The organism is Polynucleobacter sp. IMCC 29146, assembly GCF_021395195.1.
GTDB lineage: Bacteria > Pseudomonadota > Gammaproteobacteria > Burkholderiales > Burkholderiaceae > Polynucleobacter.
Genome location: NZ_JAJVCR010000008.1, coordinates 57,672 through 115,342, shown reverse-complemented (window position 1 = coordinate 115,342; position 57,671 = coordinate 57,672). Strand labels below are relative to the sequence as shown.

At 46.4% G+C, this 57,671-nt stretch carries 54 protein-coding genes (2 of these 54 cut by a window edge); 27 read left to right on the top strand and 27 right to left on the bottom strand.

The features are described from left to right. A protein-coding gene (locus LZT22_RS10315) for an FAD-linked oxidase C-terminal domain-containing protein (RefSeq protein ID WP_233925127.1) crosses the window boundary here: on the bottom strand, positions 1-699 show its 5' end (the start). The gene continues 798 nt to the left of window position 1, outside the view; 699 of the gene's 1,497 nt are visible here — the first part of the coding sequence; its start codon is at positions 697-699; its stop codon lies off the left edge, out of view. Between the two features lie 33 nt (positions 700-732). Here LZT22_RS10315 and LZT22_RS10310 point away from each other — a divergent pair, with 33 nt between their 5' ends. Continuing rightward, complete coding sequence (locus tag LZT22_RS10310; protein ID WP_233925126.1) at positions 733-1,299, top strand: cob(I)yrinic acid a,c-diamide adenosyltransferase; 567 nt, start codon at positions 733-735, stop codon at positions 1,297-1,299. A 46-nt stretch (positions 1,300-1,345) separates the two neighbouring features. Here LZT22_RS10310 and LZT22_RS10305 read toward each other — a convergent pair whose 3' ends face one another. From LZT22_RS10305 to LZT22_RS10290, 4 genes are read right to left on the bottom strand one after another with little or no spacing between them, the layout of a single operon-like run. After that, the gene (locus LZT22_RS10305) at positions 1,346-2,464 is read right to left on the bottom strand and encodes a 3-deoxy-7-phosphoheptulonate synthase (RefSeq protein WP_233925125.1); all 1,119 of its coding nucleotides are present in this window, start codon (positions 2,462-2,464) and stop codon (positions 1,346-1,348) included. An 18-nt stretch (positions 2,465-2,482) separates the two neighbouring features. Continuing rightward, the gene (gene tldD, locus LZT22_RS10300) at positions 2,483-3,952 is read right to left on the bottom strand and encodes a metalloprotease TldD (RefSeq protein ID WP_233925124.1); all 1,470 of its coding nucleotides are present in this window, start codon (positions 3,950-3,952) and stop codon (positions 2,483-2,485) included. 21 nt (positions 3,953-3,973) lie between these two features. Continuing rightward, positions 3,974-4,807, bottom strand: coding sequence for a carbon-nitrogen hydrolase family protein (locus LZT22_RS10295; protein WP_233925123.1), 834 nt, complete (start codon positions 4,805-4,807; stop codon positions 3,974-3,976). Between the two features lie 20 nt (positions 4,808-4,827). Beyond that, positions 4,828-8,946 (bottom strand): YhdP family protein, encoded by a 4,119-nt coding sequence (locus LZT22_RS10290; RefSeq protein WP_233925122.1) that lies wholly within the window; start codon positions 8,944-8,946, stop codon positions 4,828-4,830. A 70-nt stretch (positions 8,947-9,016) separates the two neighbouring features. Here LZT22_RS10290 and glnE point away from each other — a divergent pair, with 70 nt between their 5' ends. Further along, on the top strand, positions 9,017-11,878 hold the full coding sequence (gene glnE / locus LZT22_RS10285) for a bifunctional [glutamate--ammonia ligase]-adenylyl-L-tyrosine phosphorylase/[glutamate--ammonia-ligase] adenylyltransferase (RefSeq protein WP_233925121.1): 2,862 nt from the start codon (positions 9,017-9,019) through the stop codon (positions 11,876-11,878). Here the strand turns inward: glnE and recN are convergent. Both recN and LZT22_RS10275 read right to left on the bottom strand, forming a co-directional pair. Beyond that, positions 11,838-13,520, bottom strand: coding sequence for a DNA repair protein RecN (gene recN / locus LZT22_RS10280; RefSeq protein ID WP_233925120.1), 1,683 nt, complete (start codon positions 13,518-13,520; stop codon positions 11,838-11,840). The genes glnE and recN overlap by 41 nt on opposite strands. A gap of 23 nt (positions 13,521-13,543) precedes the next feature. Beyond that, positions 13,544-14,449 carry an NAD kinase gene (locus LZT22_RS10275; RefSeq protein ID WP_233925119.1) on the bottom strand — a complete coding sequence of 302 codons (906 nt, stop codon included), beginning with the start codon at positions 14,447-14,449 and terminating at the stop codon, positions 13,544-13,546. 37 nt (positions 14,450-14,486) lie between these two features. On the opposite strand from LZT22_RS10275, the gene hrcA reads away from it, so the two are divergent. The 5 genes from hrcA (at position 14,487) to dnaJ (ending at position 20,659) form a co-directional block, all read left to right on the top strand. Next, positions 14,487-15,506 carry a heat-inducible transcriptional repressor HrcA gene (gene hrcA / locus LZT22_RS10270; protein WP_233925118.1) on the top strand — a complete coding sequence of 340 codons (1,020 nt, stop codon included), beginning with the start codon at positions 14,487-14,489 and terminating at the stop codon, positions 15,504-15,506. Positions 15,507-15,566: 60 nt separating this feature from the next. Continuing rightward, positions 15,567-16,673: a ferrochelatase gene (hemH, locus tag LZT22_RS10265; RefSeq protein WP_233925116.1), complete on the top strand. Its 1,107-nt coding sequence runs from the start codon at positions 15,567-15,569 to the stop codon at positions 16,671-16,673. 81 nt (positions 16,674-16,754) lie between these two features. After that, positions 16,755-17,324 (top strand): nucleotide exchange factor GrpE, encoded by a 570-nt coding sequence (gene grpE / locus LZT22_RS10260; RefSeq protein ID WP_233925114.1) that lies wholly within the window; start codon positions 16,755-16,757, stop codon positions 17,322-17,324. Between the two features lie 160 nt (positions 17,325-17,484). After that, entirely contained in the window at positions 17,485-19,437 is a 1,953-nt protein-coding gene (gene dnaK, locus LZT22_RS10255; RefSeq protein ID WP_233925112.1) for a molecular chaperone DnaK, read from the top strand. 82 nt (positions 19,438-19,519) lie between these two features. Further along, the gene (gene dnaJ, locus LZT22_RS10250; protein ID WP_233925111.1) at positions 19,520-20,659 is read left to right on the top strand and encodes a molecular chaperone DnaJ; all 1,140 of its coding nucleotides are present in this window, start codon (positions 19,520-19,522) and stop codon (positions 20,657-20,659) included. Here dnaJ and panB read toward each other — a convergent pair. Continuing rightward, on the bottom strand, positions 20,652-21,464 hold the full coding sequence (gene panB, locus LZT22_RS10245; RefSeq protein ID WP_233925110.1) for a 3-methyl-2-oxobutanoate hydroxymethyltransferase: 813 nt from the start codon (positions 21,462-21,464) through the stop codon (positions 20,652-20,654). The genes dnaJ and panB overlap by 8 nt on opposite strands. A 37-nt stretch (positions 21,465-21,501) precedes the next feature. Then, the gene (gene folK, locus LZT22_RS10240; RefSeq protein WP_233925109.1) at positions 21,502-22,047 is read right to left on the bottom strand and encodes a 2-amino-4-hydroxy-6-hydroxymethyldihydropteridine diphosphokinase; all 546 of its coding nucleotides are present in this window, start codon (positions 22,045-22,047) and stop codon (positions 21,502-21,504) included. 159 nt (positions 22,048-22,206) lie between these two features. On the opposite strand from folK, the gene tcuA reads away from it, so the two are divergent. Then, the gene (tcuA, locus tag LZT22_RS10235) at positions 22,207-23,598 is read left to right on the top strand and encodes an FAD-dependent tricarballylate dehydrogenase TcuA (protein ID WP_233925108.1); all 1,392 of its coding nucleotides are present in this window, start codon (positions 22,207-22,209) and stop codon (positions 23,596-23,598) included. Between the two features lie 2 nt (positions 23,599-23,600). Here the strand turns inward: tcuA and pcnB are convergent, their stop codons facing one another. From pcnB to LZT22_RS10215, 4 genes are read right to left on the bottom strand one after another with little or no spacing between them, the layout of a single operon-like run. Then, complete coding sequence (pcnB, locus tag LZT22_RS10230; protein WP_233925107.1) at positions 23,601-25,013, bottom strand: polynucleotide adenylyltransferase PcnB; 1,413 nt, start codon at positions 25,011-25,013, stop codon at positions 23,601-23,603. Continuing rightward, positions 25,010-25,690 carry an HAD family phosphatase gene (locus LZT22_RS10225; RefSeq protein ID WP_233925106.1) on the bottom strand — a complete coding sequence of 227 codons (681 nt, stop codon included), beginning with the start codon at positions 25,688-25,690 and terminating at the stop codon, positions 25,010-25,012. Before LZT22_RS10225 ends, pcnB begins: the two co-directional genes overlap by 4 nt. Next, positions 25,687-26,484 carry a DnaA regulatory inactivator Hda gene (gene hda / locus LZT22_RS10220; RefSeq protein WP_233925105.1) on the bottom strand — a complete coding sequence of 266 codons (798 nt, stop codon included), beginning with the start codon at positions 26,482-26,484 and terminating at the stop codon, positions 25,687-25,689. Before hda ends, LZT22_RS10225 begins: the two co-directional genes overlap by 4 nt. A 5-nt stretch (positions 26,485-26,489) precedes the next feature. Then, on the bottom strand, positions 26,490-27,488 hold the full coding sequence (locus LZT22_RS10215; protein ID WP_233925103.1) for an AI-2E family transporter: 999 nt from the start codon (positions 27,486-27,488) through the stop codon (positions 26,490-26,492). A gap of 73 nt (positions 27,489-27,561) precedes the next feature. On the opposite strand from LZT22_RS10215, the gene purM reads away from it, so the two are divergent. Further along, entirely contained in the window at positions 27,562-28,614 is a 1,053-nt protein-coding gene (purM, locus tag LZT22_RS10210) for a phosphoribosylformylglycinamidine cyclo-ligase (protein ID WP_233925101.1), read from the top strand. Here the strand turns inward: purM and miaA are convergent. Beyond that, positions 28,607-29,596 (bottom strand): tRNA (adenosine(37)-N6)-dimethylallyltransferase MiaA, encoded by a 990-nt coding sequence (gene miaA, locus LZT22_RS10205; RefSeq protein WP_233925099.1) that lies wholly within the window; start codon positions 29,594-29,596, stop codon positions 28,607-28,609. The genes purM and miaA overlap by 8 nt on opposite strands. A 102-nt stretch (positions 29,597-29,698) precedes the next feature. Here miaA and LZT22_RS10200 point away from each other — a divergent pair, with 102 nt between their 5' ends. Next, entirely contained in the window at positions 29,699-30,349 is a 651-nt protein-coding gene (locus tag LZT22_RS10200) for a VTT domain-containing protein (protein WP_233925098.1), read from the top strand. A 10-nt stretch (positions 30,350-30,359) separates the two neighbouring features. Here LZT22_RS10200 and LZT22_RS10195 read toward each other — a convergent pair whose 3' ends face one another. Both LZT22_RS10195 and murJ read right to left on the bottom strand, forming a co-directional pair. Continuing rightward, positions 30,360-31,202 carry a SirB1 family protein gene (locus tag LZT22_RS10195; RefSeq protein ID WP_233925097.1) on the bottom strand — a complete coding sequence of 281 codons (843 nt, stop codon included), beginning with the start codon at positions 31,200-31,202 and terminating at the stop codon, positions 30,360-30,362. 5 nt (positions 31,203-31,207) lie between these two features. Next, positions 31,208-32,764, bottom strand: coding sequence for a murein biosynthesis integral membrane protein MurJ (murJ, locus tag LZT22_RS10190; RefSeq protein WP_233925096.1), 1,557 nt, complete (start codon positions 32,762-32,764; stop codon positions 31,208-31,210). Positions 32,765-32,904: 140 nt separating this feature from the next. Between murJ and rpsT the strand changes: the two genes are divergently transcribed. Further along, complete coding sequence (gene rpsT / locus LZT22_RS10185) at positions 32,905-33,168, top strand: 30S ribosomal protein S20 (RefSeq protein WP_233925095.1); 264 nt, start codon at positions 32,905-32,907, stop codon at positions 33,166-33,168. Positions 33,169-33,236: 68 nt separating this feature from the next. Here the strand turns inward: rpsT and LZT22_RS10180 are convergent, their stop codons facing one another. After that, the gene (locus LZT22_RS10180) at positions 33,237-33,539 is read right to left on the bottom strand and encodes a DUF3579 domain-containing protein (protein WP_233925094.1); all 303 of its coding nucleotides are present in this window, start codon (positions 33,537-33,539) and stop codon (positions 33,237-33,239) included. Between the two features lie 113 nt (positions 33,540-33,652). On the opposite strand from LZT22_RS10180, the gene argF reads away from it, so the two are divergent. From argF to LZT22_RS10165, 3 genes are read left to right on the top strand one after another with little or no spacing between them, the layout of a single operon-like run. Further along, positions 33,653-34,609 carry an ornithine carbamoyltransferase gene (gene argF / locus LZT22_RS10175; protein ID WP_233925151.1) on the top strand — a complete coding sequence of 319 codons (957 nt, stop codon included), beginning with the start codon at positions 33,653-33,655 and terminating at the stop codon, positions 34,607-34,609. Between the two features lie 33 nt (positions 34,610-34,642). Then, positions 34,643-35,881: an argininosuccinate synthase gene (locus LZT22_RS10170; protein ID WP_233925093.1), complete on the top strand. Its 1,239-nt coding sequence runs from the start codon at positions 34,643-34,645 to the stop codon at positions 35,879-35,881. 2 nt (positions 35,882-35,883) lie between these two features. After that, the gene (locus LZT22_RS10165) at positions 35,884-36,189 is read left to right on the top strand and encodes a pyrimidine/purine nucleoside phosphorylase (protein ID WP_233925092.1); all 306 of its coding nucleotides are present in this window, start codon (positions 35,884-35,886) and stop codon (positions 36,187-36,189) included. A 38-nt stretch (positions 36,190-36,227) separates the two neighbouring features. Here the strand turns inward: LZT22_RS10165 and LZT22_RS10160 are convergent, their stop codons facing one another. Next, complete coding sequence (locus LZT22_RS10160) at positions 36,228-36,722, bottom strand: DUF192 domain-containing protein (protein WP_370634773.1); 495 nt, start codon at positions 36,720-36,722, stop codon at positions 36,228-36,230. Between the two features lie 98 nt (positions 36,723-36,820). Here LZT22_RS10160 and icd point away from each other — a divergent pair, with 98 nt between their 5' ends. After that, positions 36,821-38,071: an NADP-dependent isocitrate dehydrogenase gene (gene icd, locus LZT22_RS10155; protein ID WP_233925090.1), complete on the top strand. Its 1,251-nt coding sequence runs from the start codon at positions 36,821-36,823 to the stop codon at positions 38,069-38,071. Positions 38,072-38,138: 67 nt separating this feature from the next. On the opposite strand, the gene LZT22_RS10150 is transcribed toward icd, so the two are convergent. Next, the gene (locus LZT22_RS10150) at positions 38,139-38,342 is read right to left on the bottom strand and encodes a cold-shock protein (protein WP_108469641.1); all 204 of its coding nucleotides are present in this window, start codon (positions 38,340-38,342) and stop codon (positions 38,139-38,141) included. Between the two features lie 281 nt (positions 38,343-38,623). Here LZT22_RS10150 and clpS point away from each other — a divergent pair, with 281 nt between their 5' ends. After that, complete coding sequence (clpS, locus tag LZT22_RS10145; RefSeq protein WP_370634761.1) at positions 38,624-38,980, top strand: ATP-dependent Clp protease adapter ClpS; 357 nt, start codon at positions 38,624-38,626, stop codon at positions 38,978-38,980. After that, positions 38,977-41,286, top strand: a complete 2,310-nt coding sequence (gene clpA, locus LZT22_RS10140; RefSeq protein ID WP_233925088.1) for an ATP-dependent Clp protease ATP-binding subunit ClpA — start codon at positions 38,977-38,979, stop codon at positions 41,284-41,286. The genes clpS and clpA overlap by 4 nt, the downstream gene beginning before the upstream one ends. Positions 41,287-41,295: 9 nt before the next feature. Here clpA and dut read toward each other — a convergent pair whose 3' ends face one another. Genes dut through LZT22_RS10115 form a run of 5 tightly spaced genes read right to left on the bottom strand, consistent with a single transcriptional unit; the run spans position 41,296 to position 47,366 of the window. Next, positions 41,296-41,745, bottom strand: a complete 450-nt coding sequence (gene dut / locus LZT22_RS10135; protein WP_233925087.1) for a dUTP diphosphatase — start codon at positions 41,743-41,745, stop codon at positions 41,296-41,298. A 19-nt stretch (positions 41,746-41,764) separates the two neighbouring features. Then, positions 41,765-43,027, bottom strand: coding sequence for a bifunctional phosphopantothenoylcysteine decarboxylase/phosphopantothenate--cysteine ligase CoaBC (coaBC, locus tag LZT22_RS10130; protein ID WP_233925086.1), 1,263 nt, complete (start codon positions 43,025-43,027; stop codon positions 41,765-41,767). Positions 43,028-43,033: 6 nt separating this feature from the next. Next, positions 43,034-43,513, bottom strand: a complete 480-nt coding sequence (gene lspA, locus LZT22_RS10125; protein ID WP_233925085.1) for a signal peptidase II — start codon at positions 43,511-43,513, stop codon at positions 43,034-43,036. Positions 43,514-43,531: 18 nt separating this feature from the next. Further along, on the bottom strand, positions 43,532-46,423 hold the full coding sequence (ileS, locus tag LZT22_RS10120; RefSeq protein WP_233925084.1) for an isoleucine--tRNA ligase: 2,892 nt from the start codon (positions 46,421-46,423) through the stop codon (positions 43,532-43,534). After that, positions 46,416-47,366 carry a bifunctional riboflavin kinase/FAD synthetase gene (locus LZT22_RS10115; protein WP_233925083.1) on the bottom strand — a complete coding sequence of 317 codons (951 nt, stop codon included), beginning with the start codon at positions 47,364-47,366 and terminating at the stop codon, positions 46,416-46,418. Before LZT22_RS10115 ends, ileS begins: the two co-directional genes overlap by 8 nt. Before the next feature lie 39 nt (positions 47,367-47,405). Here LZT22_RS10115 and purN point away from each other — a divergent pair, with 39 nt between their 5' ends. The 3 genes from purN to LZT22_RS10100 are packed head-to-tail and all read left to right on the top strand — an operon-like array spanning position 47,406 to position 50,715. After that, positions 47,406-48,044, top strand: coding sequence for a phosphoribosylglycinamide formyltransferase (gene purN / locus LZT22_RS10110; RefSeq protein WP_233925081.1), 639 nt, complete (start codon positions 47,406-47,408; stop codon positions 48,042-48,044). Next, positions 48,041-49,474, top strand: coding sequence for an RsmB/NOP family class I SAM-dependent RNA methyltransferase (locus LZT22_RS10105; RefSeq protein WP_370635219.1), 1,434 nt, complete (start codon positions 48,041-48,043; stop codon positions 49,472-49,474). Before purN ends, LZT22_RS10105 begins: the two co-directional genes overlap by 4 nt. Before the next feature lie 38 nt (positions 49,475-49,512). Continuing rightward, a complete protein-coding gene (locus tag LZT22_RS10100; protein WP_233925079.1) occupies positions 49,513-50,715 on the top strand; it encodes a fatty acid desaturase in 1,203 nt (400 codons plus the stop codon). Positions 50,716-50,783: 68 nt separating this feature from the next. Here the strand turns inward: LZT22_RS10100 and rpmG are convergent, their stop codons facing one another. The 3 genes from rpmG to radC form a co-directional block, all read right to left on the bottom strand. Then, a complete protein-coding gene (rpmG, locus tag LZT22_RS10095; protein WP_233925077.1) occupies positions 50,784-50,951 on the bottom strand; it encodes a 50S ribosomal protein L33 in 168 nt (55 codons plus the stop codon). A gap of 11 nt (positions 50,952-50,962) precedes the next feature. Further along, on the bottom strand, positions 50,963-51,196 hold the full coding sequence (rpmB, locus tag LZT22_RS10090; RefSeq protein WP_233925075.1) for a 50S ribosomal protein L28: 234 nt from the start codon (positions 51,194-51,196) through the stop codon (positions 50,963-50,965). 137 nt (positions 51,197-51,333) lie between these two features. Next, a complete protein-coding gene (gene radC / locus LZT22_RS10085; RefSeq protein ID WP_233925073.1) occupies positions 51,334-52,026 on the bottom strand; it encodes a DNA repair protein RadC in 693 nt (230 codons plus the stop codon). Positions 52,027-52,053: 27 nt separating this feature from the next. Between radC and LZT22_RS10080 the strand changes: the two genes are divergently transcribed. The 7 genes in view from LZT22_RS10080 to LZT22_RS10050 are tightly spaced (at most 21 nt apart) and all read left to right on the top strand, a layout consistent with a single transcriptional unit that may run on beyond the window. Further along, positions 52,054-52,503, top strand: coding sequence for a peptidylprolyl isomerase (locus LZT22_RS10080; protein ID WP_233925072.1), 450 nt, complete (start codon positions 52,054-52,056; stop codon positions 52,501-52,503). 3 nt (positions 52,504-52,506) lie between these two features. After that, positions 52,507-53,445, top strand: coding sequence for a 4-hydroxy-3-methylbut-2-enyl diphosphate reductase (gene ispH / locus LZT22_RS10075; RefSeq protein WP_370635218.1), 939 nt, complete (start codon positions 52,507-52,509; stop codon positions 53,443-53,445). A 21-nt stretch (positions 53,446-53,466) separates the two neighbouring features. Beyond that, entirely contained in the window at positions 53,467-54,660 is a 1,194-nt protein-coding gene (locus LZT22_RS10070; protein ID WP_233925070.1) for a branched-chain amino acid ABC transporter substrate-binding protein, read from the top strand. Between the two features lie 8 nt (positions 54,661-54,668). Further along, a complete protein-coding gene (locus LZT22_RS10065; RefSeq protein WP_233925069.1) occupies positions 54,669-55,604 on the top strand; it encodes a branched-chain amino acid ABC transporter permease in 936 nt (311 codons plus the stop codon). A gap of 19 nt (positions 55,605-55,623) precedes the next feature. After that, positions 55,624-56,679, top strand: a complete 1,056-nt coding sequence (locus tag LZT22_RS10060) for an ABC transporter ATP-binding protein (protein ID WP_233925149.1) — start codon at positions 55,624-55,626, stop codon at positions 56,677-56,679. Then, a complete protein-coding gene (locus tag LZT22_RS10055) occupies positions 56,649-57,440 on the top strand; it encodes an ABC transporter ATP-binding protein (RefSeq protein WP_370635217.1) in 792 nt (263 codons plus the stop codon). The genes LZT22_RS10060 and LZT22_RS10055 overlap by 31 nt, the downstream gene beginning before the upstream one ends. Further along, positions 57,437-57,671, top strand: partial view of an ABC transporter ATP-binding protein gene (locus tag LZT22_RS10050; protein WP_233925068.1) — the start only. 476 nt of this gene lie beyond the right edge of the window; the window shows 235 of its 711 coding nt (coding positions 1-235); its start codon is at positions 57,437-57,439; its stop codon lies off the right edge, out of view. Before LZT22_RS10055 ends, LZT22_RS10050 begins: the two co-directional genes overlap by 4 nt.

Genomic DNA, 57,671 nt, shown 5'->3' with positions numbered 1-57,671 from the left:
GGCAAGCTGCGGTTTGGGTACGAGTTTTACAGTGACCTCAGTCACGATTCCCAGCATCCCTTCGCTACCAATCAAGATCGCTAATAAATCAAGACCAGGTACGTCCGGTGCTAAGCCACCAAATTCAACCACCTCGCCATTCATTAAAACCACTCGTATGCGTAAAACGTTTTGTAGTGTCAGACCATATTTTAGGCAATGGACACCACCCGAATTTTCACTAACATTACCGCCAATTGAGCAAGCAATTTGCGAAGACGGATCGGGAGCGTAATATAAGTTGAGATGAGCCACGGCCTCGGAAATTGCTAAATTACGCACGCCAGGTTGAACAGTAGCAGTTCGAGAGAAAGGGTCAATTGCCAATATTTTTTTTAACTTACTCAGAGAAAGTACTAAACCTTGGGCAATTGGCATGGCCCCACCAGAGAGTCCGGTACCAGAACCCCGCGGCACAATTGGCACCTGCAATTGATGACAGACCTTGAGAATGGCAATGACTTGAGCTTCAGTTTGAGGTAAAGCCACCGCTAAAGGCATTCGGCGATAGGCTGCCAAGCCATCACACTCATAGGGAATAGTATCTTCGGGGAGCCACAGGAGTTGATCTTCAGCGAGGATTGGCTTGAGCGCGGCCACTAGCTCTGCTTGGCGCACGGTAATGGCAAGTTCTTCAGCAAGTGGATTAATTGCGTTCATCGGACTATTTTAGCCATTTACTTATAATCAGGTATGGGTAATCGACTTTCAAAAATAGCTACTCGCACAGGCGACGCAGGGACCACCGGATTAGGCGATGGTAGTAGGGTCGATAAAGACCACAATCGAATTTGTGCAATGGGTGATGTCGATGAGTTGAACTCAGAAATTGGGGTCCTGATGACTGAGACATTGCCCCCCGCGATTGCCACTGAAATGCTCGCTTTATTTTTACGGATCCAGCATGATTTATTCGATTTGGGAGGTGAATTATGTATACCCAATTACACCTTATTAAAGGCTGAGCAGGTTGAGCAACTCGACATTTGGTTAAAACAGTACAACGCTAGCTTACCGCCACTAACCGAATTTATTTTGCCTGGAGGAACGCGCGCAGCTGCACAAGCCCACGTTTGTCGAACAGTTTGTCGGCGAGCAGAGCGTTCAATTGTGAAGCTAGGATGGGATGAGCCGATTCACGATGCACCACGTCAATATGTTAATCGACTCTCCGATTTATTATTTGTCTTGGCACGCGTACTAAATCGCGCTGCTGGCGGCACAGATATTTTGTGGAAAAATCAAAACACGCCAAGCTAATCTTGGCCGCAATTGCGACCAGCACTAATTTACGCACTACCCGTTTTTAGCGCCGCCGTTTTTTAACTGCTTGGGCTAAACGTTCAAGTACTTGCACCGAGCTATCCCAATCAATACAGGCATCAGTAATGCTTTTACCGTATTCGAGTTGGCTCGGATCATCTTTGCCAGGAGTAAATTTCTGTGCGCCACCCAATAAATGGCTTTCAATCATTACCCCAAAAATTTTGCGCGAACCGGCTTCAATTTGCTGGGCAATATTTTCTGCCACCACAACTTGCCGCTCGTGTTGCTTACTTGAATTAGCATGCGATAAGTCAATCATTAGGCTCGTCGGTAACTTTGCATCAGCAAGTTCAGCACAAGCCGCAGCAACATATTGAGCTTCATAGTTAGGCTCTTTACCTCCGCGTAAAATCACATGACAGTCTTTGTTGCCGTTGGTTTGCACAACCGCGACTTGACCATTTTTATGCACTGAGAGAAAGTGGTGCGGACGTCGAGCTGCTTGAATGGCATCAGTCGCAATTTTGATATTGCCATCTGTACCATTTTTAAAGCCAATAGGAGCAGATAAGCCTGAAGCCAATTCGCGGTGCACTTGGCTTTCGGTAGTGCGCGCGCCAATTGCACCCCAAGAAATCAAATCAGCAATGTACTGGGGTGAAATCACATCTAAAAACTCACTCCCAGCAGGCATACCCAAGCGGTTTATTTCCATCAATACTTGGCGCGCAATGCGCAGGCCCTCTTCAATGCGAAAGCTTTCATCCAGATAAGGGTCGTTAATTAAGCCCTTCCAACCAACGGTCGTGCGAGGTTTTTCAAAATAGACCCGCATCACAATTTCTAGTTCGCCAGCAAAACGCGCCCGCTCTTTAAGTAAGCGATGGCAGTATTCAAGCGCAGCCCTTGGATCATGAATTGAGCAGGGGCCAATAACGACCAGCAGCCGATCATCTTTACCATGAATGCAATTGCGAATATTGAGGCGTGTCTCGCTAATGAGTTTTTCGATGGGTGTGCCATCAATGGGAAAAAAACGAATTAAATGTTCTGGAGGGGGCAGAACAGTAATATCGGCAATGCGTTGATCATCGGTTGCCGAGGTTTTATCAACGCTGGTATACCAATTTTCTTGGGGGGTTAAGTTTCTTGAGCTCATGGGGTTATTTTAAGCTCATCAGGCCGTTCCGCCAACCGTCATGCCATCAATCCGTAAAGTAGGCTGGCCAACGCCAACTGGCACGCTTTGACCCTCCTTACCGCAAACACCTACACCGCTATCGAGTTTTAAATCATTGCCGATCATGCTAACTTGTTTCAGTGACTCTGGGCCATTGCCAATAATGGTGGCGCCTTTCACGGGATATTGAATTTTGCCGTTTTCAACCCAATACGCTTCTGAGGCTGAGAAGACAAATTTACCGCTGGTGATGTCAACTTGACCGCCCCCGAAATTGACAGCGTACAAACCCCGCTTAATGCTACCAATAATTTCTTGTGGATCTGCAGTGCCGGCCAGCATATAGGTATTAGTCATGCGTGGCATCGGTAGCGAAGCAAAGCTTTCGCGACGACCATTGCCCGTAGTAGGCATTTTCATTAAGCGTGCATTTAAGCTATCTTGAATATAGCCGCGCAAAATACCGTTTTCAATTAAGGTAGTGCATTGAGTCGGCGTACCTTCATCATCCATGGTCAGTGAACCTCTGCGGCCAGCAAGCGTGCCATCATCAACCACTGTGACACCTTTTGCGGCAACGTGTTCGCCGATGCGCCCAGCAAAAGCAGACGACCCTTTCCGATTGAAGTCACCCTCAAGACCATGTCCTACCGCTTCATGCAAGAGCACGCCAGGCCAACCAGGCCCCATTACAACAGTCATAGTGCCAGCAGCAACGGGACGAGATTCTAAATTAATTAAGGCGCTATCTACCGCATCATTGACCCATTGAGTAATTAAAGTGGTATTAAAGTAGTCATAGCCATGGCGCGCGCCGCCGCCAGCAGAGCCCGACTCACGGCGCCCATTTTGTTCGGCTATAACATGAATTGAAACGCGTACCAAAGGCCGCACATCGGCCGCTAATAAGCCATTCGCACGGGCGACTAAGATCACATCAAATTCGCCAGCTAAGCTAGCCATGACTTGAATAATGCGCGGATCTCGGGCTTTAGCTTGGCGTTCAATACTTTCTAGCAAGGCAATTTTTTCTTGGGGCTGTAATGAATCTAGGGGGTTGAGATTGGCATACAGTGCAGGTAAGGCGGCATGTCCGTAAGTTTTCGCTAGCGCAAGGGTGCCTCCTTGCGGGCCGATGACGCGCGTCGCTTTAGCTGATTTCGTTAAAGCGGCTAAATTAATTTCATCTGAATAGGCAAAGGCGGTTTTATCGCCATGAATTGCCCGTACCCCTACGCCTTGATCAATACTAAAGCTACCCGACTTAACGATACCCTCCTCAAGACTCCAGCTTTCGTTATGGGTTCGTTGAAAATATAAATCAGCGTCATCTAATTGATGACTAAACAGCACCCCAAACGTCTGTTGTAAATCGGCTTCGGTTAACCCACTAGGTTCTAACAAAATCGATTTAGCAATATGAAGTAGTTCTGTAGCAACTACGGGTTGTGAGACTGGCTTATTCAAAATAGAGGCAACTTTCTAAAATTACAGCTTGCGATGTAAAAGGGCGGGAAGCTTAGAGCGTACTGCGTTTAATTTATCTTTGCTGAGGGTACCCAAAATAAATCCCTCGCCAGCAACTAGACATTGTTCAATCTCGCCCCATGGATCAACCAGCATCGAGTTTCCCCAAGTGCGGCGGCGATTTAGATGGGTGCCACCTTGGGCAGAGGCCAGCACATAGCATTGGTTTTCAATCGCCCGCGCGCGTAACAAAATTTCCCAATGGTCTTTGCCAGTGGTGTAAGTGAAGGCGGCGGGCACGAGATGACAATCGACTTCACCAAGCGCGCGATACAACTCTGGAAAGCGTAAGTCATAACAAATACTTAAGCCCATTTTCCATAACACACCATCGAGGTTAATTTGTAGAAGTGCCGGTGAAACACCCGCAACAAGGGTATTGGCTTCATCATAATGCTCGTCAGCAGTTTGAAAACTAAATAAATGGATTTTGTCGTAACGTGCAATCATTTTTCCTGCTGGGTCGAAAACTAAAGTCGTATTATTTACTTTAGCTGCTTGATTGGTCTCTAAGGGTATCGTTCCTGCCACCAAATAAATCTGCTGTTCTTTTGCTAATTGGGCAAGTTGATCTTGCATAAAGCCGACCCCTAGTTTTTCACGTACCCTAATTTTGTCTATATCTTTTAAGCCCATCAAGCAAAAATATTCTGGCAATAAAACTAATTGCGCACCAGCTTGAGCGGCCTGCTGGATGAGGCGGCTAGCTGTTTGTAAGTTTTCCTTGACGTCGGGAGTAGAGACCATTTGCACTGCGGCAAGACGAAACTGCTGAGGATCGATTGGGGCGTTCATGATGAGTTCTATCTGGGTTTTTATTGTGCAGAAGTGCTAACGCGCGGTAATGGTGCTGCTGCTGGCTCTTGCTGTTCGCGCAGTAGATTGCGTTTTCGAATCGAGTCCATTACGCTTGGGTCAAGGGGTTGACCTTGTTGATTTAGCGGAATGATCTCTGGAGTTTTCCAAGAGCCTTGAATCAAATAGTCGGATTGCATGGCTTTGTTAATTTGATTGGTTAACAGATATTGTCCTACTAAGGCGCCTAAACCAGCGATAGGATTAATTGCAAATAGTGCTAAAGCGCCAGACGTGGCATCAAGAGTGGGGAAAATGGTCACGCGTAAATCTTGGGTTTGATTGGGGATGCTGATTAAACCTGACATCAATAAACGCGCTTGATTTAATTCCATATTAAATTGATTTGTACGCGCAACTCCATTACGAATGTTAAACGTACTCGTAATTTGGTTAAAGGCAGTGCCTTTGCTAGTCATGTTGCGAGCCATACTGACTTCATTAAAGCTGGCAAATTTTAATAAGCTTTGTAAACTCAATACATTTAGTAATTGCACTGCGCCAGTATCTACTTCCAATAAACGTCCATTGCTCAAATCAAGATCAAGTTGGCCAGCAATGGAGCTCCATTCAGGTTGGAAGGGTGAGCCTTGCCAGTCGAGTTTAGCTGTCAGCTTCCCCATACCACCTTCAATTTGATCGGGGTTACCCCAACGCGAAATAATCACGCCTAAATTGCTTATGTCTGCCTCAACATCAAGCGAGGTGTGCTCATTACCCTCTTGGGGAGCATCAAACCACTGGCCAGTAATGTTGACTTTAGCATCGGCATTACTGACCTTCAAAGAGTCGATTTGAAAGCGATCACCTTGGTTGCTGGCTTTTAGTGTTGTGACACCAAGCTGACCTTTTGCCCAAGTAAAATCATTAATAGTAAGGTCAATATCGGGCATTAAACGGATTTTTTTCTGGTTTGAAACAGTTGCTAGCGTTGTATCGGCAGCCTTCATTTCAGCATTCAAGGGAGGGGTAAGCAAATTCGCTGGGGGTATATGCAGATAGGTTAATTTGCCGCTCACCCGATTGGGTTTTGCTGCTGCCGAATTCAGTTGTAGATCAACTTGACCAGCAAGCGCGGGCGAATTAATTCTGGTTATCAAGCTATTATTTTTGCCGCTAGCATTAATGTAAAGATCAGGCCAAGTGCGATTCAAGAAAATAAAATTCTTAATTTGAGCATTAATTTGACCAATGGAGAGATCTGCTAGACCAATTGCCTTTGAATTATTTGTTTCTTTAAGGGCGGTACTATTGAAAAATATTTGCCAGCTATCAGCATTGAGTTCGGCCAATTGCAAGCTTAGCGTTGTGTCGCTGGTGGGTTTTGGCGCTACTACACCCACGCCAAAACTTTGGCGTGATGCTTCACCCTCGGTGAGGTTGCCTTGCGCTGAAATCAAATCCCCAATGCGGCCAGACCAATCAACGGTATGGGGCTTTGTTTTCGAGCCGGGCGAACTGTGTACGTTAATTTCTGCTTGCATAGCCGTGCCAATTGCTTTTTTAAATGGTGCTGGCACATCAAAACCGAGATTCTGTAAATCAAAAATGAGATTAAAGTCGGCTGCCAATGTGCTGGCGGCAATCGTGCCTTTGTAATTCAATTTCCCACTTAACGCTGTGAGAAAGGGATTGGCGGCACGGTTAGGGGAAGCAAAATACGATTTGATCGCTCCACTATTAGCATTACCATTCAGCGTAAATAGTTTTTTATTGGCTTTATCAAAGGTACTGGTGATTTGCAGGGTTCCTCCCAGTAATTCTGCATACACATCTTCAAACTCCGCCTTTTCATCGCGTAAACGTAGGGTGCCACGAATATTTTCAAGCGGTGGAAAATCACCCCATTGAGAGCGATTTTTACTGAGGACTAGCTCACCATTAATGATGGGCTCTTGACTTGAAGCAAACGGAATTTGTAAATCGAGGTTTAGTAATGCTGGTCCAGATACTTTAAGATTTTTACTTAACTGCTCATGCTGCATTAAAACGGGGGTTGGTTGAAGATATTCAAACATTTGCGCAAGGTCGCCTTGTGCCTTACCGTTAATTTGTAAGATCGGTTGCGCTGCACTCATATTGGCAATGCTGGCGGTAAATTGTTGCAAATTCACCTCCTTGTATTTTGCTTGATCAATAGCAATATCAAGCTTAGTTTGCTGAATTGCAACTAAACCATTGACCGCACTAAAGCTTGGCCAGCTACCTTGATTAGTCGGTAACAGCGGATCGGGGATAAGGCTGGCGTTGACAACTGGTAGCTTTACTGAAAACTCACCCGCTTGAGGTTTGGCAAACGGGATTTCAGTTGGATTACCTTTAATATGAATCACCCCATTTTTGACTTCACCGCTACCAAATGCTTTGGCAAGAAAGGCCGTAGTCTCAAGATTCATTGCCAGCGGTAAATAACGATGAATTTGCGGCATTGCGGCGCGCGCAAAATTCATATCTAAAGTCAGGATATCTTTCGCTTGAGAGCCTTTCAAAATATAGTTGGCAGCAAAAGTAGTCGCCAAATCTTTATTTTCTAACTGCATTTTCTTGCCGCTAATTTCCCAGTCATCTTTAGTTTTTTTCCACTCTATTAAGCCACTTGCTTGATCAAACTGTAGTTGGGGGTCGCTTAAAAATTCCTTAATTTGTAGGGCTAAGTGTTGTGAATCGAGCGTGAGGGAGCCGGCTTTTTCTGTGCTTAGTAAAGTACCACTTAAATGCGCAATGGATGGTAGGGCTTTAAAGGGTGTAGTAAAACTGCAGTCGACTAACTTAACACTGAGGTCTAAGTTAAGCTGCGCCTCACCAAGCCAAGCTGATGGTAAGGGTAAAGACGATTTACTTTCAGCCCAACTGAGGTCAATATTTTGCAACTCACCGCTGGCATGCGCATTGGCAATCAACTGGTTTATTTTTTTGGGCAACGGTAAATTTTTGGCAAACCGGGTGAGATCTTCTAAGCGAATAGAGGGGGCGGAGAAACCAAATTCTTTCAATTCAGAGCCCTTTTCAGGTGCACGCCATTTAAAAGTCATGGGCCCAATTTTTTGGAGAGTAGCATTGGCAGCGCTATGTAAATCTCGCCAAGCTAGATTTTTGGTATTGACCAAAATCATTTGGCCAAGACTGCTTTGAATTAGATTTACTTCAAGCCGACCAAAGCCTAACCCATCTTTTTCTTTTGACCTTTGTATTTGAATTTGTTCGCCGCTCAGCTGGATGGTACTGCGTTCTGGCATGCCGTTATCGAGCACCAATTTGCCACTCGAATTCAGTAAACCAGCAAGCGAATACAACGGTAATTTAAAGTCTTGCGAGAGTTGGGTTAAATTTAAACCGCTTAATTCCCAGGAAAATTGACCATTCCAATTGCGCCAGTTACCCGCTTCGCGCGCAAGTCGATGCGAAAAGTCAGCTTGAAGCTGAAGTGGCTTTTGATGCCAAGGACTTTGAATGCTTAATTGGCCTTGATGACTGCGAATCCCATTCGTCAGTTCTAAGTGATCGAGTTGAACGGGAATCGGACTTGAATTGCGGGCAAGATCTTGCCAGTTAATTTGGACATGATTAACAATCAATTGATCTTGTTCAAGCAACCAATTGCTACCTGAATAATCGTTAGGACTGGTTTTTAAATCAATCCCAGCTATTGTCAAGTTGCCATTAAGCTCGCGGCGCATCTGGATCTGCGCATCATCAAATTCAAGACGATGAAAGTAAGGTTTTAGATGATATAAAGAGAGCCAACTTAACTCGCCGTCGATACGTTTAATTTCGAGCAGGGGTGAAGTTAGCTGTGCTTTTTTATTGGGGGCATTCACAAAACGCAAGCCCTGAATTTGAAATGACGGTCTTATGCCAGTCCAAGCTACTGCGAGCTGATCGATTTCGACCTGAACACCTAAGCGCGCACCAATGAGGCGTTCAATCGTTGGCTTAGATGTCTCTAATTGTGGCCAGAGCCAAAAGCGAATCGTTAAATGTCCTAGAATGAGGAGGACACAGAGGGTTGCCATGAGAATCAATAAACGCCGCCACCAGCGTTTGAGTTTGACGTTTTGGGGTACAAATTTACTGAACATGTACCCTATTATCCGTCAGCCTTGCGTGCTTTTGCTGATCCCCTAAAAGGGCACAGATTAAGATGGAGTCATGAGCTTATTTCAGTCCCAGGTTAGTTGGTTGCGGCGCCATTCGATTTTTTCTGATCGCTGGCTTATTGCTCACCCAGATTGGCTAGACTGGCTTGCGCATTGGGGTTCGCTGCCCTTAGATCAGGCTGGGGTAAGGACGCTCTTGTTAGGGGCAATTGAGGCCGCAAGTAATACGCATGACACGGAAGCCAATTTCATGGCGCAAATTCGCTTAGCCAGGCAACGATTTATGATTTGGCTTGCATTTCGAGACCTCAATCAGCTCGCTAGCTTAGCCGAGGTTACTGCCGCCCTGAGCTACTTTGCAGAGCAAGCTATTGGTTTAGCTGTATTACGCGCACGTCTTGATTTGCAGGATCGTTTTGGCTTGCCGTGGAGCCCCACCTTACATTGTGAATTGCCGCTCATCGTTGTTGGGATGGGAAAATTGGGCGGTGGTGAACTCAACGTCTCCTCCGATATTGACTTAATTTTTTTATACGAACAAGATGGCCATACTCAGGGTGGTACGAAGGTCTTGTCCAATCATGAGTGGTTTGAGCGAGCTGGCAAGCGAGTGATTAAATTACTCGCTGAGCAAAATGCCAATGGATTTGTTTTTAGAGTCGACATGCGTTTACGGCCCAATGGTGACTCAGGGCCGTTGGTCTGTAGTCTCGATATGCTTGAAGAATATTTATCTGTTCAAGGAAGAGAATGGGAGCGCTATGCGTGGATAAAAGGACGCTTAGTCTACCCAGCGCCTGCGGCGATCGACTCGGTACGCTGCAATAAGGCATTAACGCAAATTGTGCGCCCATTTATATATCGGCGTCACTTAGATTATGGCGTTATTGCTGCCATTCGTGATTTGCACGTCCAAATACAGCGCGAAGCTGAGCGCCGAAGCTTAAGTCGACTTGGCAAACCCAGTCGCGCGCAAGATATTAAATTAGGGCGAGGTGGAATTCGCGAAATCGAATTTGTGGCGCAAATGTTTCAATTAATGCGCGGCGGCACCGATCCACGGTTTCAAATTCGTCCCACTTTAGACGTTCTGGGCTTAATCGCTCAGCAAAACCTATTGCCGCAAATAGAAATTGATGAACTGGTCTGCGCTTATCAATTTTTAAGGCGTTTAGAACATCGCTTACAAATTTGGGAAGATCAACAAACGCATCTTTTACCTGAAGATGAGATTGCACGGCTTCGCTTTGCAGAAAGTATGGCAGGCGCAGATAGACCTATCGATGAACCAAGTTTGGGAACTGCATTTCTAGCGCAACTTGACCAACAACAAAATAACGTGGCGCGGATTTTTGAAAAAGCTTTCGCGCTGGATAAAAATACTCGTCTTGATATCGATTCAGCTTCCCCTGCTTGGCAGCCTGATGCACAATCTTTTCCGCAGGCCTTAGAGCGCTGGCAATTGTGGTTAGCTAGCGGTAAACAAAAAGCCTTACCGGCAGCCAGCCGCCTCATTCTCGTCAATGTCTTAAAAAAAGTCGTTGATTTATTAGCTGCCGAGTTGCTCCCTTCAAGTGAGGCCGATCAAGTACTCATTCGTTTTTGTGACTTATTAGAGGCCATTGCGAGACGCGGCGCTTATTTATCGATTTTGGCCGAGTATCCACAAGCCTTAATTAATATTTTGGCCTTGTTAAAAGCCTCTCAATGGGGTGCGACATACCTAACCCGCCATCCACACTTACTAGATAATTTACTCGATTCAAGTGCTGAAGAAAAATTAGTACATGAACCCGCAGTGTATTGGCAGGAGGTTAAGTCGCATCTCGATCTGCGGCTAGACGATGCCTTGCAAGATGCCGCAACGGATGAACAGGCAATGAATGTATTGCGGGTATGCCATCAAACGGAAACCTTTTTAATTTTACTGGCAGATTTAGGGATTGGCACCCAAGCGCCATTGGGCGTAGAAAAAATAAGTGATCGCTTATCAGCACTTGCCGACATGATGTTGCAAGTGAGTTATGAGCGGGTGTGGATTGGTGTTGCGAAAAAATTTATCTTACCAAATCAACCCCTGCCCCCATTTGCTGTTATTGCGTATGGCAAATTAGGCGGCAAAGAGCTTGGTTATGCTTCTGACTTAGATTTAGTATTTATTTATGCGGCCGAGGAGGATGATTTAAGGGCCCAAGAAATTTATACGCTGTTGGCCAAGCGCATGATTAATTGGTTAACTGCATTTACTTCAGCGGGCACTTTATTTGAGATTGATACCCGCTTAAGGCCTAATGGATCAGCCGGATTTTTAGTCACTAGCTTGGCAGCGTTTAAGCAATATCAATTGCGTGAAGGTAAAAATGTCGCTTGGGTCTGGGAGCATCAGGCCCTAACGCGAGCCCGTTTTGCGGCAGGACAAATTCAACTTGCCACTGAATTTGAGCAGATTCGTGCTGCTGTGTTAGGGCACCTGCGTGACCCAGAGATATTGCGTCAAGAAATATTATCCATGCGCATGAAGGTACATGAGGGCCACCCCAATGCTACAAATCAATTTGACTTAAAGCACGATAAAGGGGGCATGGTAGATATCGAGTTCATCGTGCAATATTTAGTTTTAGCTTTTGCCTACTTTCACCCGCAATTAATTGCGAATTTAGGAAATATTGCCTTACTTAGTAGCGCTGCCGATTGTCAATTGATAGATCGTTCTGCCGCGACTGCAGTTGGCAATGCCTATCGCTTGTTTAGGGCTAAACAACATCGCTTGCGTTTAGATGGGGTTGATAAATCGCGACTTGATTTACAGCAGCACCCAGAGTTTGCATCAGCACGCCTGCAAGTTATAGCCCTATGGAAGTCCATCTTAGAGCCTAATGCTGCTCTAGAAGTTCGCGCGCATGACGCCGAGTAGTTTCGGTAAGTGTGGTGCCACCCAGCATGCGGGCTATTTCTTCAACCCGTTCAGCGCGGTTTAATAAGCTGACATGAGAGAGGGTCTTTTCTTCCTCCCCGGCTTTACTAATGGCTTTACTGACTTTTAAGTGTTGATTAGCTTGTGCGGCGACTTGTGGCAAGTGGGTTACACATAAAATTTGATGCGATTCCCCGAGTTGACGCAACAAACGACCCACGGTTTCTGCTACTGCCCCACCAATACCAGCATCGACTTCATCAAAAATTAAAGTTGGCGTAAAAGCGGCTTGGCTAGTAATTACACTAATGGCGAGGCTAATTCGCGCTAATTCTCCACCTGAAGCCACTTTTGCTAGGGGTCGGGGTGTCGCCCCTGGATGTGCCGCAACTAAAAATTCAATTTGCTCTAAGCCGCCCGCACTGCCTTCGGCTAGGGGCAGCAAGCTAATTTGTAATTGTCCACCAGCCATTGATAAACCTTGCATCGCTGCCGTAACCTGATTACTTAATTGTTTTGCCATGCTGCTACGTTGTTGCGATAGTTGTTGGGCTAATTGCATAAAATTCGCCTCTGCAGAGGCTACTTGTTTTTTTAATAGATCAATATTTTGTGCAGCAGTTAAGGTTGCCAAACTATCTTCAATATCGAGTAATAGTTGCGGCAACTGCTCGGCAGGCACTTTAAATTTGCGCGCAGCACTATGCAAGGCTTGCATGCGAGCCTCTGTTTCTCCAAGTCGTTCTGGATCAAGTTCAATTTTTTGCAGATAGCGTGTTAAGCCATGAATCGCTTCATCTACCTGAATTTGTGCACCCTCAAGCGTGACGCTAACTTCTACTAGATTACTATCGTGGGTACTCAGGGTTTGAATCTCACTACTAGACTTCGAGAGTACGGTGGCCACTGAATTTTCAACTTCACTCAAGTTATCAATTACCGCTTGACAGCCACTAATAATTTTTGCCGCATTCGCTAACCGTGCATGATCGCTTTGAACCGTCAACCACTCGCCTTCTTGGGGCGAGAGCACTTGAAGTTCCTCTAGTTGCCATTCCAAGCGCTCACGCTCACGTTGTCTATCTTGCCCTGCATTTTCAGCTTGCGTAAGCCTGCGGCGACTCTCGTTCCAGAGGCGAAATTGTTCGGCAACGTTTTTAGCTAAGGTCGTTAGGCCAGCGTGGTGATCGAGTAAATCACGTTGCGCGCCACCTTTTAGAAGTAGTTGATGGGCGTGTTGACCATGAATATCGACGAGTAAATCGCCAGCTTCACGTAATTGGTTTAAGGTTGCCACACTGCCATTAATAAAGGCGCGACTACGTCCATTCGTTTCAATACTACGTTTTAAAAGCAGGCTCTCACCCCCATCTTCGATGGGAAAACCTTGCTCATCAAGCCAATTTTGGAGGCTTTGTTGCAGTGGTGCTGCAAGTCTAAAAAAGGCACTAATCTCTGCCCGCTTACAGCCCTCGCGTATTTGACTGCTATCGGCGCGCTCCCCTAAAACTAAACTTAAGGCATCGAGCAAAATCGATTTACCAGCCCCAGTCTCGCCAGTTAAAACCGTAAAACCAGTGGCAAAATCCAATTCAAGTTGGTCGACGATGACAAAGTCATGCAGCGTGAGTGTTTGCAACATCTGTTATTCGCTTACTACTAAAATCAAAAGGTCGAAGGATATTCATTCCAATGCAGTTTTTCCCGCAAGGTTTGATAATCGCTATGGCCGAGTGGATGGAGTAGGGTGATGGATTTATTGGATAGGCGTACTTCGATACGATCACCAATTTGTAAATTGGTGAGTGATTGCATATCAAAGTTCACAATCACATCGCCACCGCCTGCTACTTCAATGCTGACTATGGCATCTTGTGGCAAAACTATGGGCCGATTAGAAAGCGCATGTGGGGCAATGGGCACTAAGACAATGCCAGGCACTTTAGGATGCAGAATTGGTCCGCCTGCTGATAAGGCATAGGCGGTTGAGCCAGTAGGTGTCGAAATTATTAAGCCATCAGAGCGTTGGTTGTACATAAATGAGTCATTGACAGCCACCGCGAGCTCTAACATACCCGAGGTGCCAGAGCGATTAACTACCACATCATTTAAAGCTAGCGCTCGATTGATTGTTTGAGAGCCACGCTTGACGACGGCATCTAATAAAGTCCGGGTATCGGCCTCATATTCGCCGCGAATAATTTGCGGTAGTACCGTAGCAATATCTTGAATGGGAATATCGGTCATATAACCTAAACGACCCATATTAATTCCGACTAAAGGAACTTGGCTTCCAGCAAGTTGTCTACCAATGCCGAGCATGGTTCCGTCGCCACCCAATACCACTGTCAAATCAATTGTGCTTGTAAAGTTCTTGAGGACTTGGGTGGGGTATTGCTGCAACTCAATATGTTGGGCAGTATCTGCTTCAACAAAAACCGTACAACCCAGCTTGGCAAGTAAGATAGCTAGCTCTTGCAGTCGCTCTCCAATGCCCTCGGCTTGGTATTTACCAACCAAGGCAATGCGGCGAAAGCGAATTTCAGCTGATTTTGAAGATGGGCTTAACATATAACGATTAAACCATAGGCATAAAATCACTTCCAACATGGATGATCGGTCTCGCGCACTTCTCAAAACCCTAATCGAGCGGTACATCGAGGAGGGGCAGCCCATTGGGTCGCGAACCCTGTCACGCTTCTCAGGCCTCGATTTATCGGCCGCCACGATTCGTAATGTGATGGCCGATTTAGAGGAGTTGGGTTTGGTCACGAGCCCCCATACTTCTGCTGGGCGGGTGCCAACCCCCCGTGGCTATAGGCTATTTGTCGATACGATGGTTACGGTTCGGCCCCTTGAGGAGCTCGCATCAAGGGCAATTGAGAAGGGATTACCCCCAAACTCACCCCAACAGGTAATAACTTCGGCTGCCGAAATGCTCTCTAATTTGACCCATTTTGCGGGTGTAGTAATGACACCAAAGCGAGCCCAGATATTCAAGCAAATTGAGTTTTTGCGATTGGGAGAGCGAAAAATACTGTTAATTATGGTTACCCCCGAAGGCGATGTGCAAAACCGCATTTTGCCTACCACCCAAGATTACACCCCGAGCCAACTGATTGAGGCAGGCAATTACATTAATGCTCAATTTGCTGGAAAAAGCTTTTCAGAGGTTCGTAAGCGCTTATTGCTGGAGTTAGATAAGTTACGCACCGACATCTCAGGCTTAATGGTTTTAGCTTTAAATACTGGGGTTTCTGAGTCAGCCTTTACCCAAAATGATGTAGTCGTTTCGGGCGAGCGACGTTTACTCAATGTGGGTGACTTAAGCTCGAATTTAGATAAATTACGTAAAATGTTCGATATGCTGGAGCAGAAGTCAGTACTCATGCAGTTGTTGGATGTTTCGAGTCACGCTGATGGAATTCAGATTTTTATTGGCGGGGAAAGCGATTTACTTCCCTATGAAGATTTGGCCATTATTAGTGCACCGTATAGCGTTGATGGGCAAATTGTCGGCACTTTGGGCGTCATTGGCCCAACCCGCATGGCTTATGATCGGGTCATTCCGATCGTTGATATTACTTCCAAGTTATTGTCCGGGGCTTTAAGCAACCCACTGACTTGAGAATTCTGAGTTAAGCTTGCCCCTTGAATCTAACTTAGCCCATTCATCCGAAGCTTATTTGTGAATCTACCATCCCATTTGCGTGCGACGCAAACTGCGATTCTGTTACTGAATCTAGGCACACCTGAAGCACCAACGCGGCAGGCAGTAGGTCGATATTTACGGGAATTTTTATCCGACCCAAGGGTCGTAGAAATTCCTAAATTCGTCTGGTGGCTTTTATTAAATCTGATTATTTTGCCAATTCGCAGTGGCACCTCAGCCAAAAAATATGCCTCGATTTGGCTTGGTGAGCTCGGCTCACCTTTACTCCACTATTCCCGTTTGCAAGCCCAATCTTTGCAAGCAAAATTCACGCAGCAGAACCAGCCGATCGTCGTTGAATTAGCAATGCGTTATGGCAAGCCTTCAATGGCCGAGGTAGTAGAAAAAATGCAGGCACTGGGCACAATTGAACGACTTTTAGTGCTGCCTTTATATCCCCAGTACTCTGCCACGACCTCAGCTTCAAGCTTTGATGAAATGTTGCGGTTGATGAGCCATTGGCGCAATCAGCCTGAGCTACGCGTGGTCAAGCATTTCCACGATAACCCTGCCTATATCGATGCCTTACGCCATCGCATTGCGCTTTTTTGGCAACAACACGGGCGCCCAAATTTTGCCGCTGGCGAGCGATTGGTGATGTCTTTTCATGGACTGCCAAAACGCAATTTGCTGATGGGTGATCCCTACCATTGCGAATGCTTAAAAACAGGACGTTTATTGGGCGAGGCTTTAGATCTTGAGCCGGGGCAGTATTTGGTGACTTTTCAATCCCGCTTTGGTAAAGCCGAATGGCTAAAGCCCTATACCGCCTTAACCCTTGAGGCGTTGGGTAAAAGTCGTTGTCCTCGAGTCGATATTGTTTGTCCTGGTTTTCCCTCCGACTGCTTGGAAACCCTAGAAGAAATTGCCATGGAGGGTAAGATTTTGTTTGAAGAGGCTGGCGGCGATAATTACAACTATATCGCTTGCTTAAATGATAGCCCTCAGTGGATTGAGGCTTTAATGGCGATTGCCCAGGTTCATTTAAGTGGCTGGCCGGTACTACCAGAAACTCCAGCTGAGTTATGTTTACGCGAAGAACGAGCCACGGCAGCAATGGCTCGTCTGGCAAGCGATAATTGAGTTGCGCTACTTGAAAAAGTGGATCTTATCCCCAACTAACTGTCTTACCCAAGCGATGATTATTGTGAGTGAAGATTATTTATGACCCAAGCCAAACCGGATACCCAAACCCCCGAGCCCTTGCCAGACGATATCAACCCTGTCCAACCTATTGATATACAAGATAGGGCGCCAGATGCCACTAGTGTCAGTGGCGTGCCTGCGGCAGAAGTGGCCGAGCTGAATCAAAAATTAAGCGAAATGCACGATAACTTTTTACGCGCTAAAGCGGAAGGGGAAAATATTCGTCGCCGAGCCGCCGAAGACATTGCTAAAGCCCATAAGTTTGCCATTGAAAATTTTGCTGAGCACCTGATTCCTGTGGCCGATAGCTTACATGCTGCATTAGCAACTGAGGCAGTTGATGCAAAGGGGTTTAAAGAAGGTCTTGATATCACCTTAAAGCAATTGGCCTCGGCCTTTGAGAAAGGTCGCATAGCAGAAATTAACCCAGCGACTGGCGACAAGTTTGACCCCCATTTGCATCAGGCCATTGCGATGGTGCCTGCAGATCAAGACCCAAATACGGTGGTTAGTGTCCTGCAAAGGGGATATTCTTTGGCAGACCGAATCCTGCGCCCAGCCCTAGTTACTGTGAGCGAAACCAAGTAGGGCAGGGGAGATCGGGCCCTAAAAAAGCCAAAAAAGACCTAAAAAAGCCTGTTTTAGGGCTTGAATTTAGCTTATTTGCCCCCATTTGATGAATAAGAGATGATTTACAAATTCATTTAAGCAGCAGTATTTACCTAGCAATTATTTATTTGGAGCAGATATGGGAAAGATTATTGGGATTGACTTGGGTACCACGAACTCGTGTGTTTCGGTGGTTGAAAATAATGCCCCCAAGGTAATTGAAAACGCTGAAGGTGGTCGGACGACCCCGTCAATTATTGCTTACGCCGAGGACGGTGAAGTATTGGTGGGTGCGCCCGCTAAAAGACAGTCGGTGACCAATCCTAAAAACACGATTTATGCAGTCAAGCGTTTAATGGGTCGAAAATTTACCGATGCCGAGGTACAAAAAGACATCACCTTGATGCCTTATGAAATTGTGCAAGCGGATAACGGTGATGCATGGGTTGAGGCGCGCAGCAAAAAAATGGCGCCACAACAAGTTTCAGCTGAAATTCTGCGCAAAATGAAAAAGACGGCTGAAGATTATTTGGGCGAGGAAGTCACTGAAGCAGTTATTACTGTGCCAGCGTATTTCAATGATAGTCAACGTCAAGCAACTAAAGATGCGGGCCGCATTGCTGGTTTGGATGTGAAGCGAATTATTAATGAGCCCACTGCTGCAGCACTGGCATTCGGACTCGACAAACAAGATAAAGTCGATCGCAAAATTGCGGTATATGACCTTGGTGGCGGTACTTTTGACGTTTCAATTATTGAAATTGCCAACGTTGACGGTGAAAAGCAATTTGAAGTTTTATCAACGAATGGCGATACCTTTCTTGGCGGCGAAGATTTTGACCAACGTATTATCGATTGGATCATTGCAGAATTTAAGAAAGAACAGGGCGTCGATTTAAGTAAAGACGTATTAGCTTTACAGCGCTTAAAAGATGCAGCTGAAAAAGCCAAGATTGAGCTTTCCTCGGCTCAACAAACTGAAATTAACTTACCATACGTGACCGCGGATGCGAGCGGTCCTAAGCATTTAAATTTGAAACTAACCCGCGCTAAGCTCGAGTCATTAGTTGAAGGTCTGATTGACCGTACTCAAGGCCCTTGCGAAATGGCAATTAAAGATGCTGGGGTTTCGATTGGTGATATCGATGACGTGATTTTGGTCGGTGGCCAAACCCGCATGCCTGCTGTGCAAGATAAAGTCAAAGCCATTTTTGGTAAAGAGCCACGCAAAGATGTGAACCCCGATGAGGCGGTTGCTGTTGGCGCAGCGATTCAGGGTTCGGTGCTATCAGGCGATCGTAAAGACGTACTCTTGCTTGATGTCACTCCGCTCTCTTTGGGAATTGAAACCCTTGGCGGCGTGATGACCAAGATGATTCTAAAAAATACGACTATTCCGACCAAGCATTCTCAGGTTTATTCCACTGCTGAAGATAATCAACCTGCGGTCACCATTAAGTGCTTTCAGGGTGAGCGTGAAATGGCCAGCGCCAATAAATTATTGGGTGAGTTTAATTTAGAAGGTATTCCTCCTGCGCAACGTGGCTTGCCACAAATTGAAGTGACTTTTGATATTGATGCCAATGGTATTTTGCATGTCACCGCAAAAGACAAGGCTTCAGGCAAAGAAAATAAAATTACCATTAAAGCGAACTCAGGTTTAACCGAAGATGAAATTCAACGCATGGTGAAAGATGCTGAAGCCAATGCGGTGGAAGATAAAAAAATGCTTGAGTTGGTCACTGCGCGTAATACCGCAGATGCTTTAGCGCATTCAACCAAGAAAACCTTAGAAGAACACGCCGCTACTTTAGATGCCGGTGAAAAAGAGGCGATTGAAACGGCTTTGAAGGCCTTAGAAGAGGCCATTAAGGGTAGCGATAAGGCTGATATTGAAGCCAAGTCGGAGGCTCTTGGTAAGGCAGCGCAAAAGCTGGGCGAGAAAGTACAAGCGGCTGAGCAAGCTAAGGCGGCTGGCGCTGCCGCAGGTACCGCAGGGGCAACGGGTAGTGGTGCAGCTGGAGGTCCTGGCGCTGCGCCCGACGCGGATGTGGTCGATGCTGAATTTAAAGAGGTTGATGAGAAGAAGTAATCCACCTCAACACGAAGAAGTAAACAACAAGTCGGCCCTGTGCCGACTTGTGCCGTTTTAATGAAGTTGAAAGGATGGGTCTGTGGCGACCAGTAAACGCGATTATTACGATGTGCTTGGGGTCTCGAGAAGTGCAAGTGAAGAGGATATTAAAAAAGCCTATCGCAAATTAGCGATGAAGCATCATCCCGATCGCAACCCCGATAATCAGGGTTCAGAGGCTAAGTTCAAAGAGGCCAAAGAGGCCTATGAAGTGTTAACCGATTCTCAAAAGCGGGGCGCTTATGACCAATATGGTCATGCTGGTATTGATCCTAGTATGGGAGGAATGGGCGGCTTTGGAGGTGGCGCGACCGGCGGTTTTGCAGATGCTTTTGGCGACATTTTTGGCGACATTTTTGGCCAGTCTGGCGGACGCAATACGGGTGGACCTCAAGTCTATAAAGGCTCCGACCTGCGTTACAACATGGAAGTGTCCTTAGAACAGGCAGCAGAAGGATATTCAACGCAAATTCGCGTTCCAAGTTGGAGCGATTGCAAGCATTGCAAAGGCAATGGCGCGGAGCCTGGTACAAAAGTAGAAGATTGCCCTACTTGTGATGGTCGCGGACAAGTTCGCGTATCGCAAGGCTTTTTTTCGATGCAACAAACTTGCCCAAAATGTCGCGGTACAGGGAAGTACACCCCTAAGCCATGCAAACAATGCCAAGGTAGCGGCAAAATTAAAGAACAAAAAACCCTTGAAATTAAAATTCCTGCGGGCATTGATGATGGCATGCGCGTTCGCTCGGTAGGCAATGGTGAGCCCGGCATTAATGGTGGTCCAGCGGGCGACTTATACGTCGAAGTGCGGGTCAAAGCGCATCCCGTTTTCGAGCGTGACGGCAGCGATTTACATGTCCAGATGCCAATTTCCTATGCGGCTGCTACGCTTGGCGGTGCAATTGAAGTGCCAACTTTATCTGGTCGAGTAGAGTTTCCAGTGCCTGAGGGCACGCAAACAGGCAAGACTTTCCGCTTACGCAATAAGGGTATGAAGGCCTTAAGATCGGCAGTACTTGGCGATCTTTATGTCCATGTAATTGTGGAAACGCCAGTCAAGTTATCTGAAGAGCAGAAAAAATTACTGCGTCAATTTGATGAAAATTTAAAGCAGGGCGGTGAAAAGCATAGCCCACATCAGAACGGTTGGGTCGATCGTGTCCGCAGTTTTTTTAGCTAAAGCCATGTTGCTGTGCGGGGAAGGTGCCCGCCTTTACTTCCCTGACAAACGCTTTTATGGCTCCCTCAATAGAAGACTCGCCAATTAGAAAGTTTTTGACAAACTTCGCGGGCTTGCCAGGACTCATACCAAGCATATCAGGCAAGACTAAAACTTGACCCGAACAATCGACCCCAGCACCAATGCCAATGGTTGGAATAGAAATTTCCGCAGTAATGCGTTTACCTAAAGAAGCAGGGATGGCTTCCAGTACCAGCATTTGAGCGCCAGCAGCGGCGCATGCTTTGGCTTCGGCCAACATCGCACTAGCAGCATCGGGAACTTTACCTTGTACTTTATAACCGCCAAGGATGTGGACCGATTGGGGTAATAAACCCAAATGAGCACAAATTGGCACCCCCCGATCGACTAAAAATTGGATAGTTTCGATTTGCCAACGACCCCCTTCAAGCTTCACCATATTGGCGCCGGCGCGCATTAGCTCAGCGGCAGAATCGAGGGCTTGGTGTGGCTCACCATAACTGGCAAAAGGCAGGTCGGCAATTAAATACGCTCGGGTATTCGCACGATTAACACAGGCGGTGTGATAAGCCATTTGTGCCACTGTCACGGGTGTAGTGCTACCGTGGCCTTGCACCACATTACCCAAAGAATCTCCAACTAATATCACATCGACCCCCGCACGATCGACTAAAGCAGCTGCAGTAGCATCGTAAGCGGTAAGCATGGTGATTTTCTCGCCTTGCGCATACATCGCAAGAAGGGTATTGATTGTTATGGGCATGATGCCATCAGCGTAACTCATAGGGATGAGTGTAATGAATTAATGCCCCGTTGGGAGCTTAGTTGAGTCTTTTGTAGGGAGGTTCGCTTGACTTAATCTGCATTTTTGCATCGCAGTTACAGTTTCGACAGGGAAGTTTATCAATGCGTTGGTGTGCTACTTGCGGTAAAAAAGCCTTGAGAATGCCGAATTCGGGTAAAAATAATTCAGGACAAATTTCTAGTAGAGGCAATAAAACAAATGATCGTTCAGTAATACGAGGGTGAGGTAGGGTGAGCTCAGTATCATTTTGCGCGCAACCATCAAAAATCAAAATATCTAAATCGAGGGTACGTGGCGCATTTTCGTAAGGCCGCTCGCGGCCAAATTGCTGCTCTATTGCTTGACAGACATACAGCAAGCCATAAGGTTCTAATTCGGTTTCAATTTCGACGACGGCATTGATATAGTCATTACCAAGAGCATCAACTGGGGCACTTTGGTAATAACAACTCTTACTCACTATATGTAATTCATTACGTAAAGCGAGACAAACGATGGCATCGGTAATAATTTGCCGAGTATCGCCAAGGTTGCCACCAAATCCAATAAAAGCCCGCGCCATTTATCTTTCCCATTCAAGATAGGCTTACTTTACTGAAAAAAGCTAAAGTTTGCAGGCTGCGTAAATAAGTTTGATTCTGTTAGCAAAACGCACGGGCAAATAAATTACGCCATAATGACTTCTCTTTTGTAAGGGCTAACCCTTTTATGAGATTAATTGATGGTTGATATATTGGTAATCGGCGGTGGCAATGCTGCCCTATGTGCCGCTCTTATGGCCCGGGAAGCGGGCGCTTCAGTCTGTCTATTAGAGTCAGCGCCCTTCGAATGGCGTGGTGGAAATTCCACCCATACGCGCAATATTCGCTGTATGCATGATGAGCCCCAAGACGTTTTATTAGAGACCTATCCAGCAGAGGAGTACTGGCAAGATCTCTTGAAGGTGACTGGCGGCATAACCGATGAAAAGCTCGCCAAAATAGCGATTCGAGAATCGAGCATTTGTCGCACATGGATGCGCAAATATGGCGTCCATTTTCAAGCACCACTATCAGGGACCTTACATTTATCTCGTACCAACGCTTTTTTTATGGGAGGAGGCAAAGCTTTAGTCAACGCATACTATCGCAGTGCTGAAAAATTAGGCGTGAAAATTTGTTATAACGCACCAGTAAAGTCAATTGAATTAGATGGTCATCAATTTAGCGCAGCCATACTTGAAAATGGTGAGCGGATTACAGCCAAAGCTTGTGTCTTAGCCGCTGGTGGTTTTGAGTCCAATATTGAATGGCAAAGAGAGGCTTGGGGCATTGATGAGCAGGGCAAAAGTCCAGCCGATAATTTTTTAATTCGTGGTACAACTTTTAATCAAGGTGCTTTATTAAAAAATATGATCGAAGCTGGCGCTGATTCGATTGGAGATCCTACGCAAGCGCATATGGCCGCCATTGATGCGCGTGCACCGTTATATAACGGGGGCATATGCACCCGCATCGACTGTGTCTCACTTGGTATTGTTGTAAATGAAAGGGGCCAACGTTTTTATGATGAAGGCGAAGATTTTTGGCCCAAGCGTTATGCGATTTGGGGGCGCTTGGTAGCACAACAGCCCAATCAAATTGCTTATTCCATCATTGATTCAAAATCGATTGGCCGCTTTATGCCACCAGTATTTGCGGGCACGATAGCCGATAACATGGGTGATATCGCCTTACAGCTTAAACTTGACCCATTGGTCTTAAAGCAAACCGTGGATGAATTTAATACCGCTTGCCAGCCCGGAACTTTTGACCATACCGCTTTGGATGATTGTCATACCGAGGGAATTACGCCAGCTAAAACCCATTGGGCCACCAAGATTAACGTGCCCCCTTTTTATGCCTACCCACTCAGGCCCGGCGTTACCTTTACTTATCTTAGTTTAAAAACCGATGCAACTACCGCGGTACACTTTAGTGGTAAGCCTAGTCATAATTTATTTGTGGCTGGTGAGATGATGGCAGGCAATGTTTTGGGTAAAGGGTATACCGCTGGAATAGGCATGGCAATTGGCACAGCCTTTGGGCGTATTGCTGGCAAAAATGCAGCCATGGCCGCTCTTAATCTGCGCTAAATTTAGTCTTTTAAGATTTCAGGGCTAGGCAATGAGATGTCTTTGGGTTTGCGCCGACGCCGCTTGCTGCCTAATTTAGTTACCTTGCCATTTTTTTGATCTTCTGCTTTGGCTAAGTTAATCAGTTCTTCGCGGGTATTCAAATCAGCCTCAATAAATTGCGTCCACCACAGCCCTAATGAATTGGGTAATTCACCCGTAGTACAGCGCATTAACATAAAGTCATAACCCGCTCGAAAGCGGGGCGATTCTATGAGGCGATGGGGGAAGCGACCTAAACGTTTTTCAAAGCGGGGCTGCATAGTCCAAATTTCGCGCATGTCTGCTTCAAAACGTCGCTGAATAGTCACACCATTATTTTGGCTGGTAATCGTGTCATCCATCGCGGCATGAAGGGCGGGCACATTAGCCATCCCTCCAGCAATATTGCGCCGCCAGTTTTGGGTTAAATCAGGCCATAACAAACTGGCAAAGAGAAAGCCAGCCGAGACTCCTTTACCTGCTTGAATACGTTCATCGGTATTTGACAGTGATAGCTTGATAAACTCGGTGCCAGCACCACTCGCAGAATCACCATCTAAGGCTTTGTCAAGCAATGGCAGCAAGCCGTGATGCAGACCAGCGGCACGCAGACCTTCAATCGCTGGCCAAGAGTGCCCCGACATCAGTAGCTTAAGAATTTCGTCAAAGAGCCTTGCTGTTGGCACGTCATGAATCAAATCAGCTAACTCAGCAATCGGCGCACGCGTAGCTGGATCGAGCGTAAAGCCAGTTTTAGCCGCAAACCGAATTGCCCTAAGCATGCGAATGGGATCTTCCCGATAGCGTTTGCTGGGTTCACCAATCATGCGCAGCGTACGTTTTTGCATATCAGCCATACCGCCGTGATAATCGAATACGGTTTCAGATGATGGGTCGTAGTACATCGCATTAATACTGAAGTCGCGGCGCTCTGCATCTTCTGCTTGTGAGCCCCACACATTGTCGCGTAAGATTCGTCCACTTTCAGCAAGATGTTCGCCCACTTGATCCAGCATGGCACGAAAGGTTGAAACCTCAATAATTTCAGGGCGCTCTTTACCAAAAAAAGTAACATGCACGATTTGAAAGCGCCGACCAATGAGACGTGATTTCCGAAATAATTTTTGTACTTGTTCGGGAGTCGCATTCGTTGCTACATCAAAATCCTTTGGACCAATTCCCAGCACTAAGTCTCGTACTGCACCACCCACAATAAAGGCGGAGTAGCCCGCTTGCTGCAGTACTTGGGTTACCTTCACCGCATTTTTTGACAATAAGTGGGGATCAATGCGATGGGTTTTTTTGTTAATCCGTTGAGCAAGTGTAGTTTTCGTACCCCCTACTTTAGGCTTGGGCTGGCGTTTAATCAGCCCTTTAATAAATTTTGTTATCAATTGAATAGCTCGAGAATAGGCCAGCCACGTTTTTGGGCTTCGGCCCGCAAGAGCATATCAGGATTAGTTGCAATGGGATTAGTGACTTTTTCAAGTAAGGGCAAATCATTCAATGAGTCGGAATAAAAATAGCTTCTGGGTATCTCTGCTAAAGACATATTTAAACTGTCCAACCATGCTTCAACTCGGTGTATTTTGCCATCACGAAAGCTGGGTACCCCTTTCACGGCACCAGTAAAATTTCCCTCTGGCGCATCACCTTCCGTTGCCGGTTCGGTCGCCACTAAATGGGTAATACCAAAACTTTCCACAATTGGGCGGGTAACAAAACTATTTGTTGCCGTCACCACGCAACATAAATCACCCGCATCGATATGACGCCTTACTAAATCTAGTGCTTGAGAGTGGACTTTTCCAGTAATGACCTCAGCCATAAAAATTTCATGCCAAGCCTTTAATTGTGGCCGAGAATGTTCTGCAAGAGGCTTTAAGGCAAAACTTAAAAATGCATCAATATCGAGCTTACCTTCTTTATAGTCGCTGTAAAACTGCTCATTTTTTTGCGCAAATGCCACTCCATCGACGACCCCAAGTCGGACTAAAAATTGCCCCCATTCATAGTCGCTATCGAAGTGCAATAGAGTATGGTCTAAATCGAATAATGCTAGTGTCGTCATCCAGCGCTACCAAGAGTCGGGTTGTTAGTTGTAGGAGGTTGAATTTGCAATAATTCGCGCACGAGTGGCAAAGTCACAGCGCGCTTCATTTCTAGTGAGTAGGCATCAAGCGCATCTAATAGGGCCATTAAGTTCGGCATATCGCGGTAAAAACGCTGCAGCAGCCACGGTATTACCTCTGGCGATAAATTTAAGCCGCGCTCAGCTGCCGCCTGTTGCAATGCCTGCATTTTTTCCTCATCGCTTAAAGGTTGCACTTGAAATACTAGGCCCCAAGCTAATCGAGTACGTAAATCTTCACGCAGTTGTAAGCCAGCAGGTGCGCTATTGCCGGCCATAAAAATATATAAGTTACGACTACCATGGACCAAATTTAAAATCCGAAAGAGTGCCGCTGATAAACGCTCATCAAGCTGATCGACATCATCAACCGTAATGATAATCGCCTGTTCTTGGCTGAGTAAATGCGGTAATTTTTCTTCTAAATTAACCCAAGAAACGGGTTCATTAGCTTGCAGAAAAAAGTGCCGCAGATTAAGTAGATCCGCCGCGTTATTTAAGGCGCTGAGTAAATGGGTACGGCCCGATCCCAATGCGCCCCACCAGTAAAGCCAGCGGTCATTAAGCGCATGCAGGGAAGTGTCAGCAGGATTAATCTCCCAACCCGAAACGAGTGATTGTAGATGAGCTAGCAGGGCGGCATTGCTGGCCGCTAAAAAATTGTTTAGCGTAGCTTGTTGGGGCTGACTCAGATCAAGCGCAAATTGTTTCGGTAGCGCTGCATTTGGCTTCATCACGATTATTTTTTAGAACCCTGATACCAACTCGATTGAAGATAGAGAGACCAAGTATATTGAATGAGGACCAAACTCACTGCGCTGGCTGGCAAGGCAAGCAGTACCCCAAAAAATCCAAATAACTTACCAAAGATCAGCAAAGCAAATAAGACCGCAACGGGGTGTAGACCAATGCGTTCACCGACCAGTCGCGGCGTTAAGAAAAAGCCCTCTAACATTTGGCCTATGCCAAACACCACTAAAACACCCACAACTTCGGTGCCAAAACCAAATTGCAAAAGGGCCGATAGCACGGCGAGAATAAAGCCAAGCCAGAATCCTAAGTAGGGAATGATCACCACCATTGCCGTGAATGCCCCTAACGCAATGGCACCGCGCACACCAACAATAGAAAGCCCTGAGCAGTAAAAAACTGCCATTACCAAAATAACTAAAATTTGACCGCGTAAATATTGTGATAACAGGCCATCAGTTTTAGCGCAAAGGTGTTGCGCGCTAGCCTGAAAGCGTAAAGGAATTAATTTTTTTAAATATTCAAAGAAGTGATGCCAATCAATTAGAAGATAAAACAATACAAAGAGCGTTAAGACTAAATCGATCAAGACACTAAGGATAGAGCCGCTAGAAGAAAGGATCGTGCCGAGGGTGGTATTGACAACATTTTTGGCGTTATCACTGACTAATGCACCAATTTTTTGGGTAGCAATTGCTTTAATCGCGCCCCAGTCAAAGGCAATATTGTGTTCGGCTAATTTTGGCGCTAACCACAATTGGGTTTTTTCGATCCACTCCGGTAGCTGGGTTTTAATTAATGGAATTTCTTGACTAATTAAGCTGATGAGCAAAATGACAATCCCAGCCAGTAGACTTAAACCAAAAATCATCGCCAAACACGCCGCTAGAGATTTGGGTAGCCGATGCCGCTCAAGCCATAATGAAATCGGGCGTAAAGCGTACGCCAAAATGAAGGCAGCTAAAAAAGGGGTAAAAATTTCGGCCATGGTGCATTGATCCTCTAGAATTCAATGATTCTAACGATCAAGTTCAGTTCACCCCTAAATTACCCCTCTTTTTATGACTAAATTCTCCCCCCCTCTAGCCGCAAGCCTTTCCTATCGTGATGCTGGGGTCGACATCGATGCCGGCGATGCACTGGTTGAGCGGATCAAGCCATTAGCCAAAAAAACTATGCGCGAAGGCGTTTTAGCAGGTATTGGGGGGTTTGGGGCCTTATTTGAAGTGCCAAAGCGTTATCGCGAACCTGTTTTAGTGGCGGGCACCGACGGAGTCGGCACCAAACTAAGGCTGGCCTTTGAATGGAATTGCCATGGCACCATTGGTCAAGATTTAGTCGCCATGAGCGTGAATGATATTTTGGTGCAGGGCGCTGAACCTCTATTTTTCCTCGATTATTTTGCTTGTGGCCAATTAACGATTGATACAGCAGCGCAGGTGATTGAGGGGATTGCTAAGGGGTGTGAGTTAGCGGGTTGCGCGCTGATTGGCGGAGAGACAGCCGAGATGCCCGGCATGTATCCGCCTGGAGAATATGATTTAGCGGGCTTTGCAGTGGGTGCAGTTGAAAAATCGAAAATTATTAATGGTTCACGCATTTGTGCCGGCGATATCGTTTTGGCAATTGCCTCTAGTGGTGCTCACAGTAACGGCTATTCCTTAGTGCGAAAAATTATTGAGCGTGCTGGAGCAAAACCGGATGATGATTTAGATGGTAGGCCATTAATTGAAGCGGTGATGGCGCCTACGGAAATTTACGTTAAACCCCTGTTAAAACTGATGTCTGCAATTGACATTAAAGGGCTGGCCCATATTACTGGCGGTGGCATTGTTGACAATGTGCCGCGCGTTTTGCCAGAAAACATGCAGGCGGTTTTACAGCGCGATACCTGGGAGTTACCAGCATTGTTTCGCTGGTTACAAACTCAGGGTAATGTTGCTGATGCAGAAATGGTGAGAGTATTTAACTGTGGGATTGGAATGGTATTAATTGTTGCGCCCGAGCTTGCTTCTACCGCAATTCAGTCCTTGGCGACGGAGGGCCTGAAGGTTTGGGTAGCCGGTGAAGTACGTGAGCGTCCCGCTGGCGAAGCTCAAACCCTAGTTATTTAATCTTGAGCTGCTCTAAGCAATAGTTAAGGGCTTGTTGTTGGCCGCTGGTCGTGAGTGAATCAAAACATTGCCGAGCTGAAATCGCGCGTAGCCAGGTTAACTGACGTTTAGCCAGTTGCCGTGAAGCGGCTAAGGCTTTCTCCCGCATGCCCTCTAAAGAGTCATGACCCGCTAAGTAATGCCAAACCTGTCGATAACCCACTGCGCGCATGGCAGGTAAGTCGGCATGAATTTCAGGGCGCTGTCTTAGCGCTGCCACTTCAGCAATCAAACCCTGTTGAAGCATTGCATCAAAGCGAGTGGCAAGATCCTCATGTAATTTTTTACGCTCACTAGGTTCAAGTGCAACAAGTTTTAGTCCGGCGGGAATAGTTGCACCAGTGCGGCCGTCTTGACTCGGATTTTCAGCTAACCAAGTTGACAGAGGACGCCCGCTCACTAAAAATACTTCCAAGGCCCGTTGAATACGTTGTGCATCATGGGGTTTAAGGCGCGCAGCAGTAAGGGGATCGATTTGATTTAGCTCGGCATGCAAGGCTGGCCACCCCAAGCGCGCAGCGCGCGTTTCTAGTTCTTGGCGGATTCGTGGGCTCGCTTCTGGCAGGACTGATAAGCCGTAAGCCCAAGCACGCCAATAGAGCATGGTTCCACCAACAACTAACGGGATATGGCCGCGTAACTGGATTTCGGCGCAGAGGCGTTTTGTATCAGCGGCAAAGCGCGCTGCCGAATAGGTTTCATAGGGCTCAAGAATATCAATTAAGTGATGTGGCACAAAAGCACGTTCAGCACTTGAAGGTTTTGCGCTGCCAATATCTAAGCCACGGTACACCAAGGCCGAATCCATACTGATTAATTCTATTTTTACGCCTCGCTGTGCGGCCTGCTGTGCCACAGTCATTGCCAAATGACTTTTACCGCTGCCGGTTGGGCCAACAATGCAGAGGACCTCCGAGAGGCGCTCGGGGGTTTTAATAATCATTTACTGACACAGTCGGTTTTAGGGGCATACGACAATTATAGGAAGCTTAGCTAGCTAAGCCTGTTAATATCCACCTCAATTTCAATTAAAGAGGTGAAGTTGATGGATACCTTAATTCAACTAGGCGATTTCTTTTTACACGTTGATCGCCATTTAGACTTAGTGATTCAAAATTATGGCAACTGGGCCTATGGCATTCTGTTTGCTATTGTATTTGCAGAAACAGGTTTAGTTATTGCCCCCTTTTTGCCTGGCGACTCCCTATTATTTATTGCTGGGGCCTATTGCGCCACTGGCCAATTTAATATGCTCACCTTATGCAGTGGTTTACTACTTGCTGCAGTCGTGGGTAATACTGTCAATTATTTTATTGGTCGCTGGATTGGGGAAAAAGTGTTTGCCAGTCAATCACGTTGGATTGATCAAGCTGCGTTACGTAAGACCCACGCATTTTATGAAAAGCATGGCGGTAAGACCATTATTTTGGCACGTTTTTTACCTATCGTCCGTACCTTTGCGCCATTTGTCGCTGGTGTTTCTGCAATGAATTTTGCCCGCTTCCAATTTTTTAATATTGTTGGTGCTGCAATCTGGGTGGTAGGTCTCGTAGTGGCAGGATATTTTTTCGGCAACATTCCAATCATTCGGGAAAACTTAAATGTGATTGTTTTAGTTGGGGTTGGAGCAGCTGCCTTGCCGGTAGCTTTCGCTGCATTAGTGAAGATGGTGCAAGCGCTGCGCCAGAAGCCATGAAGCTTAAAAATTAGTTTTGCCGACTCTGATTTTCTAAGGTGGCAATGTGTTCACGAATTTCTTCGGCATCGCCTGCCTCAGGCGAGGCCACCAGGTAGCGCTGCATATCTTCAAGTGCTGGACGCAAATATTCTAGCTGGGCAAGAATGAGCCCACGATCCCGAATCTCTTCGATCGAATCAGGTAGCAAAATAACTAAACGTTGTTGTACCCCCAACAATCTCTCCCAGCGCTCGTTTTCGGTGTAAATCAACTTTAGATTACGCAGAAAGCGCGACAGAATTTCACGGGGGCTAGAGGCGCGTAAAAAAATATTTAAAGGCAAACTAATTTCATCTTGATAGCCCTTGGCGTCTAAATAGGGATCCAACATCTCCTGCAATTCATTCTTTGATAACGAGGCGCCCGTTAGGGGATCCATAATAATTTCACCTTGCTGCAAGGAGATGCGCATCATGAAATGATTGGGAAAAGAAACTCCACGAATCTTGAGCCCAATTTGATGGCCTAATTCCATCATCAGCATTGCCAGAGAGATTGGTATTCCGCGCCGACTTTCAATAATATGATGGAGATAAGAATTTTCAGGCGCGTAAAAATCATTTGGATTGGGGCCGAACCCTAGCTCACTATAAAAAAAATGTTTTAGATGCTGTAGTTTTTGTACCGCCGAAGTTTCGGGGGTGATGCGCTGTTTGAGTCGCTTGCCAAGTTGATCAATTTGATCAAGAACAGTCTGTACATCTAAGTCAGGAAATGCATGCTGAGCAACGGCAACCGCAGCCTCGGTAAGAGGAAAATAGTCGTCTTCTGCTACCAGAGACGCAAAGTAGTCAAGTTGTCGTGTGGGCATACCTCCTATTTTGCATGACGTAAGAAATTTTGCCAGCGAATTCCACCAAGTCTAATGCCGATAAAGTAAATTACTGCCGCTAGGCTAAGCCAGCCAACCAGAAGACCAATCCGCAGCCAAGGCTGTGCTTGTAAGTCGATCCAGTTATGGGCTTGCGAACCATAATGCAATATCAGACCCAAGGGAATTAAGCCTACCCCGAGTCGTGCTAAATATTTCCACCAACCCGCTGAAGTTGGCAGTGCCCCCCGCCAGCAAAGGCCAATCCACAACATCGCCGCGTTTAGGCAAGCACCTAAGCCAACAGATAAAGCTAAGCCAGCATGCCCTAGCCAGGGAACAAAGACCAGGTTTGCCAGTTGGGTTGAAACTAAAACCACCAAGGCAATTTTGACTGGGGTGCGAATGTCTTGCCGAGAATAGAAGCCTGGGGCCAAAATTTTTACCAAAATTAGACCCACTAAGCCCACCCCATAGGCGGCTAAGGCGCGTTGGGTCATCATCACATCAAGCGCACTGAACCGCCCATAGTGATAGAGCACGGCAGCAATTGGCTCACCAAATAAAAATAGCGCTAATGCACAAGGCGCAGCCAACAGAAAAGTCAACTGCAAACCCCAAACCAACAGTTCCTCAGCATGTTTAAGGTCTTGATTAGCATTGGCTTTACTAAGGCTTGGCAATAAGACAGTACCGAGCGCTACGCCAAGCAGTGCGGTGGGAAACTCCATGAGGCGGTCTGCATAGGTTAACCATGAAACACTTCCCGTAGTTAAGCGCGAAGCGATATTCGTGTTGATTAAGAGGGAAATTTGCGCAACCGAGACCGCAAACACCGCCGGCCCCATTAAGCGCAACACCCGTCGGGAATCTGGGCTGATAAAGGCTTGGTGAATAGCGCTCGGCAGAATGCCAATGCGCGGCAATAGACCTAAACGCTTAAGGGCGGGAATTTGAATCAGCAGCTGCAGTAGGCCGCCGACTAAAACGCCAATACTCAGGGCATAGATGGGTTGCTCTAATTGCGGAGCGAGCCAAATAGCGCTGATGATTAAGGCCAAATTGAGTAAAACGGGGGTAAAGGCGGGGAGCGCAAAACGCTGATAGGTATTCAAAATACCAGCAGAAAGTGAAACCAGTGAAATGAAGCCGATATAAGGAAACATGATGCGGGTCATGACCACGCTGGCCTCGAAAGCAGGTCCGCCGGTCAAACCCGTAGCGATCAACAAAATAAGTAATGGTGCCGCCAGCACCCCAAGCCCAACAGTAAACAGCAACGACCAAAATAAAAGGGTGGCAACTGCGTTAATCAGCGCCTGCGACTTGGCTGGCTCACCTCGGGCAACAATTTCTCCCAAAATTGGCACAAAAGCTTGTGAAAAAGCGCCTTCGGCGAATAAACGACGGAGTAAGTTGGGTAATCTAAAGGCAACGTTATACGCATCAGTCCACTCTGAAGCCCCAAAACTTCGGGCAATCAGAGTTTCACGTAAAAGGCCAGTTATCCGAGATAACATCGTCAAAGCACTCACTTTGGCGGCAGCGGAAAGCAGATTCATGGGCTGATTTTCCCCTATTTATTGATCTACTGGGCTTTTTTGGCCCTTTCAGGTAAAATCTTGGTTTTTAGCGAACACCCAAGGCTTCTCGCAAGTGTTCGCATATTTTGACAAATCGGAATGAATAGGCAGGTTTAAAGATGGCCAATACCGCACAAGCGCGCAAACGCGCTCGGCAAGCAGTAAAACAAAATGAGCATAATTCGAGCTTGCGTTCGAAGTTACGCACATCCATTAAGGCTGTGCGTAAAGCAGTTGAGGCGGGCGATAAAGCGGCTGCTGCGAAAGTATTTGTTGCTACTCAAGTCACTATCGACAAAATTTCAGATAAAAAAATCGCCCATAAAAATACTGCCGCGCGACAAAAATCCCGTTTATCAGCTGCTATTAAGGCGATGGCTTAGTTCTTTTTTCGTAATTCAACTCAAGCCCGCTCCATTTTTGAGCGGGTTTTTGTTTTACAGCTTGGCTTTTAGGTTTTGGGTTCGAAGACACAGGCCTCCTCAATTGGAAGGCCATTGTCTTTAGCAAAATTAAGCAAAAAATCGAGCGCCATGGGGTCTAGATCATGTATGCGAGTATCGATGACAACGAATTTAACATTGGCAATGACAACAGGTCGAGCGAAGGGAGAATAAGTAAAGCGAGGATCACCAGCATCACCAAGGGGGCGAAAGCTTGCCATGACTCCGCAAAGGCGCTCAGCCCAGTCGCTGGGCCTAAAGGGTCTGCCATTTGCAGTGATGCCTTGGATAAACAGGGTTTTATGAATCACGTTTTAAGACAGTCAAGATAGAGCAATATAAGCTTAAGATTATTATTTTAGTGGGTGATATTTTGGACAAAATAGAAAATCAATCCGTTTCTGGGCATGCTAGTTTAGCTTCCTTGGCTAAACCGCAGGTACCTGGCCAAATCAAACATTACCTCCAGTTTGCTGATTTAACACGAGCCGAATACGATTATTTGCTATTGCGTACAGCTTGGTTAAAAGAGCGCTTTAAACGTTACGAAACTTGGCATCCCTTGCATGATCGAACCTTGGCCATGATTTTTGAAAAACATTCCACCCGCACGCGTTTGTCATTTGAGGCGGGAATACATCAATTGGGCGGTCATGCTGTCTATCTCAATACCCGTGACACCCAATTGGGCAGGGGCGAGCCAGTGGAAGATGCCGCGCAGGTTATCTCGCGGATGACAGACATTATTATGATTCGTACTTTTGGCCAAGACATCATCGAACGCTTTGCGGCAAACTCACGGGTGCCAGTCATTAATGGGTTAACTAACGAATTTCATCCCTGCCAAGTGTTAACGGATATTTTTACTTTTGTCGAAGCCCGTGGGCCGATTCAAGGAAAAACCGTAGCCTGGGTTGGAGATGCCAACAATATGGCTTACACCTGGATTCAAGCCGCTGAGTGCTTAGATTTTCAATTGCGCTTTTCAGCGCCCGAAGGATATCAACTCGATCGGGCACGTTTAAGTGGTGCTGCTTTAAATCACCTCATGATCTGTGCCGACCCGCGTGATGCAGTCAAGGGTGCAGACTTAGTAACGACCGATGTCTGGACAAGCATGGGATACGAAGATCAAAATACTATGCGGATGAAGGCATTTAAAGATTGGATGGTCACAGAAGAATTGATGGCGCTAGCTAATCCAAGTGCCTTATTTATGCATTGCTTACCAGCACATCGAGGCGAGGAAGTTAGTGCGGCAGTGATTGACGGACCCCAAAGCGTCGTTTGGGAAGAGGCCGAAAATCGATTACATGTACAAAAGGCTTTAATGGAATACTTATTGTGTGGGCAAATTTCTGCCACGGGCAGCCCTGTTTGATAATGTGTCAACCAATTTAAAACGAGTGGAAGCATGTCTGAAATCAAAAAAGCAGTCTTAGCTTATTCTGGCGGTCTTGATACCAGCGTGATCTTGAAGTGGCTACAAGATACCTATCATTGTGAAATCGTCACCTTTACTGCCGATCTGGGTCAGGGCGAAGAGCTTGAGCCGGCGCGCACCAAAGCCTTGCAATTTGGCATTAAGCCGGAAAATATTTTTATTGACGACTTACGCGAAGAATTTGTACGGGATTTTGTTTTCCCCATGTTTCGCGCTAATACGATTTACGAGGGCGAGTATTTGTTGGGCACCTCTATTGCTAGACCCCTCATTGCCAAACGCCAAATTGACATTGCCCGCCAAGTCAAAGCAGACGCAGTTTCCCATGGCGCCACCGGCAAGGGTAATGATCAGGTTCGTTTTGAGTTAGGTTATTACGCTCTTGAGCCCGGCATTAAGGTCATTGCACCCTGGCGTGAGTGGGATTTATTGTCGCGCGAAAAATTAATGGCTTACGCCGAGCAGCATGGCATACCAATTGAAATGAAACACCAGCAAGGTGGTTCACCATACTCGATGGATGCGAATCTATTGCATATTAGTTACGAAGGTCGGCACTTAGAAAATCCCAATGCGGAAGCTGAAGAATCGATGTGGCGCTGGACAGTTGCACCTGAAAAAGCACCGGATACCGCCGCCGTCATTGAAATTGAATTTCGTGCGGGCGACCCCATTGCCATTGACGGTAAGGCTTATCAACCCCACGAACTCTTAGCGGAATTAAATCGTCTTGGGGGTATGCATGGCATTGGCCGACTCGATTTAGTGGAAAACCGCTTCGTCGGCATGAAGAGTCGCGGCTGCTACGAAACCCCTGGCGGTACGATTTTGCTTAAAGCCCATCGGGGCATTGAAAGTATTACGCTGGATCGCGAAGTGGCGCACTTAAAAGATGACTTGATGCCGCGTTATGCCAGCCTTATTTATAACGGCTACTGGTGGTCGCCTGAGCGCCTTGCTTTACAAACTTTAATTGATCATACCCAGCGTAATGTCAATGGGGTGGTGCGCTTGAAATTATACAAAGGCTCGGTAAGCGTTATTTCACGTGATTCGGCTAATACTTTATTTGATCAAACGATTGCTACTTTTGATGACGATGGCGGTGCCTATAATCAAGCCGATGCTGGCGGGTTTATTAAACTCAACGCGTTGCGGATGCGTATTGCAGAAATCGCAAAGCGCAAATTAAAGAAAACGAAAGGCTAGCGATGCAATTTGAGCAGGTTGCGGTTGGTAAAAAAGCCAATATTTATTATGACGGCAAGTGCGTCTCGCATACCGTTACCCTAGCTGATGGAACCCGCAAATCGGTAGGGGTGATTTTGCCAAGCACCCTAAAGTTTGAGCTCAGCACTAAAGAAATCATGGAAGTCGTGGATGGATGCGCTTATGTCAGCATTGATGGCGCCCCCGAAAGGGCATTTGCTGCTGGTGAAAGTTGGACGGTTGAGGCGGGTAGTTATTTTATAGTGCGCACCACCGCTCCAGTGCACTATGTTTGCCACTTTGGCTAAAGTCGCCCTAGCCTTCGTTAAGGCGTGGGTTGCTGGTGTCAGTTTTTAGGTAGTCCCTGAATCAGCGTACCAGGACCTAAGGCGCGCTCTGCAAACCATTTTTGATTCATCTCTAAAGCAAAGCGAATAGGTGCTTTGGGACAATGATTGTTAGTGGTATCAGCCTGCATTTCCTCGATGTTCACAATCTTGCTATCGTCGCCAATAAAAGCAATAGAGAGCGGAATTTTGGTATTGCTCATCCAAAAACAATGCCCCGCCTTTTGTTCAAAAATAAAGAGCATGCCCGCATTTTGAGCCATGACAGTGCGATACATCAGACCAGTTTGCCGTGCTTGGGGGGTCGCAGCCACTTCGACCTGAAGGCGATATATACCGGTTTTAAGCTCAATCACTGGTAGACCGGGGTTAGGGCTACTATTTTGTGCTAAACCAGCTGTCGTGAGGCCAAAGAAGCCCAGAAATAAGCTCAACGCTAAGGTCACTAGCCCAAAATGGGGTATGTGAGTCAAGCGGGTCTGTTTAAGTAGCATATTTTTCATAGTTTGAAAGCCCAATTTTATGGGTTAGTTCGCTAGCTCATGCGAAAATAGTAGAAGTTATAACTCAATATCCCTCTGGAGAAGTGTGAATGTATAAGCATATTAAAGTGCCTGCTGGCGAAAAAATCACTGTTAATCAAGATTTCTCAATTAACGTACCCGATCATCCAATTATTCCAGTAATTGAAGGCGATGGGATTGGCGCTGATATTACGCCTGTAATGATCAAGGTAGTGGATGCAGCAGTTGCCAAAGCTTACGGTGGTAAACGCAAAATTGCTTGGATGGAAGTTTATGCGGGCTCTAAGGCAACTCAGGTGTATGGCCCCGATGTATGGATGCCAGAAGAAACCCTAGAAGCCGTTAAAGAATACGTGGTTTCAATTAAAGGCCCTTTGCACACGCCAGTGGGCGGCGGCATTCGCTCTTTAAACGTGGCCTTGCGTCAAGCCTTAGATTTGTATTTATGTTTGCGTCCAGTGCGTTATTTCAAGGGAGTTCCCTCACCACTTCGTGAACCTGAAAAAACCGATATGGTTATTTTTCGCGAAAATTCAGAAGATATTTATGCTGGCATTGAATGGGAAGCTGGCTCACCAGAAGCCAAAAAAATGGTTGATTTTCTGATTAAAGAAATGGGCGTTAAGAAAATTCGCTTTCCCAATACCTCGAGCATTGGCATTAAGCCAGTGTCGAAAGAGGGTACCGAGCGTTTGGTGCGTAAAGCGATTCAGTATGCAATTGATAATGACAAATCTTCAGTGACTATCGTGCACAAAGGCAACATCATGAAATTTACCGAAGGTGGTTTTCGTGACTGGAGTTATGGCTTAGCGCAAAATGAATTTGGCGCGCAACTGATTGATGGCGGACCTTGGTGCAAAATGAAGAATCCCAAGACTGGCAAAGACATCATCATTAAGGACGTGATCGCGGATGCGTTCTTGCAGCAAATTTTGCTACGCCCTAATGAATACAGCGTGATTGCCACGTTAAATTTGAATGGCGATTATGTATCCGATGCCTTAGCAGCTCAAGTAGGCGGCATTGGAATTGCGCCTGGCGCCAATATGTCCGATAGCATTGCCATGTTTGAGGCAACCCATGGCACCGCACCAAAATACGCCGGTAAAGATTATGTCAACCCGGGTTCAGAAATTCTCTCCGCTGAAATGATGTTGCGTCATATGGGCTGGACCGAAGCTGCCGATCTAATTATTTCGTCAATGGAAAAAGCCATTCTTTCGAAAAAAGTGACTTATGACTTTGCGCGTGTATTAGAGGGCGCTACGCAGGTATCGTGTTCTGGGTTTGGCGACGCAATGATTGCAAATATGTAAAGCTGAAAAAAGGTCAAAAAAAACCCAGGGCACGCCCTGGGTTTTTAATTTCATTAGGAAGTTTTTATCAAGCGCCTTGAATATTCGTCGCTTGCTTGCCTTTAGGTCCTTGGGTAATGTCAAACGTTACCTTTTGGCCTTCTTTGAGGGTTTTGAAACCGCCCATAGTAATCGCACTGAAATGCGCGAACAGCTCTTCTTCACCATCATCGGGTTTAATAAACCCGAAACCTTTTGCATCATTAAACCACTTAACAACTCCGGTCGCCATGCGAACTCCATTACTTAAACTTGAAACACCCGTGAAAATGGGGGGAATACTTTTTAATCAGTTTCGCTCCAAAACACGCCTAATAGAACCTCAATAAGAAGCACTACCCCCGATTGTTTGCCCTTTTTGGTGGCGTGTCAAGGAGTTAAATCGACTTGGGAGTAGGTGATTACCCCCTTTAATCTGGCAAAAATGCCCCAATATGGGGTAATAAGGTCCTTAGTGAGGGTTTTTTGCAACAAATTCAGCAGTAAATTACAGACTGAGCCTGAGTGTTTAGAATGAATCATATGAGCCGATTAATTAAAACTCCCCAACCCCTCAACCCACTCCTACCAGGTAGTGGTGATACCGCACTTTTGGAGAAGCAGGCCGAGAAAGTCAAGGTTCCGGCTTTGTATAAAGTTTTACTTTTAAACGACGATTACACCCCCATGGAATTTGTGGTGATGGTCATTCAAGAGTATTTTAATAAGGATCATGAAACCGCCACACGCATCATGTTACAAGTTCATTTAGTTGGTAAAGGCGTTTGCGGAATATTTACGCGCGATGTTGCAGCCACTAAAGTTCATCAAGTTACCGAGAGCTCCCGCGAAGCGGGGCACCCTTTGCAGTGCACTATGGAGGAAGCATGATTGCCCAGGAATTAGAAGTGAGTTTACATATGGCTTTTGTTGATGCACGCGCTGCTCGACATGAGTTCATTACCGTTGAACATCTTCTTTCGGCCTTACTCGATAATGCCACCGCCGTGGAGGTATTGAAGGCTTGTTCGGTGAATATTGCCGAGTTACGTGCCCAGTTAAAAAATTTCATTAATGACAATACGCCAGTGGTTCCAGGAACTGAAGAAGTCGACACCCAACCTACCTTAGGTTTTCAGCGGGTGATTCAGCGCGCCATCATGCACGTTCAATCTACTTCAAATGGCAAAAAAGAAGTGACTGGTGCGAATGTGTTGGTCGCTATTTTTGGTGAAAAAGATTCACACGGCGTTTATTTCTTGCAACAGCAAGGCGTTACCCGTTTAGACGTGGTGAACTTTATTAGTCATGGTATTCGTAAGGATCAAGCCGAGCCCGTTAAAGCCGCAGATCCAACTCAAGACAACGAAGAAGCAGCAGCAAGTGGCAAAGAAAGCCCCTTAGATCAATTTACCCAAAATTTAAATGCCTTAGCGCGTCAAGGCAAGATCGATCCTTTAATCGGGCGTGATGGCGAGGTAGAGCGGGTCATCCAAGTACTGTGTCGGCGCCGTAAAAATAATCCTTTATTGGTAGGTGAGGCTGGCGTAGGTAAAACAGCAATTGCTGAGGGCTTAGCCTGGAGAATTACCCGTAATGAAGTGCCTGATATTTTGGCAAATTCGACCGTTTATTCTTTAGACATGGGAGCCTTGCTAGCCGGTACTAAATACCGTGGTGACTTTGAGCAAAGATTAAAAGGCGTCTTAAAGGCGCTAAAAGATAACCCGCACGGCATCCTCTTTATTGATGAGATCCATACATTAATTGGCGCAGGTGCGGCTTCGGGAGGCACGCTTGACGCTAGTAATTTACTCAAGCCAGCGCTGTCGAATGGTCAATTAAAGTGTATTGGCGCTACAACCTTTACTGAGTACCGTGGCATTTTTGAAAAGGATGCGGCGCTCTCACGACGTTTTCAAAAAGTGGATGTCGTAGAGCCATCGGTAGACCAAACAGTACAAATTTTGCGTGGCCTAAAATCGCGTTTTGAAGAGCACCATGGAGTTAAATATGCTTCAGCTGCATTGGTAGCGGCCGCTGAGCTTTCATCGCGTTATATTAATGATCGGCATTTACCTGACAAGGCGATTGATGTGATCGATGAGGCGGGCGCAGCCCAGCGCATTTTGCCTAAATCTAAACAGAAAAAAACCATCGGTCGTCCTGAGATTGAAGAAATCGTCGCGAAGATCGCTCGCATACCTGCCCAGTCGGTAACTGTGGATGACCGAAGTAAATTACAAACGCTTGATCGCGATATCAAGAGTGTCGTTTTTGGGCAAGACCCTGCGATCGAAGCCTTGGCCAGTGCCATCAAAATGACGCGCGCTGGTCTCGGTAAAGTCGACCGGCCGATTGGTTCATTCTTATTTTCTGGGCCTACAGGCGTTGGTAAAACAGAAGTGGCGAAGCAGTTGGCTTACATTATGGGCATTGAGCTTTTACGCTTTGATATGTCGGAGTATATGGAGCGTCATGCAGTAAGTCGCCTAATTGGCGCCCCTCCGGGTTATGTTGGTTTTGATCAAGGTGGTCTGTTAACTGAGGCTGTGAGCAAGAAACCCCATTGTGTTTTATTGCTGGATGAAGTTGAAAAGGCGCATCCCGATATTTTCAATATTCTTTTGCAGGTCATGGATCACGGCACCTTAACTGATAACAATGGGCGCAAGGCTGATTTTCGTAATGTCATCATCATCATGACGACGAATGCAGGCGCTGAAGCGATGCAGAAATCGACTATTGGCTTTACTAATGCACGTGAGTCGGGCGATGAAATGGCTGACATTAAGAAATTCTTTACCCCTGAGTTTCGTAATCGTTTAGATGCCATTGTTTCGTTTAAAGCCTTAGACGAAACCATCATCATGCGGGTGGTTGATAAATTCTTAATGCAGCTTGAGGAGCAATTGCATGAGAAGAAAGTCGATGCTACCTTTAGCGATGCTTTACGGGCTCATTTAGCAAAGCATGGTTTTGATCCTTTGATGGGTGCGCGGCCAATGCAACGCATTATTCAAGATACGGTACGCAAAGCTTTAGCTGATGAATTATTGTTTGGGCGCTTAGCGCAAGGCGGTCAAGTAGCAGTTGATATTGACGCTGATGGCAAGGTGCAGTTAACGATTGCAGCTACCAACCCTGGTGCTAGTAAGGCTGGCAAATCAAATGCGGAACCGGTTGCAGAAACCTAAAAGCAAATTTTAGCTTCGCCCTGTACTGCCAAAGCCACCGGCACCGCGGCTGCTTTCAGTGAACTCGTCAACGATATGAATGGTTACCTGCAACACAGGGACGATTACCAGTTGTGCTAATCGCTCCATTGGCTCAAGCTTGAAGGGAGTTTGACTGCGATTCCAAGTGCTAACCATTAATTGGCCTTGGTAGTCAGAATCAATTAAGCCAACTAAATTACCCAACACGATGCCGTGTTTATGACCAAGCCCAGAGCGCGGCAAAATTAGTGCAGCATAGCGCGGGTCTTCAATATATATGGCCAGCCCCGTGGGAATCAGCACAGTTTGTCCGCAAGCAATTTCGAGCGGCTCATCGATACAGGCACGTAAGTCAAGACCAGCACTACCGGGGGTGCCATAACTCGGCATTTGATCCCGCATGCGGACATCCAGAATTTTGACTTGTAAGGATTGCATAGTGAGATCCCTGTGACGATTATGCTAATTTTTTAGCGACAGCCTGAATCAGCAAACGTGCCAATACTAATTTAGGTGCACGCGGTAAGCGTTGCATACCCCGCTCATCAATCATCAGGAGTTGATTTAAATCACTGCCAAACGTATCGGGTCCAATATTACCAACCATCAGAGGAATACCTTTGCGTTGGCGTTTTTCACTAGCATGTTGTTCTAGTTTGGTGGTTTCCGCAGCGAAGCCAACACAATAGGGGCGAGGGGTTTTTTTGGTACCTGTTTTATTAGCGTTAGCGAACTGAGCAACAGTTTGCAAAATATCGGGATTCGCCGCAAAGTGAATCTGCGGCATAGATGAAGGTTGACCGCTATCAAGGTCGCGGGAGTTTGCTTTACTATTGCGCTTAATTTTTTCTTTAGCAGGATTGGGTATAGTCCAGTCGGCGACAGCTGCTACCGAAAAGAACAAATCACAATCGAGAGATTGCATGACAGCAGCATGCATTTCTTGACCAGAAGTAACATTGGTTCGGTAAATTTGTCCACCACTCTCAAGTGGGGTGGTGAGAGCGCAGGGCCCAGCAATAAGATGCACTTGCGCCCCAGCTTCAAGGGCCGCTTGGGCGATAGCGAAACCCATTTTCCCCGAGCTACGGTTGGTCATACCGCGTACTGGGTCGATGGCCTCAAAGGTCGGGCCAGCTGTAACTAAAACCCGTTTGCCTTGCAATAATTTGGGTTGAAAAAAGGCGCAGACATGCTCAACTATTTCTGCGGGCTCAAGCATGCGACCTACACCTGTTTCTCCGCAGGCTTGAATACCACTGGCTGGCCCAAGCAAACCAATGCCATCTTTTAATAAGCGCTGCACACTTCTTTGGGTCGCCTGATGTTCCCACATTTGTAAATTCATTGCAGGTACCAACAATAATGGGCAGGTGCGGGCTAAGCATAAGGTCGTAACCAAATCATCGGCGAGTCCCAGAGACAACTTAGCCATCAAATCGGCAGTGGCAGGCGCAATAAGAATGGCATCAGCTGAGCGGGAGAGCTCGATATGGGCCATATTGTTATCGATACGGGCATCCCATTGACTGGTAAAAACCGGTAAGCCCGTGAGAGCCTGCATCGTGACCGGAGTAATAAACTGGTGAGCTGCTGCGCTCATCACCACTTGCACAGTAGCGCCTTCTTGCATTAACAAGCGCGCTAATTCCGCCGACTTATAAGCAGCAATACCCCCCGAAATACCAAGGATGATTTTTTTATTAGTAAGTGATGGCATAAGAAATTAGATTTTAGGCCTAGTGAGCTCACTCCATACAATCAGCACCGCCCCGACTGAAATAGCACTATCTGCCACATTAAAAGCAGGCCAGTGCCAAGTTTCATAATGTACGTCAATAAAATCGACGACCGCACCATAAAAAATCCGATCGAGCACGTTACCAATCGCTCCGCCTAAAATTAAACTCAAGGCCCATGATAATTTTTGGTCAGCCGTATTACGACGTAAAAACCATAAGATGACGACTGATGCTGCAATTCCTAAAATCGTAAAAAACCAGCGTTGCCAACCACCCGCTTGGGAAAGAAAAGAAAAAGCGGCGCCGGGGTTAAAAATTAAAAACCAATTGAGATAGGCATTGATCGCCACGGGGCTAGCGATGGGGAGATAGATTTGTGCCGCCACCTTAGTTACCTGATCCAGAAGCAGGACAGTACTCGCAATGATTAAATAGCGATGAAGTGGATTTAAGAAGGTGCTCATAAGGGAGTTTGTCTTGACTTAAGCAAATTGCCGATCTTCGCCGACCCCAAAAAGATTACTGATACAACGGCCACACAATTCCGGATGATTGCTGTCTGCACCAACATCTCTGACATGATGCCAGCAGCGACTACATTTTGGATTTTGGCTAGCTTGGACGAGAATACTTAAGGGTTTAAGGGGATCATTGCTTGGCTCAACGTGGGCACTTGAGGTAATCATGACAAAACGCAAATCATCACCAAGTGACTGCAATAGACTAAAGTCTGGCTCAGCTATTTGTATTTGAATTTCGGCTTGCAAGGAAGAACCAATTAAACCGGCGCTCCGTTCTATTTCAATCGCCTTGGTTACTTCCGCACGAATTTCCCGTAAGCGAGCCCATTTAGCGATTAGTGCTTGGCCGTCGACAATTTCAGGTAAAGGCGTAAATGCTTCTATGAAGATCGAAGCACTAGGCCCCGCTTTACCGTGTGGAAAGGCTTGCCATGCTTCTTCTGTCGTAAAGGAAAGGAAGGGCGCAAGCCACTTTAATAAATTACGGGTGATATGAAAGAGGGCATTTTGTGCTGCACGACGATCAGGCGAATCGGGCGCCATGGTGTAAAGACGGTCCTTCAAAATATCGAGATAAAAGCCGCCCAAATCTTCGGAGCAGAAATTGAGCATCCGCGCAACCACGGGTTGAAATTCATAAACTTGGTAAGACGCTTGAATATCGGCTTGTAAAGCACTCGCTAAGGCCACCGCGTAGCGATCAATTTCCAGCCACTCTGACGGGGGTAAGGCATTTTTATCTGGGTCAAAGTCAGCTAAATTAGCCAATAAAAATCGCAAGGTATTGCGCATGCGTCGATAGCTCTCAACCACGCGTTTGAGAATTTCATCGGAGATGGTCATCTCACCTGAGTAATCGGTTGAGGCAACCCATAAGCGAATAATTTCGGCACCTAATTTATCGGCCACTTCTTGGGGCGCAATGACGTTGCCAATCGACTTACTCATTTTGCGACCCTGCCCATCGACCGTAAAACCATGGGTTAAGAGGGCCTTATATGGCGGCTTGCCGTCGAGCATAACGCCGGTCAGTAGCGAGGAATGAAACCAGCCACGGTGTTGATCAGAGCCCTCTAAATACAAATCGGCTAAGCGTCCTGCAGGGCCACCAAATTGTTCTTTAGCTACAGCGGTAAATAACTGCGCTTGATGCGAGCCCCGAATCACATGCCAATGGGTAGTGCCAGAGTCAAACCACACATCGAGGGTATCGCGATTTTTTTCATATTGATCAGCATCATCACTTAACAGATCGGTAACCGCCATGGTCTGCCAGGCTTCAATTCCGCTTTGTGCAACGCGTTGAGCCACGAGCTCTAATAATTCAGGGGTGCGGGGGTGAGGCTGGCCCGTTTCTTTATGCACTAAAAAGGCCATTGGGACGCCCCATTGGCGTTGGCGGGATAAAGTCCAATCGGGCCGATTTGCAATCATGCTGTGTAAGCGTTGCTTACCCCATGCTGGAAAAAATTCGGTATTTTCAATGCCCAGCAAAGCCGCTTCACGCAAACTAAGTGGGTGAGCATTTGTCGCGCCATGCGGTTTTTTATCCATGCTGGCAAACCATTGGGAAGTAGCACGATAAATGATGGGGGTTTTATGTCGCCAGCAATGCATGTAGGAATGCGTATAAGCTTGCTGTTTTAATAAAGTACCTGCTTGCTCTAAAGCAGCAACAATTTTTGGATTCGCCTTCCAAATAAACTCGCCAGCAAATAGAGGTAACCAAGAGGCATAGACGCCGTTACCCATCACGGGATTTAAAATTGCATCATCCGCTAATTGATGCGCTTTGCACGATTTAAAGTCTTCTTCACCATAAGCGGGGGCCGAGTGCACTAGACCTGTACCCGTTTCTAAAGTCACGTAATCTGCCGGATAAATCGGCGCTAGACGCCGATAACCATCATCAAGCGTCGCGAGCGGATGCCAGAAAGAAATACCCTCTAGTGCACTGCCTTGGCAAGTACCCAAAATAGTGCCCTCAAGACCATATTCAGTTAAGCATGCGGCGACTCGGTCAGCCGCCAAAATAAGCAGACCTTTGCTGGTATCAACCAAGGCATAAGTTAATTCAGGATTGACATTGAGCGCTTGATTCGCTGGAATGGTCCAAGGGGTTGTAGTCCAGATTACAGCCATACCGATTTTTTTAGGTAGCTCTGGTAAACCAAATACTTTAGCTAATTGGGGTAGCTGCGCATCATCAAAGGGAAAGCCAATATCGACTGCCGGATCTGTTTTATCTTGGTATTCCACTTCAGCTTCTGCTAAAGCAGAGCCACAGTCAAAACACCAGTTCACTGGCTTTAAGCCGCGATAGACGTAGCCTTTTTGCCAGATTGCTGCCAAGGCCCGTATTTCATCGGCTTCATTTTGGTAGTCCATAGTCAGGTATGGACTATTCCAATCACCCAATACTCCTAAGCGTTCAAAATCAATTTTTTGTTTGGTAATTTGCACGTTGGCATATTCGCGCGCTTTAGCTTGTACTTCAGCTACTGGTAAATTTTTACCAAACTTTTTTTCAATTTGAATTTCAATTGGCATGCCATGACAATCCCAGCCGGGTACATAGGCCGCATCAAAGCCCATGAGCCAGCGCGACTTAACGATCATATCTTTTAAAATTTTATTTACAGCATGGCCAATATGGATATCGCCATTAGCGTATGGGGGACCATCATGCAAAATAAATAAAGGCTGCCCAGCATGGGCTTGGCGAATTGCTTCATAGAGTTTATTTTTTTGCCATTGCGCCACCCACTGCGGTTCACGTTTAGGTAAATCGCCGCGCATCGGAAATGCAGTTTCTAGTAAATTAACAGGGTAGGCAGTAGATTTTTCAGACATAGACTTTTTTCAGAAAATATTGGCGCGCATGAGCTGCATCAGCTTCAATCGCTAATTGCAAGGCGGTTAAATCAGGGTATTTAGCTTCATCACGAATTTTTTCAAGGAGCTCTACTTTAACAATACGGCCATAGACATTTTCCTTGAAATCAAATACGTGCGTTTCTAAGAGCACGCGCCCCGCATCTTCCACTGTTGGGCGAATGCCTAAGCTGGCTACACCAGGCAAGGGCAGTGGCCCTAAGCCATGAACTTGCACGACGAAGATACCGCTGGCCGCAGTTTGGCGCCGATGTAAATGGTTGGCAACGGCAATGTTCAGGGTTGGAAAACCTAAGGTTCGACCTAACTGTCGTCCGTACAAAACATGCCCAGAAATGCAGTAGGGCCGACCGAGTAAATTATTCGCCTGCTGTAGATCACCCTGCGCAATTGCCGCCCGCAGGGCTGAACTAGAAATGCGAATCTGCTGGTCAGCAATAGTGGGCATTGCAGATACTTCAAACCCATCACGCTCCCCCGCAATTTTGAGACTAGCAAAATTGCCTGCGCGTTTGGCGCCATAACAAAAATCATCACCAATTAAGATCCAGCGGGTACGTAAACGTTCGCTCAGAATATGTTTGACAAATTGATCAGGGGTCAAGGCTGCAAAAGCAGAGTTGAAATGCTCCACCACCACCCGTTCGATGCCAATTGCCGCAAATGCTTCTAATTTATCGCGTAAATTTAAAATGCGCGGCGGCGCTTTTGCCGGCGCAAATAATTCTTTGGGATGAGGCTCAAAGGTCATTACGCATGAAGTCAGTTGGCGCGCTTTGGCACCTTGTACTAGTTCGCTCAATAAGGCATGATGTCCCCGATGCACGCCATCAAAATTACCAATGGTAAGGGCGCAAGGGGGACCTGCGGAAAACTGGGTTGAGCCACGGAATACGTTCACTAGTCGCTTTCAAGGTAACCTTGAATTATATTGGTGCTCATGAAATCAATTGTTAGCTTAATTTCTGGTCGGGGTTCTAATTTTGAAGCCATTGTCAAAATGGCTCAAAAAGAGGCTTGGCCAGCCCATTTTGCAGGGGTAATTGCCAACCATCCGCAAGCCAAAGGCCTTGATTTTGCCCGTGAGGTCGGCATTCCCACTTTTATTATTGATCATCGCGATTTTGTCAGTCGCGAGACTTTTGATGCCGCTTTAATCGCGAAGATTGAAGAATTAAAGCCAAATTTAGTCGTTTTAGCAGGCTTTATGCGCATTCTTACCGCTGGCTTCATTCATCAGTATGAGGGGCGATTAGTGAATATTCACCCCTCTTTATTGCCTCACTTTGCTGGCCTGCATACGCATCAACGGGCGCTTGAGGCAGGTGCTCACAAGCATGGAGCCACAGTCCATTTTGTGACCACAGGGGTCGATGAAGGCCCCATTATTTGTCAGGCAGAGTTAACTGTGTTGGCTGGCGAGAATGAGGCTCAGTTAGCGGCTCGGGTTTTGCGCCTAGAACATCAGATTTATCCGCGGGCCGTAAAATGGTTCATTGATGACCGTTTACGCATAGAAGGTAATAAAGTGAAATTAAGCCCCCCTGAAACCCAATTTTTTGCCAGCGGCAGTTTGTGAAGGCCGATTGGAATAATGCCGGATCTTATACGCGCTCTAATCGGGCTAAACGTAAAGATGCTAAGACCGCTGCAGCACCCGTTGGACAAAAGAATTTTTCGCATGCCAAAGCGCTGCCCCAGCACGCCTTGCATTTAGAACGACTATTACCTGAGCTTCTAAAATTTGCTGAGGCGGCTGACCGTTTAGTTAGCCGCTATTTTCGCGCTGAACCACGCTTAGGTAATCGCGACCGCGCTTTAATTGCTGAAAGTGCTTTTGCCGTGTTGCGGCGTAAAAATGAAATGGCGCAATTTGCTGCTAGCGGCAGCGGTTCCTTAGCACGACGTTTGGCTTTATTAGGCATGATGTCAGCGCTTTCTGAAGGCGGCTTAGGCTCCGCTAATCGCGCTGAAAGTGCCTTAGCCGACTTGGCTTTTGTGCTGCAGCCTGGCGAATATGAATGGCTATTACGTTATGCACAGCTCGATCACGGCACTCTTGCACCGATGGTGCGCAATAATTTACCCGAGTGGTTGTGGCAGGCTTTTGCTACCTCGCCTGGCATTGAACAGCGTGAAGCTTTAGCCCAAGCGCTCATGAAACCCGCGCCTTTAGATTTGCGCGCTAATACGATGAAAACCAGCCGTGACAAGCTCATGGAAGAGATGAATGCCTTAGGTGGACGCTACCTAGCTGAGCCTACCCCATTTGCACCTGAGGGTTTACGGATTAAAGGTAAGCCCGCTTTGCAAAATTCAACTTGGTTTAAAGCAGGGCATTTAGAAGTGCAGGATGAGGGCAGCCAATTACTGTGCTATTTACTCGCTCCCAAACGCGGCGAAATGGTGGTTGATTTTTGTGCTGGTGCAGGTGGCAAAACGCTTGCAATTGGTGCGATCATGCGTTCAACTGGACGACTTTACGCATTTGATACCTCAGCACGGCGACTGGCTAATTTAAAGCCACGGCTAGCGCGCAGCGGTTTATCGAATGTGCACCCAGTGTGGATTGATAGTGAAAACGATGCAAAGATTAAGCGCCTAGCCGGCAAAATTGACCGGGTTTTAGTTGATTCGCCCTGCAGTGGTATTGGCACCTTGCGCCGCAATCCCGATTTAAAATGGCGCCAAAGCTTGGCTGGGGTGGCCGAATTAAATGCGAAGCAAGCCAGCATTTTGGCATCTGCTAGTCGTTTATTAAAACCAGGGGGACGTCTTGTATATGGCACCTGCAGCTTATTGCCCGCCGAAAATCAAGCGATTGCCGAAGATTTTTTAGTTAAACACCCTGAATTTGAGGTTATTCCAGCCGCCGAAGCCTTAAAAGACCACTTTATAGATGGGGAAAGACCCTTAGGAACCAGTCCTGATAACCCTTGGTGGCAGCTTTGGCCACATTTACATGGCACCGATGGGTTCTTCGCTGCTGTTTTTAGGCGCAAGGCGTAAAATAAGGGTAACTACTATATAAACCAAGAGGTAAGCGCTTGAATTCCAGCTTTTTACAGAATCTTTCAGATAATTTACTCGCCGGGCTTGCCCATGGCTATTTAAATTGGGCTTGGTGGCAAATTGTTTTGTTTACTTTAATTGCTACCCATATCACCATTGCAGCCGTAACCATTTATTTGCATCGTTGTCAGGCTCATCGTGCACTCGATTTACATCCGCTTGCAGCACATTTTTTTCGACTGTGGCTATGGCTAACTACTGGGATGGTCACGAAAGAGTGGGCGGCAGTGCACCGTAAACACCATGCGCGTTGCGAAACTCCTGAAGACCCCCATAGCCCTCAAATCGTGGGAATTAAAACCGTGCTTTTGCGCGGGGTTGAGCTTTATAAAGCAGAGGCAAATAAGCCAGAAACCTTAAGTAAATTTGGACATGGTACGCCCGATGACTGGATTGAAAAAAATATTTACACCAAATTTTCTTGGCAAGGCGTCGGTTTAATGTTGATCATCGATGTCTTTTTATTTGGCGCGATTGGCGCAACTGTTTGGGCCGTACAAATGCTCTGGATTCCAATTACAGCCGCGGGCGTAATTAATGGCATTGGTCATTTTTGGGGCTATCGAAATTTTGATTGTGAAGATGCCTCTACCAATATCGTGCCTTGGGGAATTTTGATTGGTGGTGAAGAGCTCCATAACAATCACCACACCTTCGCCTCAAGTGCCAAGCTTTCAAATAAGTGGTACGAGTTTGATATTGGCTGGCTCTATATTCGCATGCTTAGCGCAGTAGGTATGGCAACAGTGAAAAAAACGCCACCCAAGCCAGTACTAGTGCCCGTGCGCCCCGCAGATCAAGATACCCTAGAGGCAATCATTGCCAATCGTTACGAGATAATGGACCGCTATAGCAAGACCCTAAGACGCTTTTTTAAGAATGAAATGCAGCATATGCAAGTGGTTGCTACGCATTTAAAAGATGCCCGCAGTTGGCTTGGTAAAGATGAAGCACGTCTGACTCCAGCAGAAAAAAGCAAACTCGAAGAGTTAATGGCCAGTAACCCGCAATTGCGCATCATGATTGAAATGCGTCGCGACTTACAAGCCATTTGGCAGCGTTCAAACTCTACTGGCGAGCAATTAGTTGCGCAACTGCGCACCTGGTGTCATCAGGCCGAGGCCAGTGGCTTAACAAGCTTAAGAGATTTTTCTTTACGCTTACGGCGCTACGCTTAAACTCTTCATACCCATAAAAAAACCCGCATCGTTGATTAACTTTGCGGGTTTTTTATTGCCAAACTAAATTACTTTAGTTTTGTTTCTTTATAAGGCACATGCTTGCGAATCGTGGGATCAAACTTCGAGATCTCCAATTTTTCAGGTTTAGTGCGCTTGTTTTTTGTGGTGGTGTAAAAGTGTCCAGTACCAGCTGAAGACTCCAACTTAATTTTTTCTCTACCGCCTTTAGCCATTTTGAACTCCCTTAAATTTGGCCACGAGCACGTAAATCAACGAGTACAGCATCGATGCCATTCTTGTCGATTAAGCGCAAACCAGCAGTGGTCAAGCGTAAGCTAATCCAGCGGTTTTCTGATTCAATCCAAAAGCGACGATTTTGCAAATTTGGCAAAAAGCGACGCTTCGTTTTATTGTTTGCATGGGAAACATTATTGCCAACCATCGGCTTTTTCCCAGTGACTTGGCAAACTTTTGCCATGACACGACTCCTTAATTGCGAAAAGGGTAGATTGTATCAGGCAAAGGGCTAAATGGGCTAGTCCCTTCATGCTTTTATAGAATGGAGCGGGCAGTGAAGGCATTTTTGAGTCTAAGAAGTTAGTGTTTACTTTCATTTTAATCCTTATTAATTAAGCCTGAATCTAAAAAGGAGAAAAAACCGGCATGACTCACGATGCAGTGGTCAAGCAGGGGAATATCAACTAATTGCAAGGCAGTATGCAGGGCTTTCGTCAGGGCGATGTCGGCTGCGCTCGGCAAGGGATTGCCGCTCGGGTGATTGTGAGCCACGATCAGGGCGCTGGCATTTCGGTTTAAGGCTTCTTTTAAAATTTCCCGAGGGTAGACAGCGGTTTGTGTAATGGAGCCCCGAAAGAGCTCTTGGCACTCGATTAGGCAATTTTGTGAGTCGAGGTAAAGACAGAGAAACACTTCGTGCGGCAGATGCCCAATTTGGGTTTGTAGAAAGGCCTTTAGCTGCTGCGGCGAGGTCAGTGCAGCACTAGTGTGAATGTCCTCCTCTAGGCTTCGTTTAACCAATTCATAGGCAGCCTGTATTTGTGACCATTTTGAGAGGCCAATGCCGTGGTGCCGGGAAATCTCTTCGAGACTACAGGTTAAAAGTGCGGCCAGGCTACCGAATGCCTGCAATAAATCATGCGCTAAAGCCACGGCACTTTTACCGCGCACGCCCACCCGTAAAAAGATTGCCAGAAGTTCAGCATCACTTAAGGATTGGGCGCCCTCCAAACGCAATTTTTCACGTGGCTGTAGGGCTATCGGCCATTGCTTAATAGCCCCCTGCACCAAAGGGGCAGGCGTCGCTACAATTGCAGAATGACTAAAACTCAGGTTATGCCCAATTCCTACTTGACCTTGAACTATCGTTTGGGATTGCCCAACGGGGACAGTTTTGTAAATACCTTTGGCGATCGGCCGGCGACCTTGCTTTTGGGTTCGGGTCAATTTGCACCTTGTTTTGAAAATGTTTTAATCGGACTTCAAGTGGGTGAACATAAAACGACAGTGATTCCACCAGAAGCAAGTTTTGGGTTGCGTAACGAAGAATTGGTGCAATGGGTTTCTTTGGCCGCACTACAGAAAAATGCCAAAGCAGATGCGCCTGCATTTACGGTGGGTGATGTAGTGGAATTTAATGCCCCGAATGGCGCCCAATATGCGGGTGTCATGCAGTCGATTGACTCTGGAGGGGCTTGGTTTGATTTCAATCATCCCTTGGCAGGAAAGCCCGTTACCTTCGAAGCACAAATTATTGCTATTCTTTAAATGATGAATTCCGATTCCGACCAAATTATCTTGGCGCAGCCACGCGGTTTTTGTGCTGGAGTAGACCGTGCAATTAATATCGTTAATGAAGCATTGCAACGCTTTGGGGCGCCAATTTATGTGCGCCATGAAATTGTGCACAACGTGTATGTGGTCGAAGAGCTGCGTACAAAAGGCGCAATTTTTGTTGAAGAGCTTGCCGAAGTACCAAAGGGCGCAATCGTGGTGTTTAGTGCCCATGGCGTTTCGCAAGAAGTGCGGCGCGATGCAGCAGCGCGGGGCTTGCAAATTTATGATGCCACTTGCCCTTTGGTGTCGAAAGTGCACGTTGAAGTTGTCAAGATGTGTAAAGACGGGTTTACTGTATTGATGATTGGGCATGCCGGTCATCCTGAGGTAGAGGGCACAATGGGCCAAGTGAATGCAGGTATCTTTTTAATTGAAAGTTTGGCCGATGTTGCTAAACTGAGTTTTCCAGCCCAGACCAAGTTAGCTTTTGTTACCCAAACTACATTATCAGTAGATGAAACGAAAGAAATTGTTGATGCATTAACGCAGAAATTTCCACAAATCATAAAACCCCGCAAACAAGATATTTGTTATGCCACTCAAAATCGCCAAGATGCAGTGAAATTTATGGCTCCGCAAGTCGATGTTGTTATTGTGGTGGGAAGTAAGATGAGTTCGAACTCGAATCGCTTGCGTGAATTGGCTGAAAAACTTGGGGTTCCAGCCTACATGGTTGACTCCCCCGATCAATTACAGGCCGATTGGTTCGTTGGTAAAAAACGGGTTGGTCTGACTGCTGGAGCTTCTGCCCCCGAAACCTTAGCGCAGGCAATTGTGCAACGTATTCAGGAATTGGGACCAAGAAAAGTGCATTCTTTACCGGGGGTAGTGGAAGATACGGTTTTTTCTTTGCCAAAAAGTTTAGTCGATTAATTCAAATTAGGAGTGACCTATATGCAAGCTTTATCTCAGCGTCTTACCTTTCGCCAAATCACTATTGCAGTGAGTGCCATTGCCTGCATATCTCTTTTGGGCGCCTGCGGCAAAAGCGATAAAAAAACGGCTGCAGCAGTTCCAGCCGATGCCACTGAAGTGAAGATTGGCCACGTTGCGCCTTTAACTGGACCCATTGCCCACCTTGGTAAGGACAATGAAAATGGTGCACGTTTGGCAATTGAAGAAATTAATAAAACCGGCTTAATGATTGAGGGTAAAAAAATATTCCTGACTTTAGTACCAGAGGATGATGCTGAAGATCCAAAGACCGCTACCCAAGTCGCGCAAAAATTAGTCGACAGTAAGGTGGTTGGAGTCGTAGGCCACCTCAATTCTGGCACCAGCATTCCTGCTTCAAAAATTTATAGCGATGCAGGTATTACCCAAATATCACCTTCGGCAACCAATCCTGAATATACCAAACAAGGTTTTAAAACGACTTACCGTTTGGTGGCGACAGATGCACAGCAAGGGCCTGCGCTCGCTAACTATGTTACACAAAAACTACAAGCTAAATCGGTTGCCATTATTGACGATGCCACTCAATATGGCAAAGGCTTGGCTGATGAGTTTGAGAAAACCGTAAAAGCCGCCGGCCTTAAAATTGTGGCTCGTGAAGCTAGCAATAATAAGGCTACTGATTTCAAAGCTATTTTGACCAAAATTAAAGGGTCCAAACCTGACGTGATTATGTATGGCGGCATGGATGCGACTGGCGGGCCTTTGGCTAAACAGGCTAAAGAGTTAGGCATTACCGCTAAGATCGTGGGTGGCGATGGTATGTGCACTGAAAAGTTAGCCGAGTTAGCGGGTGACGCAGTGGTTAATGTAACTTGCTCAGAGGCTGGCATGGCTCTGAGCAAAATGGCCAATGGCAATGATTTTCAAAAGCGTTATAAAGAGCGCTTTAATACTGAAGTGCAAATTTATTCCCCCTTCACCTATGATGCAGTTTATGTTTTAGTAGATGCAATGAAGCGCGCGAAGTCAACTGCTGCGGATAAAATTTTGTTAGTCATGCCCGATACCCAAATGAATGGCTTAACCGGTAACGTGGCCTTTGATAAACAGGGAGATTTGCAGCATGGCGTTATTTCTCTTTACGAATATAAAGATAAAAAGAAATCGGTACTTGATATCGTCAAGATGTAAATGGGCGGATGGAAACATTCCTCCAGCAACTAGTTAATGGTCTAGTTTTAGGGAGCATTTATGCCTTAATTGCCTTGGGTTACACCATGGTTTATGGCGTACTCGGCATTATTAACTTTGCCCATGGTGAAGTGCTAATGATCGGCGCTTTGGTTTCACTCACTCTAATTCAGGGCCTGATGGGCTTTGCCCCTTTCTTGCCTGGCTGGTTGGTATTAGTGTTGGTCTTGCCAATCACCATGGCAACGTGTGCCGCGCTCAGTTACACGATCGAGCGAGTAGCTTATCGGCCATTGCGGAATGCACCACGGCTTGCGCCACTGATTTCAGCTATCGGCATGTCGGTTTTATTGCAAACTATTGCCATGATGGTTTGGTCACGTGACCCGCTGATGTACCCGCAGTTGTTGCCAGCGCTACCGATTCAATTATTTAATAGTGCGGTCACAATTACCGGTAAAGAGCTCGTTATTATTGCCGTCGCTTTTTTAGTGATGTGTGCTTTATTACTCTTGGTCGAGCGCACGCGCTTAGGCCGTGCCATGCGGGCAACGGCCGAACAAACCAAAATTGCCGCACTCATGGGGGTTAATCCCAATCGGGTTATTTCGATTACCTTTATGTTGGGTGGCGCTTTGGCGGGCTTGGCTGGTGTCATGATAGCGACCAACTATGGCAATGCAAATTTTTATATGGGCTTCATACCAGGTCTGAAAGCATTTACTGCCGCAGTTTTAGGCGGCATTGGTAATATCCGTGGGGCGATGCTTGGGGGGCTACTATTAGGTTTAATTGAATCGTTAGGAGCTGGTTATATCGGCGATTTAACTGGTGGCGTATTAGGCTCTAATTACCAAGATATTTTTGCTTTCATAGTGCTCATTGTGGTCTTAGTATTGCGTCCGAGTGGATTACTGGGCGAACGAGTTTCCGATCGTGCTTAATTTTATTTCCCAGCGGCGCATGTTTTTGTGGTTGGCAATGTTAAGCCTCCTCATTTTGCCTTGGTGCGTTGGATCTGTTGGCGGTAATTACTGGGTGCGCGTGCTGGATTTTGCTTTGCTCTATGTGATTTTAGCGTTAGGTTTAAATGTTGTAGTGGGATTTGCTGGTTTACTCGATTTAGGTTTTATCGCATTTTATGCCTTGGGCGCCTATACTTTTGCGTTACTGGCATCGCCTCATCTAACCCAATCGTTTGCGGCGATTGCCGTATTATTTCCAGAAGGTTTGCATAGCCTCATATGGCTTGCTTGTTTGATTGGGGCAGTCTTAGCGGCGACATTTGGCGTTATTTTAGGCGTGCCAACGCTGAAACTACGGGGCGACTATCTGGCGATAGTCACTTTAGGTTTTGGTGAAATCATTCGCATTTTTTTAAATAATTTAGATCGACCCATGAATCTCACGAATGGGCCTAAGGGAATACGTGCAATCGACTCAATCGAACTCTTTGGTATTTCTTTTGCTAAATCATTAGACCTTGGTTTTATCCAAGTACCCGCTTTATATTTAATTTTCTATCTCTTTCTCGTTTTAGCATGTATTGCTACAGTAATCTGCATGCGTTTACAAAATTCGCGTATTGGCCGAGCTTGGGTAGCCATTCGTGAGGATGAAATTGCCGCCCAAGCAATGGGGATTAATACGCGCAATTTAAAATTATTGGCGTTTGCCATTGGTGCTTCATTTGCTGGAGTGGCGGGCGTTTTATTTGCTTCTTTTCAAGGTTTTGTTTCACCAGAGTCCTTTACCCTATGGGAATCGATTGTGGTTTTAGCGATGGTAGTTTTGGGTGGTATAGGCCATATACCCGGAGTGATTTTGGGCGCCGTATTGCTAGCCATTTTCCCCGAAGTGTTGCGTGGGGTCGTGCAACCCCTACAAAATGCGCTGTTTGGGCATGTCCTGGTTGATGCAGAAATTATGCGCCAATTGATTTATGGCTTGGCTTTAATTTTGATTATGCTCTATCGCCCCAAAGGAATATGGCAAAAGCGGGGAGCATCTACGTCATGAGTGTGTTGCTCGATGTTACTAACGTATCAAAATTTTTTGGCGGAGTACACGCTTTAGATAACGTTGGTTTAAGGGTGCCAAGCGGCAGTATTGTTGGTTTAATTGGCCCGAATGGCGCAGGCAAAACCACCTTTTTTAATCTAATAACGGGTCTGTATTCTGCTAATAGCGGGCTCTTTCAATTTAACGGCCAATTTTATTCGCCTCATTCAGTAGCCCAAGTAACGCAAGCAGGAATAGCCCGGACTTTTCAAAATATTCGCTTGTTTGGGGCGATGACTGCTTTAGAAAATGTGATGGTGGGGTGCCATTGTCGTTCACATACGGGGGTAATTGGTGCTATTTTGCGGGGTCAACAGGTGCGGCAGGAAGAACGGGCAATTAGAGAAAAATCGTTTGCGCTCTTACGCTATGTTGGTTTAGGCGATTTTGCTGATCATACTGCCATCAATTTATCGTATGGGCATCAACGCCGCTTAGAAATTGCTCGCGCTTTAGCTACTGACCCTTTGTTATTGGCGCTCGATGAGCCTGCAGCGGGGATGAATGCGACTGAAAAATTAGCTTTACGTGAATTACTGTTGCAAATTCGGGTTGATGGCAAAACCATTCTATTAATTGAACATGATGTTAGTTTGGTGATGGGTATCTGCGATAGCCTCACGGTATTGGATTACGGCAAGACCATTGCCGTTGGGAGTCCAGCTGAGGTTCGTAACAGTCCTGCAGTGATTAAAGCCTATTTGGGTAATAGCCCATGAATATCTTGGAAGTTAGCGGCCTAAAAGTGAATTATGGCGGCATATCTGCTGTCAAGGGCATTGATTTTTATATAGAGCAAGGGGAAATGGTGGCTTTAATTGGTGCTAATGGCGCTGGCAAAAGCTCAACCCTCAATGCCTTATCAGGAATCGTTCCTGCAAGTAGTGGCGAGGTTCGGTTTGCGGGTCACATCGTCACGCATCTACCCGCGTATGAACTAGTCAAACAGG

Bases quoted from the DNA above. Each gene is read 5' to 3' on its own strand.
- murJ (WP_233925096.1), bottom strand. From the start codon at position 32,764: ATGAATCTGCTTTCCGCTGCCGCCAAAGTGAGTGCTTTGACGATGTTA.
- LZT22_RS10150 (WP_108469641.1), bottom strand. From the start codon at position 38,342: ATGGCGACCGGAGTTGTTAAGTGGTTTAATGATGCAAAAGGTTTCGGG.
- rpsT (WP_233925095.1), top strand. From the start codon at position 32,905: ATGGCCAATACCGCACAAGCGCGCAAACGCGCTCGGCAAGCAGTAAAA.
- rpmB (WP_233925075.1), bottom strand. From the start codon at position 51,196: ATGGCAAAAGTTTGCCAAGTCACTGGGAAAAAGCCGATGGTTGGCAAT.
- purM (WP_233925101.1), top strand. From the start codon at position 27,562: ATGACTAAATTCTCCCCCCCTCTAGCCGCAAGCCTTTCCTATCGTGAT.
- folK (WP_233925109.1), bottom strand. From the start codon at position 22,047: ATGGCGCGGGCTTTTATTGGATTTGGTGGCAACCTTGGCGATACTCGG.
- LZT22_RS10170 (WP_233925093.1), top strand. From the start codon at position 34,643: ATGTCTGAAATCAAAAAAGCAGTCTTAGCTTATTCTGGCGGTCTTGAT.
- lspA (WP_233925085.1), bottom strand. From the start codon at position 43,513: ATGAGCACCTTCTTAAATCCACTTCATCGCTATTTAATCATTGCGAGT.
- LZT22_RS10200 (WP_233925098.1), top strand. From the start codon at position 29,699: ATGGATACCTTAATTCAACTAGGCGATTTCTTTTTACACGTTGATCGC.
- rpmG (WP_233925077.1), bottom strand. From the start codon at position 50,951: ATGGCTAAAGGCGGTAGAGAAAAAATTAAGTTGGAGTCTTCAGCTGGT.
- ileS (WP_233925084.1), bottom strand. From the start codon at position 46,423: ATGTCTGAAAAATCTACTGCCTACCCTGTTAATTTACTAGAAACTGCA.
- LZT22_RS10225 (WP_233925106.1), bottom strand. From the start codon at position 25,690: ATGACGACACTAGCATTATTCGATTTAGACCATACTCTATTGCACTTC.
- recN (WP_233925120.1), bottom strand. From the start codon at position 13,520: ATGTTGCAAACACTCACGCTGCATGACTTTGTCATCGTCGACCAACTT.
- miaA (WP_233925099.1), bottom strand. From the start codon at position 29,596: ATGATTATTAAAACCCCCGAGCGCCTCTCGGAGGTCCTCTGCATTGTT.
- LZT22_RS10305 (WP_233925125.1), bottom strand. From the start codon at position 2,464: ATGAGCTCAAGAAACTTAACCCCCCAAGAAAATTGGTATACCAGCGTT.
- LZT22_RS10160 (WP_370634773.1), bottom strand. From the start codon at position 36,722: ATGCTACTTAAACAGACCCGCTTGACTCACATACCCCATTTTGGGCTA.
- LZT22_RS10055 (WP_370635217.1), top strand. From the start codon at position 56,649: ATGGCAAAAGCGGGGAGCATCTACGTCATGAGTGTGTTGCTCGATGTT.
- glnE (WP_233925121.1), top strand. From the start codon at position 9,017: ATGAGCTTATTTCAGTCCCAGGTTAGTTGGTTGCGGCGCCATTCGATT.
- LZT22_RS10060 (WP_233925149.1), top strand. From the start codon at position 55,624: ATGTTTTTGTGGTTGGCAATGTTAAGCCTCCTCATTTTGCCTTGGTGC.
- LZT22_RS10165 (WP_233925092.1), top strand. From the start codon at position 35,884: ATGCAATTTGAGCAGGTTGCGGTTGGTAAAAAAGCCAATATTTATTAT.
- tcuA (WP_233925108.1), top strand. From the start codon at position 22,207: ATGGTTGATATATTGGTAATCGGCGGTGGCAATGCTGCCCTATGTGCC.
- grpE (WP_233925114.1), top strand. From the start codon at position 16,755: ATGACCCAAGCCAAACCGGATACCCAAACCCCCGAGCCCTTGCCAGAC.
- clpS (WP_370634761.1), top strand. From the start codon at position 38,624: ATGAATCATATGAGCCGATTAATTAAAACTCCCCAACCCCTCAACCCA.
- clpA (WP_233925088.1), top strand. From the start codon at position 38,977: ATGATTGCCCAGGAATTAGAAGTGAGTTTACATATGGCTTTTGTTGAT.
- coaBC (WP_233925086.1), bottom strand. From the start codon at position 43,027: ATGCCATCACTTACTAATAAAAAAATCATCCTTGGTATTTCGGGGGGT.
- LZT22_RS10065 (WP_233925069.1), top strand. From the start codon at position 54,669: ATGGAAACATTCCTCCAGCAACTAGTTAATGGTCTAGTTTTAGGGAGC.
- purN (WP_233925081.1), top strand. From the start codon at position 47,406: ATGAAATCAATTGTTAGCTTAATTTCTGGTCGGGGTTCTAATTTTGAA.
- hda (WP_233925105.1), bottom strand. From the start codon at position 26,484: ATGAAGCCAAATGCAGCGCTACCGAAACAATTTGCGCTTGATCTGAGT.
- panB (WP_233925110.1), bottom strand. From the start codon at position 21,464: ATGAGTTACGCTGATGGCATCATGCCCATAACAATCAATACCCTTCTT.
- dnaK (WP_233925112.1), top strand. From the start codon at position 17,485: ATGGGAAAGATTATTGGGATTGACTTGGGTACCACGAACTCGTGTGTT.
- LZT22_RS10080 (WP_233925072.1), top strand. From the start codon at position 52,054: ATGACTAAAACTCAGGTTATGCCCAATTCCTACTTGACCTTGAACTAT.
- LZT22_RS10275 (WP_233925119.1), bottom strand. From the start codon at position 14,449: ATGTTAAGCCCATCTTCAAAATCAGCTGAAATTCGCTTTCGCCGCATT.
- ispH (WP_370635218.1), top strand. From the start codon at position 52,507: ATGAATTCCGATTCCGACCAAATTATCTTGGCGCAGCCACGCGGTTTT.
- LZT22_RS10295 (WP_233925123.1), bottom strand. From the start codon at position 4,807: ATGAACGCCCCAATCGATCCTCAGCAGTTTCGTCTTGCCGCAGTGCAA.
- LZT22_RS10290 (WP_233925122.1), bottom strand. From the start codon at position 8,946: ATGTTCAGTAAATTTGTACCCCAAAACGTCAAACTCAAACGCTGGTGG.
- icd (WP_233925090.1), top strand. From the start codon at position 36,821: ATGTATAAGCATATTAAAGTGCCTGCTGGCGAAAAAATCACTGTTAAT.
- LZT22_RS10070 (WP_233925070.1), top strand. From the start codon at position 53,467: ATGCAAGCTTTATCTCAGCGTCTTACCTTTCGCCAAATCACTATTGCA.
- hrcA (WP_233925118.1), top strand. From the start codon at position 14,487: ATGGATGATCGGTCTCGCGCACTTCTCAAAACCCTAATCGAGCGGTAC.
- LZT22_RS10310 (WP_233925126.1), top strand. From the start codon at position 733: ATGGGTAATCGACTTTCAAAAATAGCTACTCGCACAGGCGACGCAGGG.
- LZT22_RS10195 (WP_233925097.1), bottom strand. From the start codon at position 31,202: ATGCCCACACGACAACTTGACTACTTTGCGTCTCTGGTAGCAGAAGAC.
- LZT22_RS10215 (WP_233925103.1), bottom strand. From the start codon at position 27,488: ATGGCCGAAATTTTTACCCCTTTTTTAGCTGCCTTCATTTTGGCGTAC.
- dut (WP_233925087.1), bottom strand. From the start codon at position 41,745: ATGCAATCCTTACAAGTCAAAATTCTGGATGTCCGCATGCGGGATCAA.